The 42,221-nt window shown below is 57.4% G+C and carries 41 protein-coding genes, 1 tRNA gene and 1 pseudogene; 20 read left to right on the top strand and 23 right to left on the bottom strand.

The genetic code is table 11. The annotated features are described in order from the left end of the window. From V7730_RS14325 to V7730_RS14300, 6 genes are all read right to left on the bottom strand, one after another. Positions 1 to 212, bottom strand: a 212-nt coding sequence (locus tag V7730_RS14325) for a Rid family hydrolase (RefSeq protein ID WP_335748281.1), incomplete at its 3' end; no start/stop codon positions are given. A gap of 13 nt (positions 213 to 225) precedes the next feature. Beyond that, complete coding sequence (locus tag V7730_RS14320; RefSeq protein ID WP_335748280.1) at positions 226 to 945, bottom strand: DUF3726 domain-containing protein; 720 nt, start codon at positions 943 to 945, stop codon at positions 226 to 228. Further along, positions 942 to 2,618: a hypothetical protein gene (locus V7730_RS14315; protein WP_335748279.1), complete on the bottom strand. Its 1,677-nt coding sequence runs from the start codon at positions 2,616 to 2,618 to the stop codon at positions 942 to 944. Before V7730_RS14315 ends, V7730_RS14320 begins: the two co-directional genes overlap by 4 nt. Positions 2,619 to 2,684: 66 nt before the next feature. Continuing rightward, positions 2,685 to 4,205, bottom strand: a complete 1,521-nt coding sequence (locus V7730_RS14310) for a BCCT family transporter (RefSeq protein ID WP_335748282.1) — start codon at positions 4,203 to 4,205, stop codon at positions 2,685 to 2,687. A 73-nt stretch (positions 4,206 to 4,278) separates the two neighbouring features. After that, entirely contained in the window at positions 4,279 to 5,292 is a 1,014-nt protein-coding gene (locus tag V7730_RS14305; RefSeq protein WP_335748278.1) for a membrane dipeptidase, read from the bottom strand. After that, positions 5,289 to 6,740: an aldehyde dehydrogenase family protein gene (locus V7730_RS14300; protein ID WP_335748277.1), complete on the bottom strand. Its 1,452-nt coding sequence runs from the start codon at positions 6,738 to 6,740 to the stop codon at positions 5,289 to 5,291. Before V7730_RS14300 ends, V7730_RS14305 begins: the two co-directional genes overlap by 4 nt. A 90-nt stretch (positions 6,741 to 6,830) precedes the next feature. Between V7730_RS14300 and V7730_RS14295 the strand changes: the two genes are divergently transcribed. From V7730_RS14295 to V7730_RS14285, 3 genes are all read left to right on the top strand, one after another. After that, positions 6,831 to 7,703 (top strand): LysR family transcriptional regulator, encoded by an 873-nt coding sequence (locus V7730_RS14295; RefSeq protein ID WP_335748276.1) that lies wholly within the window; start codon positions 6,831 to 6,833, stop codon positions 7,701 to 7,703. A 474-nt stretch (positions 7,704 to 8,177) separates the two neighbouring features. Further along, entirely contained in the window at positions 8,178 to 8,654 is a 477-nt protein-coding gene (locus tag V7730_RS14290; RefSeq protein ID WP_335748275.1) for a lytic transglycosylase domain-containing protein, read from the top strand. A gap of 146 nt (positions 8,655 to 8,800) precedes the next feature. Next, positions 8,801 to 9,730 carry a calcium/sodium antiporter gene (locus V7730_RS14285; protein ID WP_335748274.1) on the top strand — a complete coding sequence of 310 codons (930 nt, stop codon included), beginning with the start codon at positions 8,801 to 8,803 and terminating at the stop codon, positions 9,728 to 9,730. A gap of 54 nt (positions 9,731 to 9,784) precedes the next feature. Here the strand turns inward: V7730_RS14285 and tig are convergent, their stop codons facing one another. After that, positions 9,785 to 11,116 carry a trigger factor gene (gene tig, locus V7730_RS14280; protein ID WP_335748273.1) on the bottom strand — a complete coding sequence of 444 codons (1,332 nt, stop codon included), beginning with the start codon at positions 11,114 to 11,116 and terminating at the stop codon, positions 9,785 to 9,787. 122 nt (positions 11,117 to 11,238) lie between these two features. Beyond that, positions 11,239 to 11,523: a DUF2312 domain-containing protein gene (locus V7730_RS14275; RefSeq protein ID WP_335748272.1), complete on the bottom strand. Its 285-nt coding sequence runs from the start codon at positions 11,521 to 11,523 to the stop codon at positions 11,239 to 11,241. A 114-nt stretch (positions 11,524 to 11,637) separates the two neighbouring features. Between V7730_RS14275 and V7730_RS14270 the strand changes: the two genes are divergently transcribed. Both V7730_RS14270 and V7730_RS14265 read left to right on the top strand, forming a co-directional pair. Beyond that, positions 11,638 to 11,877, top strand: a complete 240-nt coding sequence (locus tag V7730_RS14270) for a hypothetical protein (RefSeq protein ID WP_335748271.1) — start codon at positions 11,638 to 11,640, stop codon at positions 11,875 to 11,877. A gap of 53 nt (positions 11,878 to 11,930) precedes the next feature. After that, positions 11,931 to 12,353: a TIGR01244 family sulfur transferase gene (locus V7730_RS14265; protein WP_335748270.1), complete on the top strand. Its 423-nt coding sequence runs from the start codon at positions 11,931 to 11,933 to the stop codon at positions 12,351 to 12,353. Between the two features lie 28 nt (positions 12,354 to 12,381). Here V7730_RS14265 and V7730_RS14260 read toward each other — a convergent pair whose 3' ends face one another. From V7730_RS14260 to V7730_RS14240, 5 genes are all read right to left on the bottom strand, one after another. Then, positions 12,382 to 13,542 (bottom strand): FliM/FliN family flagellar motor C-terminal domain-containing protein, encoded by a 1,161-nt coding sequence (locus V7730_RS14260; protein ID WP_335748269.1) that lies wholly within the window; start codon positions 13,540 to 13,542, stop codon positions 12,382 to 12,384. Between the two features lie 133 nt (positions 13,543 to 13,675). Further along, the gene (locus V7730_RS14255; protein WP_335748268.1) at positions 13,676 to 16,390 is read right to left on the bottom strand and encodes an ATP-binding protein; all 2,715 of its coding nucleotides are present in this window, start codon (positions 16,388 to 16,390) and stop codon (positions 13,676 to 13,678) included. Continuing rightward, on the bottom strand, positions 16,390 to 16,662 hold the full coding sequence (locus tag V7730_RS14250; protein WP_335748267.1) for a hypothetical protein: 273 nt from the start codon (positions 16,660 to 16,662) through the stop codon (positions 16,390 to 16,392). Before V7730_RS14250 ends, V7730_RS14255 begins: the two co-directional genes overlap by 1 nt. Next, positions 16,662 to 17,039, bottom strand: a complete 378-nt coding sequence (locus V7730_RS14245; RefSeq protein WP_335748266.1) for a response regulator transcription factor — start codon at positions 17,037 to 17,039, stop codon at positions 16,662 to 16,664. Before V7730_RS14245 ends, V7730_RS14250 begins: the two co-directional genes overlap by 1 nt. Positions 17,040 to 17,170: 131 nt before the next feature. Beyond that, positions 17,171 to 18,463 (bottom strand): helix-turn-helix domain-containing protein, encoded by a 1,293-nt coding sequence (locus tag V7730_RS14240; protein WP_335748265.1) that lies wholly within the window; start codon positions 18,461 to 18,463, stop codon positions 17,171 to 17,173. 235 nt (positions 18,464 to 18,698) lie between these two features. Here V7730_RS14240 and V7730_RS14235 point away from each other — a divergent pair, with 235 nt between their 5' ends. From V7730_RS14235 to V7730_RS14215, 5 genes are all read left to right on the top strand, one after another. Beyond that, positions 18,699 to 20,063, top strand: a complete 1,365-nt coding sequence (locus tag V7730_RS14235) for a substrate-binding protein (protein ID WP_335748264.1) — start codon at positions 18,699 to 18,701, stop codon at positions 20,061 to 20,063. Between the two features lie 126 nt (positions 20,064 to 20,189). Beyond that, entirely contained in the window at positions 20,190 to 21,221 is a 1,032-nt protein-coding gene (locus V7730_RS14230) for a branched-chain amino acid ABC transporter permease (RefSeq protein WP_335748263.1), read from the top strand. A gap of 3 nt (positions 21,222 to 21,224) precedes the next feature. After that, complete coding sequence (locus V7730_RS14225) at positions 21,225 to 22,424, top strand: branched-chain amino acid ABC transporter permease (RefSeq protein ID WP_335748262.1); 1,200 nt, start codon at positions 21,225 to 21,227, stop codon at positions 22,422 to 22,424. A gap of 12 nt (positions 22,425 to 22,436) precedes the next feature. Then, on the top strand, positions 22,437 to 23,198 hold the full coding sequence (locus V7730_RS14220) for an ABC transporter ATP-binding protein (RefSeq protein WP_335748261.1): 762 nt from the start codon (positions 22,437 to 22,439) through the stop codon (positions 23,196 to 23,198). A gap of 36 nt (positions 23,199 to 23,234) precedes the next feature. Next, positions 23,235 to 23,987, top strand: coding sequence for an ABC transporter ATP-binding protein (locus tag V7730_RS14215; RefSeq protein ID WP_335748260.1), 753 nt, complete (start codon positions 23,235 to 23,237; stop codon positions 23,985 to 23,987). 176 nt (positions 23,988 to 24,163) lie between these two features. On the opposite strand, the gene V7730_RS14210 is transcribed toward V7730_RS14215, so the two are convergent. Next, positions 24,164 to 25,657 carry a class I adenylate-forming enzyme family protein gene (locus tag V7730_RS14210; RefSeq protein ID WP_335748259.1) on the bottom strand — a complete coding sequence of 498 codons (1,494 nt, stop codon included), beginning with the start codon at positions 25,655 to 25,657 and terminating at the stop codon, positions 24,164 to 24,166. A 130-nt stretch (positions 25,658 to 25,787) separates the two neighbouring features. Between V7730_RS14210 and accB the strand changes: the two genes are divergently transcribed. From accB to aat, 3 genes are read left to right on the top strand one after another with little or no spacing between them, the layout of a single operon-like run. After that, complete coding sequence (gene accB, locus V7730_RS14205; protein WP_335748258.1) at positions 25,788 to 26,285, top strand: acetyl-CoA carboxylase biotin carboxyl carrier protein; 498 nt, start codon at positions 25,788 to 25,790, stop codon at positions 26,283 to 26,285. Positions 26,286 to 26,296: 11 nt separating this feature from the next. After that, positions 26,297 to 27,649 (top strand): acetyl-CoA carboxylase biotin carboxylase subunit, encoded by a 1,353-nt coding sequence (gene accC / locus V7730_RS14200; RefSeq protein ID WP_335748257.1) that lies wholly within the window; start codon positions 26,297 to 26,299, stop codon positions 27,647 to 27,649. Positions 27,650 to 27,654: 5 nt separating this feature from the next. Then, positions 27,655 to 28,290 carry a leucyl/phenylalanyl-tRNA--protein transferase gene (aat, locus tag V7730_RS14195; protein WP_335748256.1) on the top strand — a complete coding sequence of 212 codons (636 nt, stop codon included), beginning with the start codon at positions 27,655 to 27,657 and terminating at the stop codon, positions 28,288 to 28,290. Here the strand turns inward: aat and V7730_RS14190 are convergent. From V7730_RS14190 to V7730_RS14170, 5 genes are all read right to left on the bottom strand, one after another. Next, the gene (locus tag V7730_RS14190; protein ID WP_335748255.1) at positions 28,254 to 28,607 is read right to left on the bottom strand and encodes a DUF2155 domain-containing protein; all 354 of its coding nucleotides are present in this window, start codon (positions 28,605 to 28,607) and stop codon (positions 28,254 to 28,256) included. The two genes, aat and V7730_RS14190, sit on opposite strands and share 37 nt — an antisense overlap. Continuing rightward, positions 28,607 to 28,990, bottom strand: a complete 384-nt coding sequence (locus V7730_RS14185) for an NADH:ubiquinone oxidoreductase subunit NDUFA12 (RefSeq protein ID WP_335748254.1) — start codon at positions 28,988 to 28,990, stop codon at positions 28,607 to 28,609. The genes V7730_RS14190 and V7730_RS14185 overlap by 1 nt, the downstream gene beginning before the upstream one ends. 458 nt (positions 28,991 to 29,448) lie before the next feature. Then, positions 29,449 to 29,808, bottom strand: a complete 360-nt coding sequence (locus V7730_RS14180; RefSeq protein ID WP_335748253.1) for a RidA family protein — start codon at positions 29,806 to 29,808, stop codon at positions 29,449 to 29,451. Positions 29,809 to 29,876: 68 nt separating this feature from the next. Beyond that, a complete protein-coding gene (gene clpX / locus V7730_RS14175) occupies positions 29,877 to 31,142 on the bottom strand; it encodes an ATP-dependent Clp protease ATP-binding subunit ClpX (RefSeq protein ID WP_335748252.1) in 1,266 nt (421 codons plus the stop codon). A 130-nt stretch (positions 31,143 to 31,272) separates the two neighbouring features. Next, positions 31,273 to 31,923, bottom strand: coding sequence for an ATP-dependent Clp protease proteolytic subunit (locus tag V7730_RS14170; RefSeq protein ID WP_335748251.1), 651 nt, complete (start codon positions 31,921 to 31,923; stop codon positions 31,273 to 31,275). A 155-nt stretch (positions 31,924 to 32,078) separates the two neighbouring features. On the opposite strand from V7730_RS14170, the gene V7730_RS14165 reads away from it, so the two are divergent. The 3 genes and pseudogenes from V7730_RS14165 to V7730_RS14155 all read left to right on the top strand — a co-directional run bounded on the left by V7730_RS14165 (position 32,079) and on the right by V7730_RS14155 (position 35,774). After that, positions 32,079 to 33,272: an FAD-binding domain-containing protein gene (locus tag V7730_RS14165; RefSeq protein WP_335748250.1), complete on the top strand. Its 1,194-nt coding sequence runs from the start codon at positions 32,079 to 32,081 to the stop codon at positions 33,270 to 33,272. Between the two features lie 130 nt (positions 33,273 to 33,402). Beyond that, positions 33,403 to 35,434 (top strand): annotated as a pseudogene (locus V7730_RS14160) (PhoX family protein). A gap of 178 nt (positions 35,435 to 35,612) precedes the next feature. Next, a complete protein-coding gene (locus tag V7730_RS14155; protein ID WP_335748249.1) occupies positions 35,613 to 35,774 on the top strand; it encodes a DUF6434 domain-containing protein in 162 nt (53 codons plus the stop codon). A 4-nt stretch (positions 35,775 to 35,778) separates the two neighbouring features. Here the strand turns inward: V7730_RS14155 and V7730_RS14150 are convergent, their stop codons facing one another. Next, a complete protein-coding gene (locus V7730_RS14150; RefSeq protein ID WP_335748248.1) occupies positions 35,779 to 36,798 on the bottom strand; it encodes a zinc ABC transporter substrate-binding protein in 1,020 nt (339 codons plus the stop codon). Between the two features lie 93 nt (positions 36,799 to 36,891). Between V7730_RS14150 and V7730_RS14145 the strand changes: the two genes are divergently transcribed. Genes V7730_RS14145 through V7730_RS14135 form a run of 3 tightly spaced genes read left to right on the top strand, consistent with a single transcriptional unit; the run spans position 36,892 to position 38,920 of the window. Next, complete coding sequence (locus tag V7730_RS14145; RefSeq protein ID WP_335748247.1) at positions 36,892 to 37,374, top strand: Fur family transcriptional regulator; 483 nt, start codon at positions 36,892 to 36,894, stop codon at positions 37,372 to 37,374. Then, the gene (locus V7730_RS14140; protein WP_335748246.1) at positions 37,371 to 38,123 is read left to right on the top strand and encodes a metal ABC transporter ATP-binding protein; all 753 of its coding nucleotides are present in this window, start codon (positions 37,371 to 37,373) and stop codon (positions 38,121 to 38,123) included. The genes V7730_RS14145 and V7730_RS14140 overlap by 4 nt, the downstream gene beginning before the upstream one ends. Further along, the gene (locus tag V7730_RS14135; protein WP_335748245.1) at positions 38,120 to 38,920 is read left to right on the top strand and encodes a metal ABC transporter permease; all 801 of its coding nucleotides are present in this window, start codon (positions 38,120 to 38,122) and stop codon (positions 38,918 to 38,920) included. Before V7730_RS14140 ends, V7730_RS14135 begins: the two co-directional genes overlap by 4 nt. A gap of 58 nt (positions 38,921 to 38,978) precedes the next feature. On the opposite strand, the gene kynU is transcribed toward V7730_RS14135, so the two are convergent. From kynU to V7730_RS14120, 3 genes are all read right to left on the bottom strand, one after another. Beyond that, positions 38,979 to 40,169 (bottom strand): kynureninase, encoded by a 1,191-nt coding sequence (gene kynU, locus V7730_RS14130; RefSeq protein WP_335748244.1) that lies wholly within the window; start codon positions 40,167 to 40,169, stop codon positions 38,979 to 38,981. Then, positions 40,170 to 40,997 carry a tryptophan 2,3-dioxygenase gene (locus V7730_RS14125; protein ID WP_335748243.1) on the bottom strand — a complete coding sequence of 276 codons (828 nt, stop codon included), beginning with the start codon at positions 40,995 to 40,997 and terminating at the stop codon, positions 40,170 to 40,172. A 76-nt stretch (positions 40,998 to 41,073) separates the two neighbouring features. Beyond that, positions 41,074 to 41,949 (bottom strand): hypothetical protein, encoded by an 876-nt coding sequence (locus V7730_RS14120; protein ID WP_335748242.1) that lies wholly within the window; start codon positions 41,947 to 41,949, stop codon positions 41,074 to 41,076. A gap of 120 nt (positions 41,950 to 42,069) precedes the next feature. Between V7730_RS14120 and V7730_RS14115 the strand changes: the two genes are divergently transcribed. Beyond that, positions 42,070 to 42,145 (top strand) — tRNA-Thr (locus V7730_RS14115). The last annotated feature ends 76 nt before the right edge of the window (positions 42,146 to 42,221 follow it).

The raw sequence follows: 42,221 nt of genomic DNA, 5'->3' as shown, positions 1-42,221 counted from the left end.
CTTTGGCTAAAGACTAAAGTGTTGCGTCGACCCGTTGAAATCGCTGCACTAAGCTCATTCACGACGGCGTCCAGCTTCGCAAAGACCTGCTTGGTCTGTTCCGTTATATCAGCCCCGAGATCATCAGGGACCTGTCCGGCAAGAAATGCGATGTCACCAATGCAGACAGCTTGGCTCATGCGGGGGCCGGGGTTCAGCCGTTTCAGGGTCATTGCTATATCCATTTTAATCGTTGTCGGTTGTTGTTGATCCGGCGCCAGCGCGGGAGCTTTCGGACGATGGAACTGTTGTGCGCATAGCCAGTGAAGTAAGCGCGGTAACCGTCTCTGCCGAGATATTGGGGGCTTTGACACTTTTCGGCGTCTGGGGTTTGCCGAACCGTGCAGTTAGCGTGATGGGCACCTGAAGCCCATCAAGCGCGGTTACCGCTTGCTCAAGAACCTCGGCTCCACCGTCCAGACCTGCTGATCCACCTGTCCACGCGATGTCAAACAGCATGTCGGTTGCTGCGGCTACCCCCGCGAGAAACGGGATCAGTAGAACGGGGTGATCCACTTTCCCGATCTGGAGTGAGGACCCAACTTTGATCCCTTCGGGAAGCCCCGCATAATCGCAAAGCGTCGCCCCCAAAGCGATTGGGCAAAGTGCGCGCCCCGCCGGAGCCTGCCACGCACCATGCGCTACGGTCGGGCACAAATCGCTCCATGGTCGGCCCTGCGCCTGATCAAGATGCGCAAAGAGATGCCTTGGCCCGTTGATGCCATGCTGAACCAGCCATGCGGCAGCAAACCCCGCCTCTTCGGCCAGGCCCCAATTCATTCCAGCGCCACGTGCGGCTTTCATGCACAAGGACGCGACCTCGTTGCGCGAGAGGGCTGCCGAATGGCCATCTTTAATGCAAGGTGTGGAACCCCCACGCGTCTGATCATGTGCTGCAGTCGTCATTGCGCAATCTCCTTTTCCATCTCGTCTGGGAAAGGTGCGCCTTGAAACAAGTTGATGCGGACCCAGCGATCTGATCTGGGATCGAACCGTGTCGCGCCAAAGAATGATAGTTTGCAGCGCAACAGATCGATGGGCAGCATGTCCGCTGCGATCAAGTTGTCGTGGACCTCTGCGAAGGGATGGTTCTGCGCGATTTGAACACGTCTTATCATATAGCGATGCTCTGGATGAGCCAGCAGGACGGCTGCGACAGGTTCATCGCCATCCCGCTCCTGCAAGGTCGTGTCCAACTCCGCTGCTAGGCGAGCAATACACAAGGGCTGCTCTAACGTCGCTCCGTCTTCGGTCGCGCGTTCGCCCAATCGAGGTTCAAGTTTTTCTTCCGACACGTACCAAAAACGCGCGATGTTTTCGGGGGTCGTAAAGTCGACGGACAGCGCCCAGCCATAGTTTTGCTTTAAGATGCCGCGCATTTCCCGAACACACATCGCGCCATTAATACGGAACGAAGGGGCCTCATCTGCGCCCATGCAACCGGCAAGGTCATCGACCAGATCGCCATGCGGTTCCAGCATGATGGATAGCAACGCCTCCTGGCCTTCGAAAGACAGGGCATCGGCACTCCAGCGCCACAGCGCATCCCAAGGGCGCGGTTGATCGAAATTCCAAACGTCCACCGACTCTGACAACAGCCGCAAATCATCACGCAGTGCTGCCAGTTTGGGCACCTGCACCGGATGCTGTGAGGTCCATACTGCAGCGTTCTGGATTGCAGCATCAAGGGCCGCACGCAGTCCCATGATGGCCGCTGGTGTTGCATCTGCTTGCGCACGCACACGAGCCAATGCTTCCTCTCGGGCCATCATCCAATTGTTCAGCAAAACGGGGTGACGCACGATAAAGGGTGCCATGCCCAATCCGGTTGAATTGCCAACACCAAGGGTGCGGCGCAGGTCTCGATCAAGACGAACCGCACGATCACCCCCTTTAACCGCCGCCATGTGTTCTACGATATCGACCGTAAATGCGCGGATGAGCCAGACCGTCAGCATTTCCACTTGGAAAGGCGCTGCCAGTTCAGGACGGTCAGCAATGTCAGCGCGGTCGGCAGCGCCAAATTTCCCTGAGCCGTACACAGCAGTCGTGCGCATCAGATATCCGGTATCCGCAATTTCGGCAGGGTCAGGTTGATGACCTTGCGACAAAGCTGAGACCACGTGGTGAAACAAGCGGACGGACCGGTTGGCACGGGCCAGCGTCAGTTCACGCGTGGTGATCCGGCCTGCTTCCTGAAGCGGAACATTAGCACGCAAGCGGGTAATATCGGCGTCTGTCGGTTCACCGTCAAAAAGGGTAAAGGTGGCATCCCAAGCGGTGGCAATCACCCGATCAGAGCGCATGTCATCGGGGAGGTCATGAGCAAAAGCCACAAGGCTGTAGGTGCGTTCGCCGCAGCGCGTGCGGTAGACCGCATGGCCGCGACCCATGGCATCGACCTCCCAAACGGGGCGATCCACTTTCCAGTTTTCGCGGTGCAAGCGGCGCAACATCGTACGCAAGAAAGACAGGCGGGTCGGGTGGCTGCATCCCATCCGTTCAAGGTGCATGACCTCGGACGCGGGGCGGCGGAACGGCGCGGTGTGTGAGGTCGCAGTATGAGCAGATTGGGACATCGTCGGTACTCCAGTCGGTCAAAGTTGCAAAGGCGTGGCAGGCTCAAGACCCGCCACGCCGTATCGTCAGGCTTGGACTGTCTTTGCTTCGCGTCCCAGCATTAAAGTGATGCGCAGCGCATCCCAAAGCGATGGTAGCAAGATTAGCGATACTGGCACTGCTGTCACCACGATAAAGCTTTGCAGCTTGCCGATGCCCCCTGCCCCTGTCGAGATCAGGATCAGCGCCATGACACCCATCGTGATACCCCAAAATGCACGCAGGCTGCTGGAAGGCTCACCCTCAGACATCGTAGATGCGATCACGTAGCTCATTGAGTCGCTTGTGGTGGCGACGAAACACATCGTCAGCGCTAGAAACAGAACCGAGAGGATCAACCCCATTGGCATGGCCTGAGTGATTGCCAGCAGGCCGGCAGGCAAGTTGAACCCTTCGAAGGGACCGGAAATGATACCGGGCTGTGCAATTTCGAAGAAAATACCGGACCCGCCGATGATCGTGAACCAGAAGTTGGTGATAATCGGTGCGACGATGGACAGCATGATGATAATCTGGCGGATCGAACGGCCACGGCTGATGCGCGCGATAAAGATCGCCATCAGGGGTCCGTAACCCATGAACCAACCCCAGAAGAACACGGTCCACCAACCCAACCAGCCGGGATCGCCGAACACACCTGCATCTCCGCGGTAAAGCGTCATATCAAAGAAGTGCGTCAGATAAATTTTCATACCCCCAAAGAACCCCGAGAAAATATCGGTGGTGGGGCCTGCGATAAGCATGAACACCAAAAGCGCGATAGCAAGGATCACGTTGATCCGCGACAAAAGCTGAATGCCTTTGGCCAAGCCCGTGATTGCCGAAATTGTATAGATCCCGACAAGCGCCATGACGGCGACGGCCTGAGTTGCGAAGTTGTCTGGAATACCTGTGAGTGCATTCAGCCCGTAGGACATCTGCAACCCAAGAAAACCGATTGGTCCAACGGTGCCCGCAACCACGGCGATGACACAGGACGCGTCTGCAATCAAACCAATCGGCCCGTGCAGCGCACGATCTCCGAACAGCGGATACAGCAGGGTGCGTGGTGCCAAAGGCAGGCCCTTGTCGTAATGGTAATGCATTAGCATCACAGTAGTCAAAGATCCGAGGATGGCCCAAGCCAGAAAGCCCCAGTGCACGAAGCTTTGGGCAAGAGCCGCATTTGCGCGCGCTGTCGTATCACCTGAAAGATCGCCAAAAACCGGAGGGGTGGAAAGGAAATGCGCGATGGGCTCACCCGCCGCCCAGAACACGCCACCCCCTGCAAGCAGGGTACACATGATCATTGAACCCCAGCTGAACATTTTGAATTCCGGCAAGGCCAGCCCGCCCATCACGGTTTTGCTTCCTGGCAGAACGCACAGCAGAAGACCGATCAAGAATGTCGCAAGCAAAAGAACCTGCCAATACAGGCCAAAATATCGTGCGGAAAAACCGAAACTGGCGTCGACGAGCCCGGACAGCCCATCAATATCGAATAGCGCATAAGCGCAGAAAAGTGCAATAAACCCTCCCGTTATCGCAAAAAGCGCCTTATCTATCATGCCGGATGGCGGCTTTGTCTGTGTAGTTGTTGTGGTCACTTGCGTTCCTCCCAGAACTTTTGTGCCCCGCGCCTTATTCGGCGGCGCGGTCTGATTTGGTTGGGGGCGCAGCCTGCGCCCCGAAGCTTTTCTCGAAGAAGGCGTGCCAGTTGTTACCCATCACGCCATCTGTTGTTGCCTCGTCCAACCCGGCAGCGCGCAAACCTGCACGAAGCCCTGCCAGATCGCGGTTGTCGTGGAACCAGTCGGGCATCGCAGGAAAGCCTGCGTTAGCCGCATTGCCTTCCCCGTAATCAATCGTCTTGGTCCAGCGCCCGACACGCATCCATTCAACGATGCTGTCCGGCTGGTCCTGACAAAGATCTGTGCCGATCCCAACTCCCTTTGGACCGACCAGTTCAACTGCACGTGCAGCCATGTCGCACCACGATTGCAAAGTGCAACCACTGCCGTCTTTCAGGTGATGCGGATAGACCGACAATCCCAGAAACCCGCTGCTTTCCCCAAGCGCGCGCAACAGATCATCCGATTTATTGCGTAGCGCTGCGTGCCAACTCGCGGGATTGGCATGGCTTATGGTGATAGGCCGTGTCGAATGCTCGATTGCCTCGAACGTGGAACGCTCACCTGAATGGCTCATGTCGACCACAAGCCCGACGCGGTTCATCTCTGCCACCACAGCGCGCCCCATCCGCGTGAGGCCAGTATCCTCATCCTCGTAACACCCCGAGGCCAGCAGCGACTGGTTGTTATACGTCAGCTGCATGAACCGCAGACCCAGCGTATGCATGATCTCGACCAGCCCGATGTCATCCTCGATGCACGACGGGTTTTGCGAACCAAAGAAGATCGCCGTGCGCCCGGTATCGCGGGCCAGTTGCACATCAGCAGCGGTGCGGCCCGGAAAAATCAGAACGGGATACTGCTCAAACCAGCGGTTCCATTTTTCGATGATCAGGACTGTTTCGCGAAACGTCTCGTGGTACGTGATCGTGACGTGAACTGCATCGAGACCGCCATCGCGCATCTGGCGGAAAATCTTTTCCGACCAGTTGGCATATTGAAGACCGTCGATAATAAAGCTCATTCTGGCTCTCCTGCGGACACATAGGCAGTTTTGACGGATGTGTAGAATTCAGCCGCATAGGACCCCTGTTCGCGCGGCCCATAGCTGGAGGCACCACGACCACCGAACGGCACGTGGTAATCCGTGCCCGCCGTCGGCAGGTTCACCATAACGCAGCCTGCGCGCATGTTTGCGCGGAAATGACTGGCCCGCGACAAGGACCGCGTCATGATGCCCGCCGTCAAACCGAACTGCGTATCATTGGCAATCGCCAGCGCTTCGGCATAGCTGACTGCTTTTTGCACACAAGTGATAGGGGCAAACATCTCTTCACTGTTGATCTGCATGTCATTGCGGGTATTCTCAAAAATGGCGGGAGCCATGTAATAACCGTCCGTTGCCCGCTCCAGCCGCTCACCACCACAGAGCAGCTCTGCACCTTCGGACTTCCCCGTCTCGATGTACTCAAGGTTCTGGGACAGCTGGCCTTCGCTGACGACCGGACCGATCTGGGTTCCGTCCTCAAGCGCGTGACCAACTTTCAAAGCCTGCGCTGCGGCAACCAGCTTTTCAACAAACACATCATGTACCGAAGCATGCACGATCAGGCGGCTGGCAGCGGTGCATTTCTGTCCTGTGCCACCAAAAGTCGACCCAGCAGCATGAACAACCGCCAGATCAAGATCCGCGTCGTCCATCACAATTAGCGGGTTCTTCGATCCCATTTCCATCTGAACTTTGGTCATGTTCGCGATTGCGGCAGCAGCGATGCCGCGGCCGACAGGTACGGACCCTGTAAAGCTGATCGCATCAACCTGCTTGCTCTCCACTAGGCGCTGCCCCACATCGCGGCCCGCACCGGAGACGAGGTTGAACAGACCTTTGGGGATATCCTGACGGGAGATGATCTCGGTCAACGCTACAGCGCTGGCAGGCGTGACATTCGCAGGTTTCCAGACGACCGCATTGCCAAAGGCCAACGCCGGCGCGATCTTCCAGGCAGGTGTCGCAACAGGAAAATTCCATGGGCTGATAATGGCGACAACACCAACAGGTTCGCGGCGCACGTCGATCTCAATGCCGGGGCGCACGCTTTCGGCCAGATCACCGTGCTGGCGCAGGACCTCGGCCGCGAAGTAGGTAAAGAACTGACCAGCGCGATAGACTTCACCCTTGCCCTCGGCCAACGGCTTGCCCTCTTCGCGTGACAACAGCCGTCCAATTTCCTCCGCGCGCGCCATCATTTCTGTGCCAATTGCCATCAGAACATCATGACGCTTTTGAATACCGGCTGCCCACCAAACTGGTTGCGCAAGCCGTGCCGCTGCAAGGGCTTCGTCCAAAAGGGATGCATCGGCCTGCGCATAAAGCCCGATCAGATCAGACGTGTCGGATGGACTGCGGTTCTCGATGTGTGATGCGCCGTCTGTCCAAGTGCCGTCGATATAAATTTGGGTGCGTTCGGTCATAGTCATCTCCAGATTGCCTTAGCGTCACCTAGACTTATTCAACCGATTCAGTCATTCTTTAAAAACTGAATAAAATTACAGGTTTTCTGAATGTCGCTAAAGCTGGAGATGCTGCGGGTCTTTCGAACGGTCGCCGAGACGGGCACGCTAGCCGCCGCGGCGATAGAGCTGAGCCGCACGCCCTCGGCGATTTCTATGACCCTCACGCAACTTGCCGACGACATCGGAGGGCCACTGTTCGAGACTGACCGTAAAAGCCGCCTGACGCCGCTGGGTCAGTTGGTACTGGAAGAGAGCCATAGGGCCATAGACGCTTTCGATAAAAGCACTCAGGCCATCCGGCGTCACGCCATCTCGACAACAGGGATTGTGCGCATTGCTGCGGTGCCTTCGGCAACAGTGTCGTTGCTACCAGATGTGATCGAGGTTTTTCGCAAAACCCATCCGGACGTTCGCATCGAGATCAGTGATGTCGATACCCCAGCTGTGCGCCGTCGCTTTCAGCGTGATGAGGCTGATATCGGGATCGTCTCCGCCCGTCCGGGTGAAACATCAGAGGGAGACCTAATTTTGTGTGACGATCTGGGCATCGTTTGCGCAGAAGGCGGGCCGATCCATACTGCGCATTTGGCTGCGGGCGGCTCATCTGACTGGAGTTTACTGGCGCATGAGCCCATTATCGCGAACCCGCTGTGCCGCCTTGTCAACGATCCATTGGTAGAAACGCTGATGGCGAACAGCACGTTGGAGGCGCGTAATACAACGGCAATCCTATCTTTCGTCCGTCGTGGTTTCGGCGTGAGTATTTTACCATTTGATGCAGTTAGAAGCCAGCCGGATGGAATCGAATTCTTCGTACCATCAAACCCGATCTGTCGCCGCGAGTTGAGAAAAATAAGGCCTGATAACGATTTCCAAAGCGATGCTATTGAGGCTTTCTGGCGCCTATTGAGCGATACTTAAGAAGCCTAGTTTTAGGGAACATAGCTCACTGTAATGCTCAAAGAACACCCAGACATGGGCACTTGATAAAGGACTACCAACTATACAACATTTTCGGCATGTCACCTAAAGCTGATGGGATAGAGGCATAGATTGCAGGCCCCATTAGGGTCAGCGGTCAAAACCACACGAACGGACCAGACGCATCATTGCCCTGACAGATGCGCAATTCTGATCAAAAACGTCTTGCTGGGCGTGAGCTATTCGAGGATGGCCTTTCGCTCTACTACCCAAGATCGGCAAGCTGTGCTCGAAGCGGACGTTGGCTGCTTTAGCGCGAATGTCTGACAAGGACTGTCGCATTCATGAGTTCAAGCTGTCCTCCGACTTTGACGATCATCATACGCGGAAGCATGCCTGCGGAAAATCCGCGTCTTGCCGTGGGCTATTGATGCATCCTAACGTTCCTTTGATACAATCTCGCAGGAATTGCCGATGCCCGCTTTTACCCGCCGTTCTTTCCTAGCCCTCAGTGTTGCAAGCCTCTCAGCTTGCGCAGCCAAGGCCCCTCACTCTCCATCTGGATCGCGGTCCATCCCCCTTCACCCAAACGAGACCCCAGCATTGCGCGCGTCGATCAACCATTGGGCCGATCATTACGAAATTCCACGTAGCCTTGTGCACCGGCTAGCCATCCGTGAAAGCACCCACAATCCCGCCGCCCGCAATGGCCCTTACTACGGATTACTTCAAATCCTGCCGCAAACGGCACGCACCATGGGCTTCCGCGGGCAACCGCATGACTTGCTTGAGGCGGACACCAACCTGAAATTTGCGGGCAAGTACCTGCGCGGTGCGTGGCTCGTGTCTGACGGAGATGAGGCCACTGCCATCGGCTGGTATGCGCGCGGTTACTATTATGAGGCCAAGAAGCGCGGCATGCTGGTAGAGACCAGCCTGAGGTCTGGCTGAGCCACAATAGAGGGCTGTTGATCGGTCAGCGCAGACCATATTTCCGATCGCTCCTTGTGAACATCCCTGCCCCGCCCAATCTGCGTGAAGTACCGTTTGTCTGCCGGACGTCCGGCAGGTGCAGCTACGGTTGCGCAGGGCGCATCATGACATTCTTTCTCTTTTGTTTAGCAGGCTTGGTAGGTCTTTTGTTTGGTGGCACCTTGCTGGTCCAAGGTGCTGTGAGCATTACCGCGCGCCTTGGCGTCTCTCCCCTGCTGATCGGTGTGGTGCTGGTGGGATTCGGGACCTCCACGCCAGAACTTCTCACCAGCTTGAATGCCGCCCTAGCTGGCGCGCCGGGGATTGCCACAGGCAACGTGGTCGGCAGCAACATTGCCAACATACTGCTGATCCTTGGCCTAACGGCGCTGGTCCGGCCTGCGCTGCTGGACCGTCAGATGATGGTGCTGGATGGTGGCGCCATGGTGCTGGTCACGCTGACAGCAGTGCCCATGCTGCTGTCAGGGATAGTCGGGCGCATTGATGGCGCGATCCTTTGCGCAGCACTAACGGTCTATCTTATCGTACGCCTGCGCACAGGCGGTGAAGTCGACGACGTTGTAGACCTTGAAGCCCCCTCGCCATTGCAGCGCGCCTTGGTGATCTTTGCCGCCGGTCTGGCTGTGACATTGATCAGTGCGCACCTTCTGGTCCTCGGCGCGGTTGGCTTTGCCCGCCAGCTCGACATTTCCGAAGCCATGATCGGTGTGACCATCGTTGCTATCGGCACTTCCCTGCCAGAGTTGGTGACTTCTTTGATTGCAGCACGCAAAGGTCAAAGCGACCTCGCTATTGGCAACATCCTTGGCAGCAACATCTTTAACATCTCCGGCATTCTAGGTCTAACCGCCCTAATCCACCCTCTGGAAGTCCCTGCGTCTATTTACGGCTATGACCAATGGATCATGGTTGCCGCCACATTGGCATTGATGATCGCGGGCCTTGTCTGGGGACGCCTTTCACGGCTCACTGGTGGAGTGTTTCTGCTGGCCTACGGGGGGGGGTACATCGCAACACTTGTGCGATCCCTTTAAAACGAAAAAAGCCCCGCAGTCTCCTGCGGGGCCTTCATAATTCTCGTCGACAGCTTACTCTTCTTCGAGCGCTTCGATAGACTTCTGCAGCTCATCCTTGGAGACTTCCTTGTCGGAAACTGTCGCCAGACCAAAGATGTGATCCACAACCTTATCTTCGAAGATAGGAGCGCGCATCTGCTGCTGCATCTGCTGGTTTTGCTGCACGAATTCAAAGAACTGGCGTTCCTGACCGGGATACTGACGCGCCTGGTTCATAATCGCTTGCGTCATCTCGGCGTCAGTCACCTCAACTTCGGCTTTCTGGCCAAGCTCGGCAAGCAACAGGCCCAGACGCACGCGGCGTGCGGCAAGCTTCTTGTGCTCGTCTGTGGTTTCGATCTCGGGGTGATCGTGGCCCTGAACCTCAGGGTTGTCTTCGTGCCAAAGCTGGTGCGCGATCTGGCCCGCTTCAGCATCCAGCAGGGATGGCGGCAGGTCGAAATCAACCAGCTTGTCCAGCGCGTCCAGCAGGCCGCGCTTCATCACAGCGCGCGACGCACCTGTGTATTCTGATTCCAGACGCTCACCGATCTGAACTTTCAGCGCAGCAAGGTCTTCGGCGCCGAACTTCTTCGCCATCTCGTCGTTGATCTCGGCTGCGACAGGTTCTTTCACTTCTTTGATCGTGCAAGAGAACACAGCCTCTTTGCCCGCCAGATGCTCTGCCTGATACTCATCGGGGAAATTGACGGTCACGTCTTTTTCTTCGTCAACTTTCACGCCAACCAGCTGCTCTTCAAAGCCGGGGATGAAGGAGTTGGAGCCCAGCACCAGCGGGTAATCTTCCGCGGAACCGCCTTCAAACGCTTCGCCGTCAACCTTGCCGAGGAAATCCATCACAACCTGATCGCCGTCTTTGGCTTTCGAGCCTTTCTTGCGTGCTTTGAAGTCTTGTGCGGTTTCGGCCAGCGACGCGAGCGCTTCGTCGATCGACGAAGCGTCTGCCTTCACAACCATTTTCTCCAGCTTGATGGAGCTCAGCTCAACTTCAGGGATCTCTGGCAGTTTTTCGTAGGCCATATTGACCTCGACATCTTCGCCTTCTTTCCAGTCTTCGTTGGTCATCTTCACATCAGGCTGCATCGCAGGACGGTCACCGGAAATCTCGAAGTGCTCGTTCATGGCACCATCGATGGCTTCTTGCATGGCTTCGCCCAGAATGCGCGGGCCAAACTGCTTTTTCAGCAGCGCCATAGGCACTTTGCCCTTGCGGAAGCCCTTCATCTCGACTTCGGGCTGTGCTTCTTTCAGCTTCTCGCTCACCTTCACTTCCAGCTCGGCGGCTGTCAGTGTGATGGAATAGCCGCGTTTCAGACCTTCGTTCAGCGTCTCTTTGACCTGCATGTGTGCTCCATAGAGTTTGGCCGCGCTTTTGCACGCGGGGCAGAAAATTTGTGCTCTTCTATTGGCGGGGGCCGTTGTGTGCAAGCACCGTTTCACCCCTGCCAAAGGTCAAGCGCGCCAGATTACATCCCCAGCGCTTCTTTATACATGTCCATCACCGCTTCTTCTTCAGCGATGTCATCTGGCTCACGCTTGCGCAGGGCGATTACCTTGCGCAGAATCTTTGTGTCATAGCCACGTGATTTCGCCTCGGCCATCACTTCTTTTTGCTGCTCGGCGAGGTCCTTCTTTTCGGAGTCCAGACGCTCGATCCGCTCAACGAACTGGCGCAACTCGTTTGCTGTAACGCGGTAGTTTGCATCACCTGCGTCCTCAACGGGCGCGGGGTTTGTGCTGAATTCGCTCATGTGCTGCTCCTTGTAGTGCAGGGGGGCTACTGTGTAGGGCGCCTTGCTAACCTGCCCCCCGCGCCCCTGCAAGGTGCTCTTGCCGCGCGCGGCGGATTATCCTATGGCTCGCGCATGGAAAATTCTGGCTCCTCCCTGTTCGAAGCGCTCATCTGGGCAGGCAGTGCGATTTCGCTGCTTGGTCTACTGGGCCTTGTTTATTGCATCATACGCGTGAGCCGCGCCAAACGCGCGCAACTGGATGACGAAAGCATGCGTGCCCTGCTCAAGAAAGTTGTCCCGATCAACCTTGGGGCGCTGTTTCTGTCCGTCATCGGCTTGATGACTGTGATCATCGGCATTTTTCTAGGCTAACTCGGGTGTCGCGCCTTCTGGACAGCCCTTCACCTGCGCTATAGGTTACGGCCATGGATATCAGACAACTTACCCCCCGCTATTTCGTCGCCCCGCAGATTTCGCCGGAGGATATGGCCGCCTATAAAGAAGCGGGCATCACGCGAATCCTGTGCAACCGTCCGGATGAGGAAGTGCCGCCCTCGCTAGGCGCCGACGCCATTAAGGCTGCCGCCGAAGCAGCTGGGCTTGAGTTTGCAGTCCAGCCCCTAACCCATTCAACGATGACCGAAGAAAACGTGATGCGAAACCGCCAGATTGGCCTCGATAAAGAGGGGGTCACGCTGGCCTATTGCGCGTCAGGCACAAGGTCCAGCATTGCTTGGGCACTTGGCCAAGGCGGTTTGCAGTCTGCGGACGATATCATCAAAGCTGCGCATTCAGCAGGCTATGATCTGGAAAACATGCGTGGCTATCTGCAGCAGCACGAAAGCTAAAACAGCAACACGCTGACTTGCAGACCTTCTACCAGCCTGCCTGCTTTTGCGACGAGTCTTCGGCGGCGTCCTCTTCCTGCGCTTTCAAACGTGCCATTTGCGCATCTGCCTCCTTTGCCGCAGCGTCCATGTCTGGCATTTCCGGCAAGTCATCCATATCGCCAAAGATATCGACATCCGCCATCTCTGGGAGCGCATACGTATCTTCTGCAGGCTGCAAACGCCGTTCATTCGCCGAGGTAGCGCCAGAGGTTACGTTTGGCAGGTCTAATTCTTCACGGTCCGAGGCGCGCCTGCGTGGCTCTGTATACTGCTTGGCTTGTTTCTGTTCGACCTGAAGGGCGCGCATACCTTCGATCTGGCCCAGCGTACCTCGGCTGATTGCGCGCCCGCTCGCATCAATGATCAGCGCGTGGGCCATGGTGGAAAGGTTGAGATCAAGCACTTCACCTGCTTTGAGCGCTCTGACCTGTTGCAACGGCATTTTGAAGCGCGTCAGAGCGATTGTCAGCTCTGCGTGCAGCCCCAGAACATTTTGCCCCAGCGTCAACATTGGCGCAGCGGGACTGGTGACCTCCCCTGTCTCTTCCTTCTCGGAAGCGATGTGTCGTGGCTGCGGCAAGATCAATGTCAGTTTGCCCACGCGCGCGCCTGCCGCCATGTCCAGCGTCATCTCGATGACCTGATAATCATTGGCGTCCAACGCCAATTTGGCCTGACGTGGTGACTGTGCCCATACGCCGAACCGGTATCCCTTCAACAGCGTGGCATCGGCCTCTTCCTCGGGCATGAGGGCGGCATTGCGCATTAACAATTCGATAAAGGGCGCACAAAGAGCAGCATCGGTTGTGGTATGGCCCCGCGGCGCTTCGCCCTCAGGTAAGGGATGAATTTTACCCATGGTTTGTTGCTGGATCAACCCTGCTACCAGAACATGATCCAGCACCGCCGCCGCGACCTGTGTGCCCGGGCCGTCCATCAACAAGATGAGCGAGGTCCCCTCCAGACAAGCCGTCATGTCATCCGCACCGCAAGTCTTGCGGGTAACCCCCAGCGCACTAAGGGCCAAAGACATCAACTGATCACCCTGCTTTGCCGCGGTTAACCGCAAGGCGCGCGCCAAAGACATTTCCCGCGCGGCATGTGCCTCACGACCTGAACGCGCCTTGCGCTGTACCAGTGATGTCATCTGCTCCGCGCTCATATCAGTCGCTGTCCCATGCCCTGTGCCCGGACGCTACCGAAGGTGCCAACGTACTGTTACGGCCGCACCTTTCTGGCGTCTCGGCTTTTGTCGTACAGGGGAATGGTTACCAGCATCTTTATGCCGACAATAATCGTTGCGCGCCGACTTGGGGCGTTATCCTGACAAGCTGCACCTCAAAGCTGCCGCCGGTTTCCTTTTGAACATAGCGGACTTCGCCGCCCAGACGGGTGATAATCTCACGGCAGATCGCAAGGCCCAGCCCCGCACCTTCGCCTTCTCCTCGTCCCAGACGGGCAAATTTCTCAAAGATCAGGCTCTGTGAGACTGTCGGGATGCCGCTGCCATTGTCGGTAAACGCGACGATCAAATCTTCTTCTTGCTGGCGCACAGCGATGGTCAAAACCGGACTGGCTGCGTCGCAATATTTAATCGCATTTGTCACAAGATTGATGAAAACCTGCGCCAACCTGTCGGCGTCAGTGAACAAGTCCACCTCTTCTGCACGCAGCTTGCGCTTGATCTCCACTCGCCGCGATGAAGACGCTTGTGCCGTTGTCACCGCCTGATCAATAATATCGCGCAAATTCACCTGACGTGCATTGAGCGAAACCTCACCGTTCTCCAACACCGAAAGATCCAGTAGATCATCCAGCAATCGCGTTAGACGAATGGCCTCGGAATGGATAATCGAGGCATAGCGGCTTTTCTCTGCCGAACTTAGTTCCTCAACATCGCGTAATATTTCCGAGAAGGACCGGATTGAGGTCATCGGCGTGCGCAGTTCATGGCTGATCTGGCTCAGAAAGTTGTCCTTTTGCAAAGAAAGCTGCATGAGTTTCTCATTGGCTTGGCTCAATTCCCGCGCAGTTTCGGTCAGCTGACGCGATTTCGTCTCAAGCTGGCTGGAATATTCAAGGATTTGTGCGGATTCGTCCGCCACCGCCATCAGGTCTTCGACAGAAATTGCCTGGCCGCCAATGATCTGGCTGATCATCGCGTTGGCCGTGGCCGCCCCGACCGAAGCGGCCAATTCCCGCTCCAGCGCTTGTACAAATTCAGGCGTCGGCACAGGTGGCCCGCCCACGCGGCCCTGCTGCAAGGCCTGCGCCACAAAGAAAGCCTGCGCTTCGGTTGCGCCCAGAATACGCTGGGACATGATCATCAGATCTTCTGCCCCGCCCTCAGAGGCTGACCACCCCCGCGCCGGTCCAGATGAGTGATCAAAAACATTCACGTATTGTGCGCCCTGCAAACGCTCCAACGGCGTGGGAAAGCTAAAGATCGAGACAACAAAGAAGAATAGAGTATTAAGCGACAGGCTCCACCAGACCGCATGCACCACCGGATCAAGGTCGGTGATTCCGAACAATGCTTCGGGCCGCAGCAGGCCCAACCCCAACAGACCGTGATCGAACACCGCAGCAGAAAGCGCCGCGTCAGGGCCAAAGCTAGGCAGCAGCATTGTGTAAAGCCAGATCACAAAACCCACGCTTAAGCCCGCTACAGCACCGATGCGCGTAGCTCCGCGCCAAAAGATGCCACCCAGCAAGGCAGGCAAAAACTGTGCCACGCCACCGAAAGAAATCAGACCAATCGCCGCCAGCGCCCCGGAGCCGCCGGAAGCGCGGTAATACAGATACCCCAGCGAGATGATCAGCAAGATTGACAGCCGCCGCGCGCGGATCACCACATCACGCACATCCCCCGATTGCTGGGCACCCGTCTCACCCAGCTTAAGCCAGAGCGGCATAACAATGTGGTTGGACATCATCGTGCTAAGCGCAAGTGTGGCCACGATAACCATTGACGTCGCCGAAGAGAAACCGCCCAAAAATGCCAGCATCGCCAGACCGTTCTGGCCTTGGCTCAGTGGGACGGTCAAAACATATAAGTCGGGGTTGGTACCTGCGGGCATCAGCTCCAACCCGACGACCGCGATGGGCACCACGAAAAGGCTCATCGCCATAAGATAGAGCGGGAAAGCCCAGCTTGCGATTTGCAGATGCCGCTCGTCATCATTCTCGACGACCATGACCTGAAACATCCGCGGCAAGCAGACAAGCGCCGCAGCAGACAACACAATCAATGCCGTCCAACGCCCGCCACCTGTGTGCCAAGTGGCGATCTGTGATGCGTCAATCCGCTCTAGCGTCTGTGAGACGCCGCCGGACAGGCCCCAGACCACGAAAACGCCCACGGCCAGCAGCGCGACCAATTTGACCACTGCCTCGACCGCGACAGCGATAACAACGCCGTGGTGACGCTCATTCGCGTTGAGATTTCGGGTCCCGAAGAGCACGGTAAACAGGGCCAGACCCGCCGCCACCCAAAAGGCTGCGTTCTCGGTGATCTGCGCCTCTTGTCCGCTGCTGGTCTCATGGCTGGCAAAGATGGAGACGGACAGGGTAACTGACTGCAATTGCAATGCAATATAAGGTGTCACCCCGACGACAGCCATGACGGTCACCATAACGGCCAATAGGTTGGACTTCCCATAACGGGCCGAAATCAGATCAGCCACGGAGGTGACCCTTTGCGCGCGCCCGATCCGTACCAACCGGCGCAACACCCACCACCAGCCGATCATCACCAATGATGGCCCGAGGTAGATCGTGACATACTCAAGGCCGGATCGCGCCGCATATCCCACCGCGCCGTAGAACGTCCATGCAGTGCAATAGATCGACAAGGATAAAGTGTAGACCAGCGGCGAGCGTAACAGCCAACCGCCGCGACCACGCAAAGCAGCGCGTTCAGCTAGAAACGCCACAAGGAACAGACCAGCGACATAAACGAGACAGACCGCGATCAGCAGGTTCAGCGTCACCATCAGTCAGGTGACCTAACTGCATCGGCATCAATCCTGTCACGGGTCTTGCGCCACAACGCGAAAGACGCGGTTATCGCAAGTAACCAGACCGAAAACACATACCATAGCGCAGTAGAAAGCGCGATTGGCTCCGCGCCGTCGTCGCCGTTCGGCCACATAGCAGGGATGACAACCCACAACAGCGCACCTAGAAACGGCAACATCCGCAGCGCATCCATAATCCTGCGCAGCCGGTAGCTACGCCTCTCCAGAAACAGGCGCCCTTCAGGCATCAGTTCACACGGCCGACTGTCAACTCCCGCACAGCAGTGAGCATTTCATCATTCGCAAACGGTTTGGTCATGAAGCGGCTGACCCCTGCTTGCAGGGCCATCTCGCGATCCCGAGCTTGCCCGCGTGCGGTCAGCATCAGTACTGGCATGCCCGCAAGACTGTCATCACAGCGCAATTCGGCAAGGATCTCAAAACCAGTCTTTCCCGGTAACATGACATCCAATATCACCAGATCCGGCCGCGCGGTGCGTATCACATCCGCCGCGTTTCCGCCATTCGCCAACGTTTCCACTCGCCAGCCGTCACGGCCCAGCAGAAATCTGATCGCTTCGGCGATGTTGGCTTCATCCTCCACCAACACAACATGTTTGCTCATGCAAACCTCCTCCCCCGTCTGCACAGCAGCGTGTCTGATCTAACGTCAGTTACACAGCTGTGGCTGGCGTAGAGGATGCACCGTTCCGCAGGCCGAGTCAAAACCTATGCCGCGCAAGCCCGGAAGAGAGCTTAGCCTTTCATGATAGAAGGTTCACGCCGCGCATAACACTTGTCCTGCGGACAGATCCGGCAGGTTGCACCCACGGCGCGCACTGGCTGGCTCGCATCTCCCGCTGGCGCGGGCAAAAGAAGCATCACACCGCGCGCAGGGACAGGGACGTTATAGTCATGGGCGGGTGCAAGTTCGGTCGTAGCAAAGGCATCAAATTGCATCTGCCCTCGCCCTAGCTGCCCCACCCGCTCGCGCAGGACCACTCCGGGGGCTGCAAGCGCGGCAAACAAGGGCCAAAGCGGACAGCAACTGTCGAAACGCGGCACCGAAAAACCGTCGACTGATTTGCGGAAAATTACGGTGCCAGAGCGGTCACAGACAACCAGCCCTGCCCCCAATGACGGCAAAGCCGCAAGGCGGCGCAGCATGACGGCAACCGGCACAGCGAACTGCCGCGCAAGCGCAACCGGACTGGCACCCTGCGAATCGACCGCTGACTGCACATCCTCAAGCGCCAATAATTGCGCATCGTCGCGCACCTGCTCCAGCACCCCTCGCAGAATGAACAAAGCAGCCTCAGATAAAGCAGGCCCCTGCCCGCGCAACACGTCCTCAATCCTGACAGTGGCGCTTTGCACCTCCAGTTGCGGAAAGTGATAGTCCTGCGCAGCGAGATAGGCCTCTACTTCTTCTTGAGGAGATTTTCCGCCGGTCGTGGTGCCTTTTCCCTGCTCTAGATAGCCGACCAGTGATTGCGCACTTTGGGCAAGCCTGCGGCTATCCGCATCAAGGTTGTTGTGGAAACGGTCCTGCCACTCACGCTCCAGTCCCGCATCACCAGCAAGGATTTCAGCGGTCGAGCGGACGGCGGCGGCGGTGGTCAGCAACTCATGCATTGAATCTGCCAGATAGGGATCATGCGCCATCCGGTCGCTTAGGCTTTCGACCGTGCGCTCAAGGGCCGCGACACGCCGCTGGCTGGCTGCAAGGGCCTCGGCCCAACCCGGAAAGCGGCCCGCAAATGCCTCCGCCAGCTGTGCGTCCTGAGCTGTCAGATTGGCGGCCTGTGCAGCCTCACCAAGCACGCCCAAAAGCGCCGCTTCAGCCCCTTCGGTCAGCGCCTGTGGCTCTACCTCAAGCGCACCGGCAATATCGAGCAAGAGCTTGCCGCCGATTCTGCGACGGTTATGCTCAATTAAGTTCAGGTAGCTTGCGGAAATGCCGATGGTACGGGCCAGATCGGCCTGCTTTATCCCCTGCATCACCCGTCGTTCACGAATACGACTGCCTGTCAGGCTTTCACGTGCCATGGTGGTCTGGCGCGCTATTTGCGTCCGAAATCAGTAGCTTTCTGCGCTGCAACATCACTAACTTTACACCTTTCGCAAATCTCATGTTCATTTATTTACAAATAAATTCATTCAATCAAGGCCCTTATTGCGAGCGACCCCTCCCACCCCGATACTGCATTTGCACGGTTTACGTGCCGGCGCCAACACTCGGGAGAAAGTGTGGTGCCTGTTTCAACACTTTCGGGAGGACTTCATGTCAATCTTTAATCCGACACGTCGCGGTCTGATCAAAACCGGCGCATTCGCCGGTGCCGGTCTTGCACTGCCAACATATCTGCGCGCCGACGCGCATGCCGGTTACACCAACGCCCCACAAGGCGACACAGTCACACTGGGCTTCAACGTGCCACAGTCCGGCCCCTACGCGGATGAAGGCGCCGACGAGCTACGCGCATTCGAGCTGGCTGTCGAGCACCTGAACGGCGAAGGCGATGGCGGCATGCTACAAACCTTCAGCTCCAAAGTGCTGGACGGTACGGGCATTTTGGGCAAGAAAGTCCAGTTCGTGACAGGTGACACCCAGACCAAGTCTGACGCCGCACGCGCATCTGCCAAGTCGATGATCGAAAAAGACGGCGCGGTGATGATCTCCGGTGGTTCGTCTTCCGGCGTTGCCGTGGCTGTTCAGGCTCTGTGCCAAGAAGCCGGCATCATCTTTATGGCGGGTCTGACCCACGCCAACGACACAACAGGTAAAGACAAGCGGGCCAACGGCTTCCGCCACTTCTTCAACTCTTACATGTCCGGTGCGGCCCTCGCGCCAATCCTTGTCAACGAATATGGCGCGGATCGCAAAGCCTACCACCTGACTGCAGACTACAACTGGGGCTACACCACAGAAGAAGCCGTGCGTTCCTCTACCGAGGCGTTGGGCTGGGAAACTGTCAACGCAGTGAAAACACCGCTGACACAGACAGACTTCTCTGCGTATATCGCACCTGTTTTGCAATCTGGCGCAGATGTGCTGGTTCTGAACCACTACGGCGGAAACATGGTCAACTCACTGACCAACGCTGTGCAGTTCGGCCTGCGCGACAAGATGGTCAACGGCAAGAAGTTCGAGATCGTTGTGCCGCTCTACTCCGAGCTGATGGCTCGTGGTGCGGGTGCCAACATCAAAGGCATCATCGGCTCGCAGAACTGGGACTGGTCACTCGAAGACAAACTGGGCGCGCGCTACACCGGAACCAACGCCTTCGTTCAGTCCTTCGGTACAAAGTACGGCTTCCCACCATCGCAGGCGGCGCACACATGCTACGTGCAAACACTGCTTTATGCGGATGCGGTTACACGCGGTAAATCCTTCAACCCATGCTCCGTCGCAGAAGCGCTGGCAGGGTTTGAATTCGACGGTCTGGGCAACGGCCCGACACTTTACCGTGCCGACGACCACCAGTGCTTCAAAGACGTTCTGGTCGTGAAGGGTAAAGAGAACCCCGACAACCAGTACGATCTGGTTGAAATCGTCGAAGTGACACCAACCGCGCAGGTCACATACGCACCTGACCACCCGCAGTTTGCCGGTGGTTCACTGGGAACATGCAACCCGGGCGCTTAATCGCCTGATTACCGTGCGGGGCGGGCCATGTGCCTGCCCTGCACCACCACCGATTTTCTATTTATTAGCCCGCAAATCCGCCAAACGCCCTTGGGCGCGCAGCATTCGTGACAGATGGGACGGACCATGGACGCAATTCTCCTTCAAATTCTCAACGGCCTCGACAAAGGATCTGCCTACGCGCTGATTGCTTTGGGCCTGACGTTGATTTTCGGCACGCTGGGGGTGGTAAACTTCGCCCACGGCGCGCTGTTCATGATCGGTGCCTTCTGCGCCGTGACCTTCACCAATCTGCTGACGCTGAGCCACATCGTCATTGACGACACGCGCAAGGATTTTCTGGGCAATCCGATGAAGGTCGAAGTGCCTTACATCTATGATTGGTTCGGACAAGAGACAGGCGATGCGCTTATTGACTGGGCGGTGCCGCTGTCGATCCTGTTCGCTATTCCTGTGATGGTCGCCATCGGCTTCATCATGGAGCGCGGGCTGATCAAGCACTTCTACAAGCGCCCCCATGCGGACCAGATCCTTGTGACCTTCGGTCTGGCAATCGTGATGGCAGAAATTATCAAATACTACTATGGAGCCAACCCGATCCCGACACCCGCCCCCGCGGCCTTTGCCGGATCGTACGACTTTGGAGCGCTGCTTGGATATGATCCCAACACGATCATCTACCCCTACTGGCGCTTGATCTACTTCGCCTTCGCAGCCGTTGTAATCGGTGCCGTGTTTGCCTTTTTGCAGTTCACCACCTTCGGCATGGTTGTGCGGGCCGGCATGGCCGACCGTGAGACAGTGGGCCTGCTGGGCATCAATATCGACAAACGCTTTACCATCATGTTCGGCATTGCTGCTGCGGTGGCAGGGCTTGCCGGTGTGATGTACGCGCCGATCAACTCGCCCAACTATAACATGGGCATGGACTTTCTGGTGCTGAGCTTTGTTGTGGTGGTTGTTGGCGGCATGGGCTCTTTGCCCGGTGCGGTGCTGGCGGGCTTCCTTCTGGGCATCCTTGAAAGCTTTGCCTCGATGTCTGTGGTGCTGGATATCATTCCGGGCATCAACCAGATCATCATCTATCTTGTTGCGATCATCATTTTGCTGACGCGTCCCCGTGGCCTGATGGGCCGCAAAGGCGTGATGGAGGACTAAACCATGCTCGGACTGACAAAACGCGATGCGGGGCTGCTGGTGATCGTTGCCATTCTCTGCCTCTTTGCTCCCTTCCTTTTGAACCCCTTTCCTGAAGGCTCTGCCATGGCGCAGTTCAACGCGGGCTATCCCGACTTGATGCAGCGTCTGGTGATCTTTGGCATCTTTGCCATCGGCTTTAACATCCTGTTTGGCCTGACGGGCTATCTCAGCTTTGGCCATGCTGCCTTTCTGGGTGTCGGTTCCTACGCCGCGATCTGGATGATGAAGCTGCTGACGATGAACATCATTCCGGCGATCTTCATCTCGGTTCTTGTTGCGGGCCTGTTCTCGCTGCTGGTGGGGTGGATTTCACTGCGCCGCTCGGGCATCTACTTCTCTATCCTGACGCTGGCCTTTGCCCAGATGTCTTATGCGCTGGCCTATTCGGTTTTGACCCCTATCACCGGTGGTGAAACCGGCCTTCAGCCAAAATTCTCTGATCCACGCATCCTCGACGCAATTCCAGCCGACGGCCGGACACCACAAGCCAACCTGTTCGGACTGGAGATGAAGTCCACCAGCGAGTGGGCTGTGGGCGACTGGGTGTTCACCTTCAACGTGGGCTACTACGTGGCCGCGCTGATCATGCTGGTCGTTTTCTACCTGTCGATCCGCATCTTCCGCTCTCCCTTCGGCATGATGCTGCGGGCTGTAAAGTCCAACCAGCAGCGGATGAACTACACCGGTCTCAACTCAAAGCCCTATACACTCGCGGCCTTTGTGATCTCTGGCATGTACGCCGGTCTGGCCGGCGGTCTGCTGGTGGCCATGGACACACAGGTGGGTGCAGAGCGCATGTTCTGGACAGCCTCTGGCGAGGTGGTGTTGATGACCATCCTTGGCGGTGCAGGCACCTTGATCGGTCCGGTACTCGGTGCAGGTTTCATCAAGTACATGGAAAACATCGTCTCCAAGATCAACAAATCCGTGCTTGAGCAGTGGTTTGCCTTCCTTCCCGACGGGATCGAAGATCTGCTGATCACACTGGTCTACCCCTTCGTGGGCAAAGGCTGGCACCTTACGCTGGGTCTGTTGTTCATGCTTGTTGTGATCTTCCTGCCCGGTGGTCTGGTCGAAGGTGGTCAGCGTATTGGCAAACTCTTCCGCCGTAAAAAAGCTGATCCGAAATCGCCTGACGGCAAAACCACACCTGCTGAATAAGGAGCGCATGACATGGGTATTCTCGAAGTTAAAAACGTCAACAAGCGCTTCGGCGGGTTGCAAGCGCTGGGGAACGTAAACCTCAGCATTGCAGAAAACACCGTCCACGCGATCATTGGCCCCAATGGCGCTGGCAAATCCACCCTGCTCAACTGTCTGGTGGGTAAGCTAATCCCCGACACCGGTTCTGTCATGTTTGACGGCCAATCGGTGCTGGGCCGCAAGCCTTACCAGATCAACCAGATGGGCATCTCCCGCGTGTTTCAGACGCCAGAAATCTTTGGCGATCTGAACGTGATGGAGAACATGTTGATCCCCTGCTTTGCCAAACGGGACGGCGCCTTTAGCCTGCATGCCCTCGGCAGCATCGACTCCGAACAGGACGTGGTCGAAAAGGCCAAGAAGATGCTGGAGGACATGAACCTCTATGACAAACGTGACATGCACGCATCGTCCATGTCACGCGGTGACAAGCGTCGTCTAGAAATCGCCATGTGCCTAAGCCAGGAGCCGCGCCTGCTGCTGCTGGATGAACCCACAGCCGGTATGGCTCGTGCGGACACCAACAACACCATCGACCTGCTCAAGCAGATCAAGGAAGAGCGTGACATCACCATCGCCATCATCGAGCATGACATGCACGTGGTATTTTCCTTGGCCGAGCGGATCACCGTGTTGGCCCAAGGCACGCCTCTGGTTGAAGATACGCCCGACAACATCAAGGGCCACCCAAAAGTGAAAGAAGCCTATCTCGGGGAGACGCAGGAAGTTTAATCCACCTGCCCTACCCGTATCCAAAGGACACATGACATGACCACTCAAACAACAAATATGAACGCCAGCCACGCCGCTTCGGCCCCCGCCTTTCTGTCGGTCTGGGACATCCACGCCTCCTACGGCGAAAGCTATATCGTCCAAGGCGTCAGCTTTAACGTGCATGAGGGCGAGATTCTTGCGCTTCTGGGCCGTAATGGCGCGGGTAAAACATCAACCCTGCGCACCATTGCGCAGATTGGTGATCCGCAGCTGACCCATGGCGAAGTCTGGCTTGACCACCAACCGCTTCACAAGATGAAAAGCTATGAAGCATCTGCCGCCGGTCTGGCGCTGGTGCCAGAAGATCGCCGCATCATCGCGGGCCTGACCGTCGAGGAAAATCTAAAGCTGGCTCAAATCGCGCCGCCCATCGGCTGGTCTCTGGAGCGTGTGTATGAGCTGTTTCCCCGTTTGGGAGAGCGCAAAAAGCAGGAAGGCACCACGCTTTCTGGTGGGGAGCAGCAAATGCTCGCCATCGCGCGCGCCCTATGCCGCGACATCAAGGTGCTGCTGCTGGATGAGCCTTATGAGGGTCTGGCCCCTGTTATTGTCGACGAGATCGAAAAGATGCTTTCGATCATCAAGGCACAGGGTATCACGACAATTTTGGTTGAGCAGAACGCCGTGCGTGCCCTGAAACTGGCTGACCGCGCTGTGATCCTTGATACGGGCGGAGTTGTGTTTGACGGGACAGCGCAAGAAGTGCTTGAGAACGAAGCGCTTCGTGCAGAATACCTCGCGATTTGACGCAACGCGCTGCATTTGCAGTGAGATGAACATGGAATTGACCCGCTTTGGCGGGTTTTTTCTTATATGCTGGTTCACGGACGCGGGTCACGCGCTTGCCCGCAAACTTCAAGGCACAAACAAGTGCGTCTCTGGCTCTGCCAACAAGCCTGACATATCCATCAGTGGGTCGGCAGCTATTCTTGGACGGGCTCAAGCTGCGTGCGAAGCGCGGTCTTCAGGACTTTTCCGTAGTTGTTCTTTGGCAGCTCCGGCATCCGGATATAGCGCTTGGGCCGCTTGAAGCGGGCGATATTTTCCAGACACAAGGCATCCAATTCAGCCTCGGGCGCTTCACCTACAACAAATGCCACCACTTCTTCGCCCCAGTCAGCATGCTGTGCGCCTACAACAGACGCTTCGCTGATCTCTGGATGGCGCAGCAGCACTTCTTCAACCTCTCTCGGATAGACATTGGAACCGCCCGTAATAATCACATCCTTGGAACGATCCTGAAGCGTCAGATAGCCGACCGCATCCAGATGCCCGATGTCACCGGTCATGAGCCAGCCGTCTTTCAACGTCTTGGCGGTTGCTGCTGGGTTGTTCCAGTAACCGAGCATCACCGGTGCACCGCGCACCATGATTTCACCCGACTGACCATCAGGCAGAGGCGCGCCCTGAGCATCGCCAATCTGGACCTCCACCACGGATTGCGCCCGCCCGACCGAGCCGAGTCGCGCCCGCCAGTCAGGATTGTTGCGGTCAGCCACATCGTGACGCGGCAGTGCAGTGATCGTCATTGGGCACTCCCCCTGTCCGTAAATTTGCACGAAAACCGGCCCGAAATGATCAACCGCCGCTATGATATCAGCAGTATACATCGGCCCGCCTGCATAGACTATCGTGCGCAGCCCCTCTCCCGAACGCTTTGCCGCTATCGCCCCATCCGTCAGCCGCTTAACCATCGTGGGGGCCGCGAACATGTGACACCTGCCGAACTCTGCGGCCAGATCAAGGATTTCAGCGATCCCAAAGCCACCCGACTTAGGGATCACATGCCGCGCGGCGGCCTGCACGTGAACGAAGTTGTAAAGTCCGGCACCATGGCTCAGCGGTGCAGCATAGATCGCAGCATCCTGCGCGCTCACACTGTCCACATCCATGCCATAGCTCAGCGACATCGCCATCAGCATGCCATGCGTGATCATCACGCCCTTCGGCGTGCCGGTGGTGCCCGACGTATAGAACAGCCACGCGATATCACCAGCAGCGCGCGGAGCAATCTGCGTGCCCTGCGATGCAAAGAGAGATCGGGGCGCACTACAGTCACAGGGCGCGTTTGCCGCCTTCAGCTTTGTGTGATGCACAAGGTCTGTCAGGCACAGCACGGCACCGCTGTCTTGCAAGATATACACAGCCTCGCGTCCATGCAGCTTTGCGTTAACAGGCACAGCAACAGCCCCCGCAAAAAGCACGCCGTAAAGCCCCAGCAACCAATCAGGGTGGTTGTCCATAAAAATACCGATACGGTCTCCGGCACGAATGCCGCGCGCCAACAGCCCCGCCGCCAAGCGGGCGGCGTTGTCGTGAAACGTGCCATAATCGCAAATCTCACCTGCGCCGTAGAATAGCGCGGGCCGCGCTGGATGTGCCGTGGCGGTGCGGGCCAGCCAGTTTGCTATGTTCATATCGATGCTCCCGTTGTGCGTTTTACGAAGGGTAAAGTCGCGCCTTTCAATGCGCCTGTCCATGCCATATAAGCGCCTCCAAAGGGTGCGCCAGACGCGCCCGCCCCCTTCGCAACGGTCGAGGAACCATATGACAAAAAATACACATGATGCCGACGTCGCGTTTATCCGCGCTTTGGCCGAGCTGCTGAACGAAAACGACCTGACAGAGATTCAGGTTAAGCGTGATTATGCCGAGGATGACAGCCTGAACGTGCGCGTCTCCCGCAAACCACCCCAGCAGATCATGGCGCCACAGGCCATGCACGCAGCGCCAGCGCCAATGGCATCTCCTGCGCCTGCCGCTTTGGCAGCGCCTGATGCGACAACAGGCAATGCTGATCCGTCTTCTGATCCCGGTGCCGTTTCCTCGCCCATGGTGGGAACTGTCTATACCTCGCCAGAGCCCGGTGCCCCTGCCTTTATCGCTGTGGGCAAGCAAGTTGCCGAAGGCGACACGCTGATCATTGTGGAAGCCATGAAAACCATGAACCACATTCCCGCGCCCCGCGCAGGTACCATAAAACGCATTCTGGTCGAAGACGGTGCAGCCGTCGAATTTGGTTCACCGCTTGTGATCCTCGAATAAGGGGACCCGACATGTTCAACAAAATCCTTGTCGCCAACCGCGGTGAGATTGCTCTGCGCGTCATCCGTGCCGCGCGCGAAATGGGCATTGCCTCGGTCGCGGTTCACTCCACTGCCGACAGTGACGCCATGCACGTGCGCATGGCGGATGAAAGCGTGTGCATTGGCCCGCCGTCATCCCAGCAATCCTATCTGTCGATTCCCGCGATCATCGCTGCCTGTGAAATCACCGGCGCCGAAGCAATCCACCCCGGCTATGGTTTCCTTTCCGAAAATGCCGGTTTTGTGCAGATCGTCGAAGATCACGGCCTGACCTTCATCGGCCCCACAGCCGAACACATCCGTATCATGGGCGACAAGATCACCGCCAAGGATACGATGAAAGCTCTTGGTGTGCCTTGTGTACCCGGCTCTGACGGTGGCGTCGCCACGTTGGAGGATGCCAAGCGTATCGGAGAAGAGGTCGGCTATCCCGTGATCATCAAAGCCACCGCAGGTGGTGGTGGCAAGGGCATGAAAGTCGCCCAATCCGCCAAAGACATGGAAAAAGCCTACCAGACCGCACGGGCCGAGGGTAAATCGAACTTCGGCAACGACGAAGTCTACATCGAGAAATACCTCACCACACCGCGCCACATCGAAATTCAGGTGTTTGGCGATGGCAAAGGCAAAGCGGTCCATCTGGGTGAGCGGGATTGCTCGCTCCAGCGGCGCCACCAGAAGGTGTTCGAGGAAGCCCCTGGCCCCTCCATCACACCCGAAGAACGTGCGCGCATCGGTAAAGTTTGCTCGGATGCGGTTTCCAACATCAACTACATCGGTGCCGGCACGATCGAGTTTCTTTATGAGAACGGCGAGTTCTATTTCATTGAAATGAACACCCGTCTTCAGGTGGAACATCCCGTGACCGAAGCCATCTTTGGCGTCGATCTGGTGCGTGAGCAGATTCGCGTAGCCTCTGGCCTGCCGATGTCGTGGGAACAGGACGATTTGCAGATCAATGGCCACGCCATCGAAGTGCGCATCAACGCGGAAAAGCTACCCAACTTTGCGCCCTGCCCCGGCAAGATCACGCAATACCATGCCCCCGGCGGCTTGGGTGTGCGGATGGATAGCGCGCTGTATGACGGCTATAAAATTCCGCCCTATTACGACAGCCTGATTGGCAAACTCATCGTACATGGCCGCGATCGGCCAGAGGCGCTTGCCCGTCTCAACCGGGCTTTGGGTGAACTGATCGTGGACGGTGTGGACACAACTGTGCCCCTCTTCCATGCGCTGCTACAAGAGGCCGACATCCACTCTGGTGGATATAACATCCACTGGCTGGAGCATTGGCTGGAAACAAACCTCGGGGATGCCTGAGACCCATGGGGGAACTGACACCGGAGCTTTTGCTGCACGGCTATAGCGTCGGCATCTTCCCCATGAGCGAAAGCCGCGACGATCCAGAGATTTTCTGGGTCGATCCGCAGCGTCGTGGAATCCTGCCGCTGGACGGATTCCATATTTCCCGCTCTCTCGCGCGTGCGATGCGGCGCAGCAGGTGGGCCATCACAACTGACCACGATTTTACTGGCGTGCTGGATGGCTGTGCAGATCGCCCTGATACATGGATAAATGCTGAAATCCGCGCGCTGTATATCGCGCTGTATGAACGTGGTCAGGCGCATTCAGTCGAGGTGTGGGAGGACGGCGCGCTGGTTGGCGGGGTCTATGGCGTGGTCCTTGGGGCTGCGTTCTTTGGGGAAAGCATGTTTTCGCGCCGGACAAACGCGTCGAAAATTGCCCTTGCCTGTCTGGTGGATCGTTTGCGTCAGGGGGGATTTTCCTTGTTTGACACGCAGTTCATCACTGATCATCTTGCCTCACTGGGCGGGATCGAGATCAGTCGGGTGCGATATCATGCCAAGCTTGCCGATGCGAAAGAACGTACCGCGTCTTTCACAGCAGCGGCGGATGCCAACCCTCAGGACGTGATGCAACGCATGACCCAGATATCATAGCGCTGATGCTCCATCGCGTTCAACGCGGGGGCAGAGGCGATCATCCAGCCTGAAAATACAGTACCAGCGCGGCCGGTCTCTGACACTTCCATCTCGGCGTAGGCGTCACCGGAAGGGTTGCCTTGAGGGTAGCGACATTCGTTCAGAACAATTTTAAGTGGGCCAATACTGGCCACCTGACCGTTTGGAATGGACAGATCAATGGTGGTGCCGGACGTCTTGTCCAATGCACGCAGGATCGCGCCCTTGCCGTTGCTGGTCTGTTCAGCCGCGGCAGTACTGGCGCAGAGCGCCAGCATAAGTGCCAGTTTGCGCATCACTCGGGGCTCCACGCCTCATAGTCACCGCGGTCGGCAGGGTGTTCGCGGCGGATCGACCCGCTAGGCGCATAGGCCAACATGGTGCCGGTCAGGTTTTCCTGATGCGGCTTTTCCCATTCTTTATGGACCAATGGCCTGTCTGTCGGCAGTTCGTCCCAGGTCCGGTGCAGCCAGCCGTGCCAGTCAGGATTCACCCGGCTCGCCTCAATCTCACCGTTGAAAATCACCCAACGTTTGCTGTCATCGCTGTTGCGATAATAGATGTTACCCTGAGCATCTTCGCCCACCTTTTCACCCTTACGCCAAGTGAAAAGCTGTGTGTTGAGCGTCTGACCGTTCCACCAAGTGAATGCGCTCAAAACTTTGCTGAGAATACCCATGCGAGACTCCTGTTATACTTGTTCGGGTTATGGCTATAAATTCGGTGAAGGTCCAGCCATCTGATTGTGCGGTTAGCGATCCCGTGAAATCCGCGCGGCCAGCCGAACCGGAGCGGAACAAATCACAAAGTAGTGGCCATCAAGATCAGTATCCCCGCCCCACCCACCAGTCGCCGTCGCCGGCGCATTTGGCCATTCTGTCAGACTTGCCCCTTCGGGGATCGTCTATTTGTGCAAGTGATCCAATGCAAACGGTGTATCTTGGGCACTTTCAGGGCGTTCTACCACCTTATCGCGGCAAGGTTCTATGAGGCTTCCGCCTTCTACTTGTTTACTGGCGGAAATTTGGCCTCAAAATCCTTTTGCCACATCAAACAGGTGCCAACTCCTCGCCCCAAAGCAATAGAAGTAAGCAAAGCTGGACCAACCAAAGCCCAAATTTGTTTCGGACCCCACCGTCAACTATTCGAGGCGACCGCGGTGACCTCGATCTCGATCCGGTATTTCGGGTCGATCAAGCCACATTCAATCATCGTCGCTGCAGGCGGGTTGGCGCCGAAAGTCTGCGCAAGGATTGGCCAACAAGGTTCAAATTCCGTGCGGTCGGGCAGCATATAAGTCACGCGAACCACCTGATCCATGCTGCTGCCTGCCTGTTTGAGCGCGTCCTTGATGATGCGCAGGGCGTCGCGGCATTGGGCGGTAACGTCATCACCCTGCCCTACAGTACCTGCCACATGCACAAATCCACCCGCCACAACAGCGCGGCAATAGCCCAACTTGGCCTCGAATTCGCCACCAGAAGAAATACGTTTCATATCAGTCCTTTCCACGAAAAAAGGCAGACCCAAAAGCCTGCCTTTCAAGATACGGTTACATGCACAGTTCAGCCAGCTGTTGCTGGCTCTTTTTCCGCTTCGGCATAAATCATCAGCGGCGCCGCGTCAGAATTCACAGCTTCTTCGTTCACAACCACTTCCGTCACGCTATCCAGACCCGGCAGCTCGAACATTGTGTCGAGCAGGATGTCTTCGAGGATAGAGCGCAGACCGCGTGCGCCAGTCTTGCGCAGTATGGCGCGTTTGGCGATGGCCTGGAGCGCGTCGTCGGTAAAGGTCAGCTGGGTGTCCTCAAGCTCAAACAAGCGTTGGTATTGCTTGATCAATGCGTTCTTCGGCTGCGTCAGGATTGTGACCAGCGCATCCTCGTCCAGATCTTCTAAAGTTGCCAGCACAGGAAGGCGGCCAACAAATTCAGGGATCAAGCCGAACTTCAGCAGATCTTCAGGCTCAAGTTCGGTAAAGATTTCGCCCACACCGCGCGCGTCATTGTCCCGCACATCGGCACCAAAGCCCATGGCAGAGCCCTTGCCCCGTGCCGCGATGATCTTGTCCAGACCAGCAAAAGCGCCGCCGCAGATGAACAGGATATTCGTGGTGTCCACTTGCAGGAATTCCTGCTGTGGATGCTTGCGCCCGCCCTGCGGCGGTACACTTGCCACAGTGCCTTCCATGAGCTTGAGCAGCGCCTGCTGCACGCCCTCACCCGAAACGTCACGGGTGATGGAAGGATTTTCCGATTTGCGCGTAATTTTATCTACTTCGTCGATGTAGACGATGCCGCGCTGCGCACGCTCCACATTATATTCGGACGATTGCAGCAGCTTGAGAATGATGTTTTCAACGTCTTCACCAACATAACCCGCCTCGGTTAGCGTGGTCGCATCCGCCATGGTGAACGGCACGTCCAGAATCCGCGCCAGCGTTTGTGCCAGCAACGTCTTGCCGCAGCCTGTTGGACCCATCAGCAAAATGTTAGATTTCGCCAATTCGATATCGCCGCCCTTTTCGGCGTGATTAAGGCGTTTGTAGTGGTTGTGGACCGCCACAGACAGGACCCGCTTCGCGGTTGCCTGACCGATAACGTAGTCATCCAGAACGCTACAGATGTCCTTGGGCGTCGGGACACCATCTGTCGCTTTTAGGCCGGAAGCCTTTGTTTCTTCACGGATAATATCCATGCACAGCTCGACACATTCATCGCAGATGAACACGGTTGGCCCTGCAATGAGCTTGCGTACCTCATGCTGACTCTTACCGCAGAAGCTGCAATAGAGTGTGTTTTTGCTGTCGCCACTGGTTGAATTGGCCATGTGAGCCCTTTCAGGTCTAAAGCTTGGATGTGCGCACCTGAAACAGGTAGCACTATACGAATTGCCTTTAACTCTAAGTCACACACTCCGGTCCTGCAATCGCGAAAACCGGAGTGCGCGACGTTGTGTCTTACTTGCCCTTTTTGGGCTTTTTGGCACTGGCGTCGTCAGATTTGCCGCGATTTTCCACGATCTCGTCGATGTGGCCCCATTCTTTTGCCTCTTCGGGGGTCATCCACTTGTCCCGGTCCAGTGCGGTTTGCACTGTGTCATAATCCTGGCCCGAGTGCTTGATATACAACTGGTACATCCGCTCGCGGGTCTGTTCGATGTGACGTGCGGAGATCAGGATATCCTCTGCAACCCCTTGGGATCCGCCGGAAGGCTGGTGGATCATCACTTCGGAGTTGGGCAGCGCGAACCGCAGGCCCTTTTCGCCGCCAATCGCGATGACCGACCCCATAGAGGCCGCCATGCCGCAGATCAGTGTCGAAACTTTGGGACGGATGTACTGCATGGTATCATAGATCGACAGGCCCGCAGAAACCTCGCCACCGGGCGAGTTGATGTACATGCTGATTTCCTTGGCGGGGTTCTCGGCCTCAAGGTGCAGAAGCTGTGCGACGATAAGGTGGCTCATCCCGCTGTGAATCGGGCCGTTGATAAATATGATCCGCTCCTTCAGCAGGCGCGAGAAGATATCATAGGCGCGCTCGCCGCGGCTGGTCTGCTCTACCACCATGGGTACAAGGTTCATGTAGGTCGCTACGGGATCGTGCATATGCTCTGCCTTCGATTGGAGTTGAGCGGGACCATACCCGCACAAGCGTTTACACAAGATTAGTCGCCGTAGGGGGGAGCTTCAAGGGGGGCTGACGCCCGATCACATGTCCGGTTGATCCGCCCCGCCCCTGCACTATCTCGCTGGGCATGGATATGACATCTTCCCTCTTCCCGCCCAGCGCTGCCGCCGCCCATGCGCGGTTGGCCGATTTTGCGCCCAGCGCAGGCGTGCAATACGCCCAAAAGCGCAACTTTGATCTGGGGGCAGGTGCGCATACCTATGTCTCGATCCTATCGCCCTATCTGCGGATGAAAATTTTGGACGAGGTGGACGTGTCTCGTGCGGTTCTGGCGCACACGGACAGGAAAGAAGCCGAAAAATTTCTGATGGAGGTCTGGTGGCGCACCTATTGGAAAGGCTGGATGGAACAGCGTCCCGCCATCTGGACCGACATCCGCGATGATCTGACCCGCCTGCAGAACGAGGTGCAAACCCAAAGCGGACTACGCCAGCGCTGGCAGGCTGCGTGTTTAGGTCAGACCGGGATCGTGCCATTTGACACTTGGGCACAGGAACTGGCCGCCACAGGGTATCTGCATAACCATGCGCGCATGTGGTTCGCATCTATCTGGATTTTCACGTTGGGTTTGCCGTGGCAGTTGGGGGCCGATTTCTTTTTGCGCCACCTTCTGGACGGTGATGTGGCTCTAAACACGCTCAGCTGGCGCTGGGTGGCCGGTATCCAGACGCAAGGAAAGACCTATCTGGCAGACGCCTCCAACATTGCGAAGTTCACGGATGGACGGTTTGTGGGAGTTCAGGGGCTGGCCCAAGACGCTTTCTGGATTGCACCGCCCTTGCCACCTGAGAGGCAAGACATTCCAGCACTTACCGCCTACTCTGGACAACCTACAGACCGTGTGGGTGTGCTTTTACATTCCGATGATCTTATCCCGCCTGATGTCTTGGTTAGGTCCGGCTTCACTCCCGTCAGCACCGCGTATCTAGATGGCACCGCCGCGCAGAGCCCGTGGAAAAGCTCCCCTTTGGTAGCGAACTTTCGCACGGCGTTGATGCACGATGTGGCGCCTCATGCGAACGTGCTCTATGGCCCCGAGGCTCTAGTGCAGTGGGCAAAAACCCACCGGCTAGACCACATCGTTACACCCCATGCGCCAGTGGGCAGTCTGCGCGACTCATTAGGTCGCGCTAGCACTTCCCTGTCTGTCCCAATATTCGAGGTAAGGCGCGCGGTTGATACTGCCGCATGGCCGCGCGCCACCGCAGGTTTTTTTAAATTCCGCCAACACATCCCCGACTTTCTGGATCAATTTGTTCGTGCCTGAAGGCTCTTCTACCTGTTATGGAGGGAATCCTGCAAATGTTCCGCCTTCATGATAGCGTAATCGCGGCGTCACAAATCTGTGACGGAATCGGCGCAGAAGGCATCCAACCTATCAGCGAGCGGAGCAAGCAATGACACGCAAAGAAATCCTCAACGACCCGTCCATCGGTAACAAGGCCGAAGCTTATGAGGCGTTTGATGACATCCCGACGAACCCGAACCTCAGCCGCACCATCGGTGAGGTTGTGGCGGCGCGCTATTCACGTCGCGATATGTTCAAAGGCGCGCTGGCGGTGACAACCACAACAGCGCTCTTTGGTACCTCCGCTATGATCGCGCCTAGGCAGGCCGCCGCGACCGGCACCTCGCGTTATAACTTCACCGAGCTTGAGTGGGGCAATGATACGATGCACCACGTGGCCGAAGGCTATGACGCCGAGATCCTGTTGCGCTGGGGCGATCCGATCACCGCTGACGCGCCAGAGTTCGACGTGATGAACCAGACAGCCGCGGCACAGCTGCAACAGTTTGGCTATAACAACGACTATGTGGGCTTCACCCCTCTGAACGACACAGGCACACGCGGCCTGCTTTGTGTGAACCACGAATACACCAACGAAGAAGTCATGTTTCCCGGTTTGGGCCGTCAGGATCGCGACGCATTCAAAGGCTTGACGCCAGAACTGATCGACATCGAAATGGCCGCCCACGGTGGCACCGTCGTCGAGATCGAGAAAGAGCCAACAGGCGAATGGCGCGTTGAGCGTAACGGCAAGTACAACCGCCGTATCACGCCGCTGAGCACCAAGATGACAATCTCTGGCCCAGCGGCAGGTCACGCTCGCATGAAAACCAACGCCGATCCCGAAGCCAGGACCATCATCGGCACGCTGAACAACTGTGCTGGCGGCATGACCCCTTGGGGCACCTACCTGATGGCCGAAGAGAACTTCCACGGCTACTTCTGGACTTCCAAGCTGGATGGTGAGGGCAAACCCGATCTGAGCACCCTGCCCGCCGCAGACGTCGCACGTCACAACCGCTATGGCGTGCCGGGCATGTGGTACGCTTGGGGCACCACCCATGACCGCTTTGACATCGACAAAGAACCCAACGAGCCTAACCGCTATGGCTGGATCTCAGAGGTTGACCCGCGCAACCCCGATGCGATGCCAGTCAAACACACCGCTCTTGGCCGCTTCCGCCATGAGGGCTGTGAGACGACGCAAGCTGCCGATGGCCGCCTTGTGGTCTATTCGGGCGACGACAACCGCTTTGACTACCAGTACAAGTACGTCTCCAACGGCAAAGTCTCGGACGATATGGCCGCAAACTCCAAGCTGCTGAGCGATGGCACCCTGTTTGTTGCGCGCTTTGACGAAGACGGCACGATTGTCTGGCTGCCGCTGGTCCATGGCAAAGGCCCTCTGACAGCCGAGAACGGCTTTAACGATCAGGGTGACGTGATGATCGACACGCGCCTTGCCGCTGACCTGCTGGGCGCCACCCCGATGGACCGTCTTGAGGATGCCCAGCCGCACGGTGACGGCTCTGTCTATCTGATGCTGACCAACAAGCTCCAAACGCAAGCCGGACGCTGTGGATGCGGCCAACCCGCGCCCCGAAAGCTCATTTGGTCACATCATCGAGATCAAGGAAGACGGCGGCGATCACGGAGCGCCGAAAGGCACTTGGTCGATCCTTGTGAAATGCGGTGATCCCTCCGTGGCCGAAGTGGGCGCGCTGTGGAACCCCGAGACATCGGAAAACGGATGGTTCGGCTCGCCGGATAATGCCGCGATTGATGCCGATGGTCGGCTTTGGGTGTCAACCGATCAGGGCCGCAACTGGGGCAAGACCGGCAAATCCGACGGGCTTTATGCGGTGGAAACGGAAGGCGAAGCGCGCGGTACATCCAAGCTGTTCTTCCGCTGCCCCGTGGGCGGTGAGATGTGCGGCCCCTACTTCACCGATGATCAGGAAACGCTCTTTGTCGCTGTGCAGCACCCCGGCACAGACGGCACCAAGGATCTTGTCGGGTTCGAGCGGAACTCGACCTTCGAAGATCCAGCGACCCGCTGGCCAGATTTTGACCCAGCCATGCCACCGCGGCCTGCTGTGGTCGTGGTCACCAAACAGGGCGGCGGCAAGATCGCGGTTTAAATCCTCATTTCCAAGAGACATTTCAGCACAGTTTTTGACCCCGCCTTATTTAGCGGGGTCACATTCATTATGACTACAATTTATGGTACAATTTTGGGATGAGCCGTTAGCCTTCTGCGCCTCCCCCCGAACGGATGTCCGCACCGGTTAACACAGTGCACCTTTGAGACCGTAAACGGTGATCACAGACAGTTACCGCAACACCCAGAACGTCAGACGGTTTTTCAAGATCCAGATCGGGCCGGAGTTCAAATTCAACCGCCCCTTTATGGCGTGGCTGAAAAAGAACAGCGGCCTGACCTTTGGTGATGCGGTGGTGGCTTACCGCACCTTTTTCTGAGCGCCTACTTGGCTGTCAGGCACGCTGCCAGATCGTCCGCAAACCGGCGCAGCATGGCGGCGTAGTGTTCTTCACCATTCCCCATCGGATCAAGCTCGGCCAAGCGCGTGTCCTGCCCTTCCGTGACAGTGCGCAGCAGGGATGTGTTTTCCTGAGGCGAGGTAAAGGCGCAGGCGACGGGATGCTTGGCTAACTCATCGCGCAGTGCTTTGAGGCTGGCAGGCCCGGGGGTGCGGCCATCACCGGGAATGACAAATGCTTTTGCCTGCATCCCGAAGGAAGCCTCGAAATACTGCGTGCCATCGTGCAGCACGATGAAGGGGGTATCATGCAGCGGCGCCAGCAGCGTGTTGATATCTTTCACGGCTGCGCCGACCTCCTCGCTCAGCGCGGTCCAGTTGTTCATGTAGGTCTGAGCATTGTCTGGGTCTATCTGCGCCAGCGTCTGCGCGACCACACCAGCCCAGTGCACGGCGTTGTCCGGTGAAAGCCAGCCGTGCGGGTCAACATCGCCGTGGTGCTCATGCCCGTGCGCAGCATCATGGTCGTGGCCTTCCTCGTGCTCGTGACCCTCTTCATGGTCATGGCCCTCTTCATTTCCTGCGTCCTCGTCATGGTGCTCCTCATACCCGCGTTCATCGCCGTGTTCATCTTCGTGCATGGCGTGTCCGCCCAAAATGCCCGCCGCACGCAATTCCAATCCCTTGGTTTTGGGATGTTCCATCAGCGTCAGACGTGCGGCATTGCCAGAAAGGGTGTCCAGCGGCTCTTCCAGCCAATGGGTAAGCCCGGGACCAACCCATACGACCAGATCGGCATTGCGCAAAGCGCGCGCTTCTGACGGGCGCATGGCGTAGCTGTGGGGCGAAGCACTAGTGGGGATAATAAGCAACGGGCTACCCACCCCTTCCATCACCTGCGCCACCAAAGAACGGATCGGCGCGATGTCGGCCACCACGCGCGGGGCCTCCTGTGCAGCCAGCTGTGTCGAAGTCAGGCAAAGAGCGGCAAGCAGAGGGCGCATACGGAGAATCCTTTTGATTAGTTTCGGGGCCTTGCTACTCGTAATGTTATAACATATCAATTCCGAAATTAGTGAACAGCGGAGACCTGTCCCATGTCTGATCCCATCGGCTTTCAATGTCGCGATCACAGTGCGTGCATGCAGACCATGCTCGCACAGGCGCAAAACCACTGTGAGGTAGCTGGCCTACGCCTGACCCCCGTCCGCCGCCGCACGCTTGAGATTCTACTGGCCGAGCATCGTGCGCTAGGGGCCTATGATGTGCTAGCCCGGTTATCCGCAGATGGCATGGGCACGCAGCCGCCCGTTGCATACCGTGCGCTGGATTTTCTGGTCAAAGCGGGGTTCGCCCATAAGATCGAAGCGCTGAACGCCTACACCGCCTGCGTGCAACCCGGTCACAGCCATACACCCGCCTTCCTGATCTGCCGCAATTGCGAGACCGTGGCAGAGGCCGACACCGCCCCCGCAGAAGGTCGGCTTGGTGATGCCGCACGCGCTGCCGGCTTTGTGATTGAGCACATGGTGGTCGAAGCCACAGGCCTGTGTCCTGATTGCGCCGGAGCCGCCGCATGAATACATTGATCGAGACACACAACCTACGCCTCGCTTACGGCGGCCGCACCGTTTTGCACGATGTGAACATCAAAATTGATCGGGGCGAGATCGTCACCATCGTAGGACCAAACGGATCGGGAAAATCCTCACTGCTGCGCGCACTGATAGGCGCGATACGCCCCCTAGAGGGAACGGTGAAGCGCGCGGCGGGCCTGCGCATCGGTTATGTGCCTCAGTCTCTCGCGATTGATGCCACCCTGCCCCTTACAGTTTCACGGTTTCTCAATCTGCCGGTACGGATCAGCGATAAAGTTGCGGCCGCAGCGCTTGTGGACGCAGGCGTGGCGGATCTGGGCCAGCGCCAGCTTGGCGCGCTGTCCGGAGGGCAGTTCCAAAGAGTGCTGCTGGCCCGCGCCTTGCTGCAACAACCTGATATTCTGATCCTCGATGAAGCCACCCAAGGGCTGGACCAGCCCGGTTCGGCGAAATTCTACCAGCAAATTGACGCTGTGCGCCGGACCCGTGGGTGTGCGGTGTTGATGGTCAGCCACGATCTGCATGTGGTCATGGCCGCCTCTGATCGCGTTTTGTGCCTGAATGGCCATGTTTGCTGTGAAGGCACGCCGCAGGTGGTCGCAGATGCGCCTGAATACCGCGCGCTGTTTGGCACGGGCACGCAAGGCGCGCTTGCGCTGTACCGGCATGACCATGACCACAGTCATTCCCACGACCACGAGCCGCATAAACACGAGGAGCCTGTAGCATGATAGATGATTTCATCCTCCGCGCGGCGCTTGCCGGTCTTGGTGTCGCTTTGGCAGCCGCCCCTCTGGGCTGCTTTGTCGTTTGGCGGCGCATGGCCTATTTCGGGGATGCCACCAGCCACGCCGCGATCCTTGGCGTGGCACTTGCACTCGCGACTGACTTGCCTGTGTTTGCAGGTGTTCTCGCCGTCGCTCTGGCAATGGCGCTGATCATAAGCACGCTGGCGGACCGGCAGGTAAGCTCTGACGCGCTGCTGGGAGTACTGGCGCATTCGGCGCTCGCGCTTGGACTGGTGGCGGTGTCCTTCATCGACGGAGTGCAGGTCGATCTCGAAAGCTATCTGTTTGGCGAGATTCTGGCCGTGACGACACACGATGTGGTGGTGATCTGGACGGGCGCAGGTCTGGTGCTGGCGCTTCTTGTCTGGCGCTGGCAGGCGCTGCTGACCTCAACCCTCTCGGCTGATCTGGCCACGGCCAGCGGCATTTCACCTAGACGAGAACAGCTGTTCCTTACGCTGGCGCTGGCATTGACGGTAGCAGTGGCGATCAAAGTGGTCGGTGCCCTTCTGATCGCTGCGATGCTGATCATTCCTGCTGCCACAGCGCGCCCCTTTGCCCGCACGCCAGAGGCGATGGCCGCCTACGCCCTTGCCGCAGGAAGTATTGCAGCCTTGGGTGGTCTGTTCGGTGCTTTCGCCTTTGACACGCCGGCAGGTCCCAGCATTGTCACGATGGCCGCCGCGCTTTTTGCGCTCAGCGCGGCCCTATCACCGCTTCTGCGCCGCGCAGAGCAGTGAACAGCATCCCCCAAAGCTCTTTCAAAAGGTGAGCTTCGGGGGGGGGACGCCTGATATATCAGGTAACTTTTGAACGGACCTTGTACTTATCCTGATCCCAAAGATCGTTATTCATCACATCGGCAATGATCTTGACCGCAGCAGTAATATCCGCCGCGTCCAGATACATCGGCGTGAACCCAAAGCGCATGATGTCTGGCGCACGGAAGTCCCCTATCACCCCGCGATCAATCACCGCCTGCATCGCGGCATAGCCATCGTGGAAGCGGAAAGAGACCTGAGAGCCGCGCACAGCGCTGTCACGCGGGCTGGCCAGAGTGAGCGTAGGTACATCGCGCTCCACCTCGGCAATGAACTGTTCTTGTAGCGCGATGGATGCTGCCCGCAGCTCTGCCATGTCCACATCAGCCCAAAGGTCCATCGCCACTTCCAGCGCCGTCAGCTGGATCACTGGCGGTGTGCCCACACGCATCCGCTCAATCCCCGACCCTGCCTTGTAGTTGAGATCAAAGGCAAAGGGCTGACGGTGCCCTAACCAGCCACTCAGCGCGGGTTTAATCGTTTCTGCCAGATCGGGGCGCACGTAGATAAACGCAGGCGCGCCCGGTCCGCCGTTGAGGTATTTATAGGTACAACCGATGGCAAATTCACAGTTGGAGCCGGAAAGATCAACTTCGAGCGCGCCTGCCGAATGGGCTAAGTCCCACAGCATCACCGCGCCCTTGGCATGCGCCACCTCTGTCATCGCCTTCATGTCGTGCATGCGGCCGGTGCGGTAGTCCACTTGAGTCAGCATCAGCACTGCAACGCTTTCATCCACCGCGCCTGCCACGTCTTCGGGGGCCACGGTACGCAGTTCATACCCCTGCTCCAACAATCCGACGAGGCCTTCGGCCATGTAAAGGTCAGAGGGGAAGTTGCCGGTATCGCTGAGGATCACGCGGCGCTCTGGCACCATCTTGATCGCTGCGGCCAGCGCCTGAAACACCTTCAGCGACAGCGTGTCGCCCATCACAACAGAGCCTTCTGGCGCGCCCACGATCCGCGCCACCTGATTGCCAACGCGCGCTGGCTGATCCATCCACCCCGCCCCGTTCCACCCGCGAATGAGCATCTCGCCCCACTCATCAGTGAGCATGCTCTGCACCCGTGCGGCGACAGCCTTTGGCATCGGGCCTAGCGAGTTGCCATCAAGGTAGATCACGCCTTCCGGCAAGATAAACGCTTCTTTTCTCAGGATATTGGACACTTACAGCGCTCCTCTTACATTCCATAATTCGGGAAACAGTTCTACTTCGAGCATCTTACGCAAGTAGGCCACGCCCGCCGTACCACCAGTGCCGCGTTTGAACCCGATGATCCGCTCGACCGTGGTCACGTGGTTAAAGCGCCAGCGGCGGAAGTAGTCCTCAAGATCAACCAGCTTTTCCGCCAACTCATAGAGGTCCCAATGGGCGCGCGGATCCTCGTAGACGCGCTGCCAAAGGTCTTGCACGGCGCGGTCAGCGGTCCAGTCCGCCTGCCCCGGCTCTCCGGCCAACGGAGCGTGCTCAAAACGCGTACATAGCAACGATATCGCCACCTGATAGAGACTGGGCTGGGCCAGCTCTCCTTGCAGCCGCGCGTAAGCCTCTTCGCGATGCTTGTGCAGCTTCATCAGAGCGCTGTTGCGGTTGCCGAGAATGAACTCAACCAGCCGGTACTGATGCGACTGGAAACCGGATGAGTTGCCCAGACTGGGCCGAAAGGCAGTGTATTCGCTGGGGGTCATGGTGCGCAGCACGTCCCAGGCCGAATTAAGCTGTTCGAAAATGCGTGCAACGCGGCTGAGCATCTTGAAGGCGGTGGGCAGCTCCCCCTGCAACATGGATGCGCGCGCGGCCTCCAGCTCATGTATCGCCAGCCGCATCCAAAGCTCAGATGTCTGGTGCTGCACGATAAAGAGCATCTCGTCATGGGCATCCGACAACGGGTGCTGCGCGTTCAGGATCGGATCAAGGCCAAGGTAGTCCCCGTAGGACATGTCCTTGGAGAAATCCATTTTAGCGCCCTCGGCAGCCTTCTCGAAATCACTCATCCCACGTGCCTTTTGCAATTGTTTGAGGGTGATCTATCATGCCTAAAGCCATCAGACCAATGATCAAACGGGGGGCTTAAGGCAAAAGCACCCGAACGCCGGTCATGGCAGCGATGACGGCAACATCCTCGTCATATGCATCGCTCATGTCCTCGACCACGTCATCGGTCCACCCCGGCATATCGAGCTCTTCCTCGACCTCATCCTCGATCGCGTATTTATCCAGAAATGCGGCTATGGCGCGGCGCTTTTGATGCTCCGTCATGGCCGGGTGGTCTTTGAGATACGCGCGGAAACGTTTCATGCCTTCGGTGCTCATAATAGAGCTTAGAAGATCAAACCCGCCGATGATCTTCTGGTCGTCGGATAAGCCTGCCATCTGGCGGATGATATGCGCCCAGATCATAGGCGAATCCTCATTGCACCAGACCGTGATCGGCACATTCGGGACAGCTTCGCGTAGCAAGCCAATGGTTTCGGACCACACAACATCGCGCGGATCGCGCCCCCCCCAGAAAGCCTCTACATCCTGATTGTCGGATTTGTTGTACAGAATCGGCAGCAAACTCGCTGGGTTACGGATGCCCATGAAAATCTCGACGTCGTCACCCTCGAAAATCTGCGCCATACGCATCATGCGCACAGGTGCCGCGGGATAGAACATGCCCTGCTGGAACGCGGACTTCGGCGTGCGGAAAAAGTTGGCGTCCGACAGGATCACCCGCTGCGCCTCACCCTCATCCAGAATCGCATCCATCAACACATCGCGCGCCATCTCAGATGCTGGTGCACTGGCCATTGCATTAAGCGTTTCGCGCAGAATTCCGCGATACCTCGTGTGTCCGGGCACCAAGGTCCCCTTCGCCGCAAAGTCATCCGCATTGCGCAACAGGCACTTCACTAGCCTGTCTTCTTCCGTGAAATGCACGCCTGTATGTAACACCAGTTTCATATTTTACCGCCCATTTGTTTCTTTTCGTGATAGCGTTGTCTATCAGAGCTGTAAAACCTGCAAAAGGATCATAAAAGCCTCTTGCGCGATCTGCGCATTCGCATTAGACGACCGCCCAGTGCCCCTATAGCTCAGCTGGTAGAGCAACTGATTTGTAATCAGTAGGTCCGCGGTTCGAGTCCGTGTGGGGGCACCATTTTTGGTTTAAATTCAATAGTTTACGTGATTTTTGAATTTAGTAAAATTTGCCGAAAAAATCCGGAAGCTTATCG

This window comes from Sulfitobacter sp. (genome assembly GCF_036961165.1).
GTDB lineage: Bacteria > Pseudomonadota > Alphaproteobacteria > Rhodobacterales > Rhodobacteraceae > Sulfitobacter.
The sequence above is the reverse complement of the archived record's forward strand: the minus strand, read 5'-3'. Positions and strand labels throughout refer to the sequence as shown.

Excerpts from the sequence above, each read along its gene's own strand:
- V7730_RS14320 (WP_335748280.1), bottom strand. The coding sequence starts at position 945 with ATGACGACTGCAGCACATGATCAGACGCGTGGGGGTTCCACACCTTGC.
- V7730_RS14315 (WP_335748279.1), bottom strand. The coding sequence starts at position 2,618 with ATGTCCCAATCTGCTCATACTGCGACCTCACACACCGCGCCGTTCCGC.
- V7730_RS14310 (WP_335748282.1), bottom strand. The coding sequence starts at position 4,205 with ATGATAGATAAGGCGCTTTTTGCGATAACGGGAGGGTTTATTGCACTT.
- V7730_RS14305 (WP_335748278.1), bottom strand. The coding sequence starts at position 5,292 with ATGAGCTTTATTATCGACGGTCTTCAATATGCCAACTGGTCGGAAAAG.
- V7730_RS14300 (WP_335748277.1), bottom strand. The coding sequence starts at position 6,740 with ATGACCGAACGCACCCAAATTTATATCGACGGCACTTGGACAGACGGC.
- V7730_RS14295 (WP_335748276.1), top strand. The coding sequence starts at position 6,831 with ATGTCGCTAAAGCTGGAGATGCTGCGGGTCTTTCGAACGGTCGCCGAG.
- V7730_RS14290 (WP_335748275.1), top strand. The coding sequence starts at position 8,178 with ATGCCCGCTTTTACCCGCCGTTCTTTCCTAGCCCTCAGTGTTGCAAGC.
- V7730_RS14285 (WP_335748274.1), top strand. The coding sequence starts at position 8,801 with ATGACATTCTTTCTCTTTTGTTTAGCAGGCTTGGTAGGTCTTTTGTTT.
- tig (WP_335748273.1), bottom strand. The coding sequence starts at position 11,116 with ATGCAGGTCAAAGAGACGCTGAACGAAGGTCTGAAACGCGGCTATTCC.
- V7730_RS14275 (WP_335748272.1), bottom strand. The coding sequence starts at position 11,523 with ATGAGCGAATTCAGCACAAACCCCGCGCCCGTTGAGGACGCAGGTGAT.
- V7730_RS14270 (WP_335748271.1), top strand. The coding sequence starts at position 11,638 with ATGGAAAATTCTGGCTCCTCCCTGTTCGAAGCGCTCATCTGGGCAGGC.
- V7730_RS14265 (WP_335748270.1), top strand. The coding sequence starts at position 11,931 with ATGGATATCAGACAACTTACCCCCCGCTATTTCGTCGCCCCGCAGATT.
- V7730_RS14260 (WP_335748269.1), bottom strand. The coding sequence starts at position 13,542 with ATGACATCACTGGTACAGCGCAAGGCGCGTTCAGGTCGTGAGGCACAT.
- V7730_RS14255 (WP_335748268.1), bottom strand. The coding sequence starts at position 16,390 with ATGGTGACGCTGAACCTGCTGATCGCGGTCTGTCTCGTTTATGTCGCT.
- V7730_RS14250 (WP_335748267.1), bottom strand. The coding sequence starts at position 16,662 with ATGCCTGAAGGGCGCCTGTTTCTGGAGAGGCGTAGCTACCGGCTGCGC.
- V7730_RS14245 (WP_335748266.1), bottom strand. The coding sequence starts at position 17,039 with ATGAGCAAACATGTTGTGTTGGTGGAGGATGAAGCCAACATCGCCGAA.
- V7730_RS14240 (WP_335748265.1), bottom strand. The coding sequence starts at position 18,463 with ATGGCACGTGAAAGCCTGACAGGCAGTCGTATTCGTGAACGACGGGTG.
- V7730_RS14235 (WP_335748264.1), top strand. The coding sequence starts at position 18,699 with ATGTCAATCTTTAATCCGACACGTCGCGGTCTGATCAAAACCGGCGCA.
- V7730_RS14230 (WP_335748263.1), top strand. The coding sequence starts at position 20,190 with ATGGACGCAATTCTCCTTCAAATTCTCAACGGCCTCGACAAAGGATCT.
- V7730_RS14225 (WP_335748262.1), top strand. The coding sequence starts at position 21,225 with ATGCTCGGACTGACAAAACGCGATGCGGGGCTGCTGGTGATCGTTGCC.
- V7730_RS14220 (WP_335748261.1), top strand. The coding sequence starts at position 22,437 with ATGGGTATTCTCGAAGTTAAAAACGTCAACAAGCGCTTCGGCGGGTTG.
- V7730_RS14215 (WP_335748260.1), top strand. The coding sequence starts at position 23,235 with ATGACCACTCAAACAACAAATATGAACGCCAGCCACGCCGCTTCGGCC.
- V7730_RS14210 (WP_335748259.1), bottom strand. The coding sequence starts at position 25,657 with ATGAACATAGCAAACTGGCTGGCCCGCACCGCCACGGCACATCCAGCG.
- accB (WP_335748258.1), top strand. The coding sequence starts at position 25,788 with ATGACAAAAAATACACATGATGCCGACGTCGCGTTTATCCGCGCTTTG.
- accC (WP_335748257.1), top strand. The coding sequence starts at position 26,297 with ATGTTCAACAAAATCCTTGTCGCCAACCGCGGTGAGATTGCTCTGCGC.
- aat (WP_335748256.1), top strand. The coding sequence starts at position 27,655 with ATGGGGGAACTGACACCGGAGCTTTTGCTGCACGGCTATAGCGTCGGC.
- V7730_RS14190 (WP_335748255.1), bottom strand. The coding sequence starts at position 28,607 with ATGCGCAAACTGGCACTTATGCTGGCGCTCTGCGCCAGTACTGCCGCG.
- V7730_RS14185 (WP_335748254.1), bottom strand. The coding sequence starts at position 28,990 with ATGGGTATTCTCAGCAAAGTTTTGAGCGCATTCACTTGGTGGAACGGT.
- V7730_RS14180 (WP_335748253.1), bottom strand. The coding sequence starts at position 29,808 with ATGAAACGTATTTCTTCTGGTGGCGAATTCGAGGCCAAGTTGGGCTAT.
- clpX (WP_335748252.1), bottom strand. The coding sequence starts at position 31,142 with ATGGCCAATTCAACCAGTGGCGACAGCAAAAACACACTCTATTGCAGC.
- V7730_RS14170 (WP_335748251.1), bottom strand. The coding sequence starts at position 31,923 with ATGCACGATCCCGTAGCGACCTACATGAACCTTGTACCCATGGTGGTA.
- V7730_RS14165 (WP_335748250.1), top strand. The coding sequence starts at position 32,079 with ATGACATCTTCCCTCTTCCCGCCCAGCGCTGCCGCCGCCCATGCGCGG.
- V7730_RS14150 (WP_335748248.1), bottom strand. The coding sequence starts at position 36,798 with ATGCGCCCTCTGCTTGCCGCTCTTTGCCTGACTTCGACACAGCTGGCT.
- V7730_RS14145 (WP_335748247.1), top strand. The coding sequence starts at position 36,892 with ATGTCTGATCCCATCGGCTTTCAATGTCGCGATCACAGTGCGTGCATG.
- V7730_RS14140 (WP_335748246.1), top strand. The coding sequence starts at position 37,371 with ATGAATACATTGATCGAGACACACAACCTACGCCTCGCTTACGGCGGC.
- V7730_RS14135 (WP_335748245.1), top strand. The coding sequence starts at position 38,120 with ATGATAGATGATTTCATCCTCCGCGCGGCGCTTGCCGGTCTTGGTGTC.
- V7730_RS14125 (WP_335748243.1), bottom strand. The coding sequence starts at position 40,997 with ATGAGTGATTTCGAGAAGGCTGCCGAGGGCGCTAAAATGGATTTCTCC.
- V7730_RS14120 (WP_335748242.1), bottom strand. The coding sequence starts at position 41,949 with ATGAAACTGGTGTTACATACAGGCGTGCATTTCACGGAAGAAGACAGG.